The organism is Corynebacterium sp. ACRQP (assembly GCF_022345915.1).
Taxonomy (GTDB): Bacteria; Actinomycetota; Actinomycetes; order Mycobacteriales; family Mycobacteriaceae; genus Corynebacterium; species Corynebacterium lehmanniae.
In genome coordinates, this window is sequence record NZ_JAKRMZ010000024.1 from 1 (window position 1) to 44,319 (window position 44,319).

44 protein-coding genes and 1 pseudogene are annotated in these 44,319 nt (G+C 66.3%); 17 read left to right on the top strand and 28 right to left on the bottom strand.

The window, feature by feature from the left end; all coding sequences use genetic code 11:
* Positions 1 to 174: 174 nt before the first annotated feature.
* A complete protein-coding gene (locus MHY23_RS09610; protein WP_181889412.1) occupies positions 175 to 591 on the top strand; it encodes a hypothetical protein in 417 nt (138 codons plus the stop codon).
* A gap of 159 nt (positions 592 to 750) precedes the next feature.
* A complete protein-coding gene (locus MHY23_RS09615; RefSeq protein ID WP_239307358.1) occupies positions 751 to 1,185 on the top strand; it encodes a hypothetical protein in 435 nt (144 codons plus the stop codon).
* A 63-nt stretch (positions 1,186 to 1,248) separates the two neighbouring features.
* Here the strand turns inward: MHY23_RS09615 and gyrB are convergent, their stop codons facing one another.
* The 5 genes from gyrB to dnaA form a co-directional block, all read right to left on the bottom strand.
* Positions 1,249 to 3,348 (bottom strand): DNA topoisomerase (ATP-hydrolyzing) subunit B, encoded by a 2,100-nt coding sequence (gene gyrB, locus MHY23_RS09620; RefSeq protein WP_239307359.1) that lies wholly within the window; start codon positions 3,346 to 3,348, stop codon positions 1,249 to 1,251.
* 146 nt (positions 3,349 to 3,494) lie between these two features.
* Positions 3,495 to 4,091: a DciA family protein gene (locus MHY23_RS09625; RefSeq protein WP_239307360.1), complete on the bottom strand. Its 597-nt coding sequence runs from the start codon at positions 4,089 to 4,091 to the stop codon at positions 3,495 to 3,497.
* Complete coding sequence (gene recF / locus MHY23_RS09630) at positions 4,075 to 5,256, bottom strand: DNA replication/repair protein RecF (RefSeq protein WP_239307361.1); 1,182 nt, start codon at positions 5,254 to 5,256, stop codon at positions 4,075 to 4,077. The genes MHY23_RS09625 and recF overlap by 17 nt, the downstream gene beginning before the upstream one ends.
* A 3-nt stretch (positions 5,257 to 5,259) precedes the next feature.
* A complete protein-coding gene (gene dnaN, locus MHY23_RS09635) occupies positions 5,260 to 6,444 on the bottom strand; it encodes a DNA polymerase III subunit beta (protein WP_239307362.1) in 1,185 nt (394 codons plus the stop codon).
* Positions 6,445 to 7,056: 612 nt separating this feature from the next.
* Positions 7,057 to 8,619 (bottom strand): chromosomal replication initiator protein DnaA, encoded by a 1,563-nt coding sequence (gene dnaA, locus MHY23_RS09640; RefSeq protein WP_239307363.1) that lies wholly within the window; start codon positions 8,617 to 8,619, stop codon positions 7,057 to 7,059.
* A gap of 767 nt (positions 8,620 to 9,386) precedes the next feature.
* On the opposite strand from dnaA, the gene rpmH reads away from it, so the two are divergent.
* The 7 genes from rpmH to MHY23_RS09675 all read left to right on the top strand — a co-directional run bounded on the left by rpmH (position 9,387) and on the right by MHY23_RS09675 (position 13,851).
* Positions 9,387 to 9,524, top strand: coding sequence for a 50S ribosomal protein L34 (gene rpmH / locus MHY23_RS09645; RefSeq protein ID WP_034996682.1), 138 nt, complete (start codon positions 9,387 to 9,389; stop codon positions 9,522 to 9,524).
* Between the two features lie 13 nt (positions 9,525 to 9,537).
* Positions 9,538 to 9,894, top strand: coding sequence for a ribonuclease P protein component (gene rnpA, locus MHY23_RS09650; protein WP_239307364.1), 357 nt, complete (start codon positions 9,538 to 9,540; stop codon positions 9,892 to 9,894).
* Positions 9,894 to 10,181: a membrane protein insertion efficiency factor YidD gene (gene yidD / locus MHY23_RS09655; protein WP_239307365.1), complete on the top strand. Its 288-nt coding sequence runs from the start codon at positions 9,894 to 9,896 to the stop codon at positions 10,179 to 10,181. Before rnpA ends, yidD begins: the two co-directional genes overlap by 1 nt.
* 9 nt (positions 10,182 to 10,190) lie before the next feature.
* On the top strand, positions 10,191 to 11,156 hold the full coding sequence (yidC, locus tag MHY23_RS09660) for a membrane protein insertase YidC (RefSeq protein WP_239307366.1): 966 nt from the start codon (positions 10,191 to 10,193) through the stop codon (positions 11,154 to 11,156).
* An 82-nt stretch (positions 11,157 to 11,238) separates the two neighbouring features.
* Positions 11,239 to 11,871 (top strand): 16S rRNA (guanine(527)-N(7))-methyltransferase RsmG, encoded by a 633-nt coding sequence (rsmG, locus tag MHY23_RS09665; RefSeq protein WP_239307367.1) that lies wholly within the window; start codon positions 11,239 to 11,241, stop codon positions 11,869 to 11,871.
* The gene (locus MHY23_RS09670) at positions 11,872 to 12,807 is read left to right on the top strand and encodes a ParA family protein (protein WP_239307368.1); all 936 of its coding nucleotides are present in this window, start codon (positions 11,872 to 11,874) and stop codon (positions 12,805 to 12,807) included.
* Positions 12,808 to 12,810: 3 nt separating this feature from the next.
* Positions 12,811 to 13,851: a ParB/RepB/Spo0J family partition protein gene (locus tag MHY23_RS09675; protein ID WP_239307369.1), complete on the top strand. Its 1,041-nt coding sequence runs from the start codon at positions 12,811 to 12,813 to the stop codon at positions 13,849 to 13,851.
* Here MHY23_RS09675 and MHY23_RS09680 read toward each other — a convergent pair whose 3' ends face one another.
* From MHY23_RS09680 to MHY23_RS09710, 7 genes are all read right to left on the bottom strand, one after another.
* On the bottom strand, positions 13,852 to 15,030 hold the full coding sequence (locus tag MHY23_RS09680) for an N-acetylmuramoyl-L-alanine amidase (RefSeq protein WP_239307370.1): 1,179 nt from the start codon (positions 15,028 to 15,030) through the stop codon (positions 13,852 to 13,854).
* A gap of 43 nt (positions 15,031 to 15,073) precedes the next feature.
* Positions 15,074 to 15,397, bottom strand: a complete 324-nt coding sequence (trxA, locus tag MHY23_RS09685) for a thioredoxin (RefSeq protein ID WP_239307371.1) — start codon at positions 15,395 to 15,397, stop codon at positions 15,074 to 15,076.
* 9 nt (positions 15,398 to 15,406) lie between these two features.
* On the bottom strand, positions 15,407 to 16,408 hold the full coding sequence (trxB, locus tag MHY23_RS09690) for a thioredoxin-disulfide reductase (RefSeq protein ID WP_239307372.1): 1,002 nt from the start codon (positions 16,406 to 16,408) through the stop codon (positions 15,407 to 15,409).
* Between the two features lie 11 nt (positions 16,409 to 16,419).
* On the bottom strand, positions 16,420 to 16,983 hold the full coding sequence (locus MHY23_RS09695; RefSeq protein WP_181889395.1) for an RNA polymerase sigma factor: 564 nt from the start codon (positions 16,981 to 16,983) through the stop codon (positions 16,420 to 16,422).
* 71 nt (positions 16,984 to 17,054) lie between these two features.
* Positions 17,055 to 20,372 carry a murein biosynthesis integral membrane protein MurJ gene (gene murJ, locus MHY23_RS09700; protein WP_370645842.1) on the bottom strand — a complete coding sequence of 1,106 codons (3,318 nt, stop codon included), beginning with the start codon at positions 20,370 to 20,372 and terminating at the stop codon, positions 17,055 to 17,057.
* Positions 20,369 to 22,786 carry a DUF6049 family protein gene (locus MHY23_RS09705; protein ID WP_239307373.1) on the bottom strand — a complete coding sequence of 806 codons (2,418 nt, stop codon included), beginning with the start codon at positions 22,784 to 22,786 and terminating at the stop codon, positions 20,369 to 20,371. The genes murJ and MHY23_RS09705 overlap by 4 nt, the downstream gene beginning before the upstream one ends.
* Positions 22,783 to 23,514, bottom strand: coding sequence for an NUDIX hydrolase (locus MHY23_RS09710; protein WP_370645843.1), 732 nt, complete (start codon positions 23,512 to 23,514; stop codon positions 22,783 to 22,785). Before MHY23_RS09710 ends, MHY23_RS09705 begins: the two co-directional genes overlap by 4 nt.
* A gap of 132 nt (positions 23,515 to 23,646) precedes the next feature.
* On the opposite strand from MHY23_RS09710, the gene MHY23_RS09715 reads away from it, so the two are divergent.
* The 5 genes and pseudogenes from MHY23_RS09715 to MHY23_RS09735 all read left to right on the top strand — a co-directional run bounded on the left by MHY23_RS09715 (position 23,647) and on the right by MHY23_RS09735 (position 27,315).
* Positions 23,647 to 25,068 carry a CCA tRNA nucleotidyltransferase gene (locus tag MHY23_RS09715; RefSeq protein WP_370645845.1) on the top strand — a complete coding sequence of 474 codons (1,422 nt, stop codon included), beginning with the start codon at positions 23,647 to 23,649 and terminating at the stop codon, positions 25,066 to 25,068.
* The gene (locus MHY23_RS09720) at positions 25,061 to 25,663 is read left to right on the top strand and encodes a YqgE/AlgH family protein (RefSeq protein WP_239307375.1); all 603 of its coding nucleotides are present in this window, start codon (positions 25,061 to 25,063) and stop codon (positions 25,661 to 25,663) included. The genes MHY23_RS09715 and MHY23_RS09720 overlap by 8 nt, the downstream gene beginning before the upstream one ends.
* Before the next feature lie 29 nt (positions 25,664 to 25,692).
* Positions 25,693 to 26,374, top strand: a pseudogene (locus tag MHY23_RS09725) (AzlC family ABC transporter permease).
* A gap of 38 nt (positions 26,375 to 26,412) precedes the next feature.
* Entirely contained in the window at positions 26,413 to 26,721 is a 309-nt protein-coding gene (locus MHY23_RS09730; protein WP_239356564.1) for a branched-chain amino acid transporter permease, read from the top strand.
* A 135-nt stretch (positions 26,722 to 26,856) separates the two neighbouring features.
* Positions 26,857 to 27,315, top strand: a complete 459-nt coding sequence (locus MHY23_RS09735) for a hypothetical protein (protein WP_239307376.1) — start codon at positions 26,857 to 26,859, stop codon at positions 27,313 to 27,315.
* A gap of 6 nt (positions 27,316 to 27,321) precedes the next feature.
* On the opposite strand, the gene MHY23_RS09740 is transcribed toward MHY23_RS09735, so the two are convergent.
* The 12 genes from MHY23_RS09740 to MHY23_RS09795 form a co-directional block, all read right to left on the bottom strand.
* Entirely contained in the window at positions 27,322 to 28,581 is a 1,260-nt protein-coding gene (locus MHY23_RS09740; protein ID WP_239307377.1) for an HNH endonuclease signature motif containing protein, read from the bottom strand.
* A gap of 451 nt (positions 28,582 to 29,032) precedes the next feature.
* Positions 29,033 to 29,335: a hypothetical protein gene (locus tag MHY23_RS09745; protein ID WP_063937066.1), complete on the bottom strand. Its 303-nt coding sequence runs from the start codon at positions 29,333 to 29,335 to the stop codon at positions 29,033 to 29,035.
* Between the two features lie 9 nt (positions 29,336 to 29,344).
* Positions 29,345 to 30,286: a bile acid:sodium symporter family protein gene (locus tag MHY23_RS09750; RefSeq protein ID WP_239307378.1), complete on the bottom strand. Its 942-nt coding sequence runs from the start codon at positions 30,284 to 30,286 to the stop codon at positions 29,345 to 29,347.
* Positions 30,287 to 30,652, bottom strand: a complete 366-nt coding sequence (locus MHY23_RS09755) for a Rieske (2Fe-2S) protein (RefSeq protein ID WP_239307379.1) — start codon at positions 30,650 to 30,652, stop codon at positions 30,287 to 30,289.
* Positions 30,649 to 31,464, bottom strand: coding sequence for a tryptophan synthase subunit alpha (gene trpA / locus MHY23_RS09760; protein WP_239307380.1), 816 nt, complete (start codon positions 31,462 to 31,464; stop codon positions 30,649 to 30,651). Before trpA ends, MHY23_RS09755 begins: the two co-directional genes overlap by 4 nt.
* Positions 31,465 to 32,661, bottom strand: coding sequence for a tryptophan synthase subunit beta (gene trpB, locus MHY23_RS09765; RefSeq protein ID WP_239307381.1), 1,197 nt, complete (start codon positions 32,659 to 32,661; stop codon positions 31,465 to 31,467). It abuts the gene before it with no gap.
* Between the two features lie 11 nt (positions 32,662 to 32,672).
* Positions 32,673 to 34,103 carry a bifunctional indole-3-glycerol-phosphate synthase TrpC/phosphoribosylanthranilate isomerase TrpF gene (gene trpCF / locus MHY23_RS09770; RefSeq protein ID WP_370645844.1) on the bottom strand — a complete coding sequence of 477 codons (1,431 nt, stop codon included), beginning with the start codon at positions 34,101 to 34,103 and terminating at the stop codon, positions 32,673 to 32,675.
* Positions 34,027 to 35,046: an anthranilate phosphoribosyltransferase gene (gene trpD / locus MHY23_RS09775; RefSeq protein WP_239307383.1), complete on the bottom strand. Its 1,020-nt coding sequence runs from the start codon at positions 35,044 to 35,046 to the stop codon at positions 34,027 to 34,029. Before trpD ends, trpCF begins: the two co-directional genes overlap by 77 nt.
* Positions 35,039 to 35,650, bottom strand: coding sequence for a gamma-glutamyl-gamma-aminobutyrate hydrolase family protein (locus MHY23_RS09780; RefSeq protein ID WP_239307384.1), 612 nt, complete (start codon positions 35,648 to 35,650; stop codon positions 35,039 to 35,041). Before MHY23_RS09780 ends, trpD begins: the two co-directional genes overlap by 8 nt.
* Entirely contained in the window at positions 35,647 to 37,149 is a 1,503-nt protein-coding gene (locus tag MHY23_RS09785; RefSeq protein WP_239307385.1) for an anthranilate synthase component 1, read from the bottom strand. The genes MHY23_RS09780 and MHY23_RS09785 overlap by 4 nt, the downstream gene beginning before the upstream one ends.
* A gap of 186 nt (positions 37,150 to 37,335) precedes the next feature.
* The gene (locus tag MHY23_RS09790) at positions 37,336 to 37,545 is read right to left on the bottom strand and encodes a winged helix-turn-helix domain-containing protein (protein ID WP_239307386.1); all 210 of its coding nucleotides are present in this window, start codon (positions 37,543 to 37,545) and stop codon (positions 37,336 to 37,338) included.
* 6 nt (positions 37,546 to 37,551) lie between these two features.
* Entirely contained in the window at positions 37,552 to 38,001 is a 450-nt protein-coding gene (locus MHY23_RS09795; RefSeq protein WP_239307387.1) for an SdpI family protein, read from the bottom strand.
* An 87-nt stretch (positions 38,002 to 38,088) separates the two neighbouring features.
* Here MHY23_RS09795 and MHY23_RS09800 point away from each other — a divergent pair, with 87 nt between their 5' ends.
* Both MHY23_RS09800 and MHY23_RS09805 read left to right on the top strand, forming a co-directional pair.
* Complete coding sequence (locus tag MHY23_RS09800) at positions 38,089 to 39,318, top strand: dicarboxylate/amino acid:cation symporter (protein WP_239307388.1); 1,230 nt, start codon at positions 38,089 to 38,091, stop codon at positions 39,316 to 39,318.
* Positions 39,319 to 39,603: 285 nt separating this feature from the next.
* Complete coding sequence (locus MHY23_RS09805) at positions 39,604 to 40,311, top strand: hypothetical protein (RefSeq protein ID WP_239307389.1); 708 nt, start codon at positions 39,604 to 39,606, stop codon at positions 40,309 to 40,311.
* A gap of 63 nt (positions 40,312 to 40,374) precedes the next feature.
* On the opposite strand, the gene MHY23_RS09810 is transcribed toward MHY23_RS09805, so the two are convergent.
* From MHY23_RS09810 to MHY23_RS09825, 4 genes are all read right to left on the bottom strand, one after another.
* Positions 40,375 to 40,812 carry a hypothetical protein gene (locus MHY23_RS09810; RefSeq protein ID WP_239307390.1) on the bottom strand — a complete coding sequence of 146 codons (438 nt, stop codon included), beginning with the start codon at positions 40,810 to 40,812 and terminating at the stop codon, positions 40,375 to 40,377.
* A 172-nt stretch (positions 40,813 to 40,984) separates the two neighbouring features.
* Positions 40,985 to 41,401 carry a hypothetical protein gene (locus MHY23_RS09815; RefSeq protein ID WP_239307391.1) on the bottom strand — a complete coding sequence of 139 codons (417 nt, stop codon included), beginning with the start codon at positions 41,399 to 41,401 and terminating at the stop codon, positions 40,985 to 40,987.
* 144 nt (positions 41,402 to 41,545) lie between these two features.
* Positions 41,546 to 41,902, bottom strand: coding sequence for a hypothetical protein (locus MHY23_RS09820; protein ID WP_239307392.1), 357 nt, complete (start codon positions 41,900 to 41,902; stop codon positions 41,546 to 41,548).
* 156 nt (positions 41,903 to 42,058) lie between these two features.
* Entirely contained in the window at positions 42,059 to 42,508 is a 450-nt protein-coding gene (locus MHY23_RS09825; RefSeq protein ID WP_239307393.1) for a hypothetical protein, read from the bottom strand.
* Positions 42,509 to 42,612: 104 nt separating this feature from the next.
* Between MHY23_RS09825 and MHY23_RS09830 the strand changes: the two genes are divergently transcribed.
* Positions 42,613 to 44,052 carry a DUF5129 domain-containing protein gene (locus MHY23_RS09830; protein WP_239307394.1) on the top strand — a complete coding sequence of 480 codons (1,440 nt, stop codon included), beginning with the start codon at positions 42,613 to 42,615 and terminating at the stop codon, positions 44,050 to 44,052.
* Positions 44,053 to 44,319: the final 267 nt, after the last annotated feature.

Sequence of the window (44,319 nt, forward strand, 5' to 3'; positions counted from 1 at the left end):
CCCACAACCCCAGCGCCGGCCCCAGCCAACGAAGGCTCCAGCACCGGCGGCATCATCGCCATCGTGATTGGTGTGCTGGCCGCGATCGGCGGGCTGGCGTTCGCCGCCAAGCCGCAGCTGGAACAGATGGGACTCTGGCCCCGCTAGCCCACCCCACCGCCTAACATGTTCTCCATGAAGAAAACTGTCGCGGCGCTGGCGGCCGCCGCCCTGCTCGCCGCCCCCTCCCCTGCGTTTGCGCAGGACACCGCCATTTCGCAGCTGTCCTCGACGAGTTCGAAGGGTTCGTCCAAGCCGAACTACTACCCGGACTACGACAAGGACGTGACCGCGCCCGAGAAGCGCCCGCTGGAGGGGTCCTACACGGGTTCGGCGCCGATTTCGCTGGCGATCGCGCTGGCCGCGACGGCGGTGACTGTGCAGCTCATCGTGGATTTCGTGCCGCAGGCGCGCGAGGCGGTGGACAACCTGGCGGAGCAGTTTAATCTGACGCAGGTGCCGGGTTCGTCGGAAGGCAACCGCCTGATTCCTGCGAAGGAGATCACGGCGTTTGTGCAGTCCTACGCGGACCAGTACCTCCCCCAGCGTTAGCTCCGCCACATAGCCTGTGTTACGGTTGTGCCCGTTGTGGTTGCAGTGAACCCATGAGAGCCATGTGACTAATGTGGCAAGAGAGGTGCTGCGGTGGAAGAGCTGCAACCGAAAACGGCCGGTCCCGCACCGGCCGTTTTTCCCGTTAAACTGGCCGGCATGACTGATCTTTCCCAGCTGCTCGACGCAGCCAAGCGCCCCCAGGTCGTCCAGGAGATCACCTCCCTGGTCGACGACACCGTTGCCCGCCAGTCCGGCCTCACCGGCATGGCCCTGAAGTCCGCCGTCGCCGCGGGCAAGAAGGCCGACGCCGACGCAATTTCCAAGGGCGTGAACAAGTTCCTTCCGCAGATCGTGGACGAGCTGAACCCGCACTGGGCCGCCTACAAGGACAGCGGCGAGCAGGACTTCGGCCAGTTCTTGGCGGGCCGTGAGGATGACGTCGTCAAGGCGATGCTCGATGCTGGCGACAAGCAGGCGGATTCCATGCCCGGCGCCATCAAGAAGGTGTACTCCACGCTGCGCGGCAAGGCCGCCAAGATCGTGGGCCCGTCGTTGCCGCAGCTCGGCGAGATCGTGGAGCGTTTTGCTTAACGACGTCTAAAGTCGCCAACGCCCCAGCGAAACCATTCGCCGGGGCGTTGATTTTTTGGGCGCTTACACGTCCAGGAAGCGCACGTCCTTGGCCTTGCGGGTGATGAAGCTGCGGCGGGCCGCAACGTCGTCGCCCATGAGGATGGAGAACAGCTCGTCGGCGCGCTGGGCGTCCTCGATATCCACGCGGCGCAGAATGCGGGTCTCCGGGTCGAGCGTGGTCTCCCACAGCTCCTTGGCGTTCATCTCGCCGAGGCCCTTGTAGCGCTGGATGCCGTCGTCGGTGTTGATCTTGCGGCCGGCCTCCAGGCCCTCCGCCAGCAGCGCGTCGCGCTCGCGGTCGGAGAAGGCGTAGCCCGGCTCGCCCTTGCCCCATTTCAGCTTGTACAGCGGCGGGTTAGCCAGGTAGACGTGGCCGTTTTCCACCAGCTCCGGCATGAAGCGGAACAGCAGGGTCAAGAGCAGGGTGGCAATGTGCTGGCCGTCCACATCCGCATCGGCCATGAGCACGATCTTGTGGTAGCGCAGCTTGGCGATGTCGAACTCGTCGTTAATGCCCGTGCCCAGCGCGGTGATGATGGCCTGGACCTCGGCGTTCTTCAGCACGCGGTCCATGCGGGCCTTCTCCACGTTCAGGATCTTGCCGCGCAGCGGAAGGATCGCCTGGTGCATGGAGTCGCGGCCGCCCTTGGCGGAGCCGCCCGCAGAGTCGCCCTCCACGATGAACAGCTCGGATTTTGTCGGGTCCTTGGAACGGCAGTCCGCGAGCTTGCCGGGCAGGCCGCCCAGGTCGGTGGCGGACTTGCGGCGCACCAGGTCGCGGGCCTTGCGGGCCGCCTGGCGGGCCTGGGAGGAAGACACCGCCTTGTTCACGATCACCTTGGCCTCGGCCGGATTGGCGTCGAACCAGTCGGAGATGTTCTCGTTTACCGCGCGCTGGACAAAGCCCTTGACCTCGGTGTTGCCCAGCTTGGTCTTGGTCTGGCCCTCGAACTGCGGGTCGGCCACGCGCACGGAAACGACGGCAGCGAGGCCCTCGCGGCAGTCGTCGCCAGTAAGGTTGGGCTCCTTGTCCTTGAGCAGCTTGTGGTCGCGCGCGTAGCGGTTCATCAAGCTGGTCAGCGCGGCACGGAAGCCCTCCTCGTGGGTGCCGCCCTCGTGGGTGTTAATCGTGTTGGCGAAGGTGTGCACGGACTCCTTGAAGGAGCCGTTCCACTGCATCGCCACCTCGGCCTCCAGGCCGTCGCCCTTCTGGTCGAAGCCGATGATGGTCGGGTGGATGGCCGTCTTCGACTTGTTCAGGTGCTTGACGTAGTCGACCAGGCCGTCCGGGTAGTAGAAGGTGACCTTCTTCTCGCGCTTCTTCTTCACGTCCGGCGCGACTTCGTCGCCCGGCTCCACCGTGTCGCCGTCGCCGTCCTGGTCCACCTCGGACGCGTCGACGGTCTCGGTGGTGTCGTCGAACGAGTCGCCGTCGATAGCCGCTGCGGTGTCGCCCTCCTCAGCGATCGCCTCGAGCTCCAACTCCTCGTCCGTGACGCGCTGGTCCGTCAGCGTGATGGTCAGGCCCTTGTTCAGGAAGGCCATCTCCTGCAGGCGGCGCGAGATGGTGTCGTAGTTGAAATCGACGGTCTCGAAGATCTCCGCGTCCGGCCAGAACCGGATGGTGGTGCCGGTGCCGCGGGCGTTGCCGCCCTCTTCCAGCTTCTCCGGCACGGCCATCTCAAACTTCTGGTACCAGTGCTTGCCGTCGCGCTTGATGTCCGCCTCGACGCGGGTGGATAGCGCGTTGACCACGGAAATACCCACACCGTGCAGGCCGCCGGAGACCGCGTAGGACTCCGAGTCGAACTTGCCGCCGGCGTGCAGCTGGGTCATGACCACCTGCACCGTCGGGGCGCCGGACGGGTGCATCTCCACCGGGATGCCGCGGCCGTTGTCCACGACCTCGACGCCGCCGTCCTCCAGCAGGGTGACGTCGACGCGGTCGGCGTAGCCCGCCATCGCCTCATCGACCGAGTTGTCCACGACCTCCCACACCAGGTGGTGCAGGCCGCGCACACCGGTCGAGCCGATGTACATGCCCGGGCGCTTGCGCACCGCCTCGAGGCCTTCGAGGATGGTGATCGATGACGCGTCGTAATGGGGTTGCTGCTCTGCCACTTTCGGGAAGCTCCTCCATGCGTGAATGTGGGCCGAATGTGTAATTCAGGCCCGTTGAACCTGTCCCATATTACACGGTGAGGGGGCCATAACGGGGAGGTGTCCAACGCGCGAGAGGGCGTTTCACGCGCGTTTTTCGCCCACCCCTACCCGTACGTGTCTCGCGGGCCGCGGCCCTTCACGTGCAGGGGCCCGTAGCGCCAGCTCTTCGTCTTCGGCCCGTACACGTGCAGCTTGGTCACCACGTCCGGACCGACCTTCGCCGCAATCGCCGCGAGCACTTCGCGCTGCATGTACTTCATCTGCGTGGCCCAGGCGGTGGAGTCGCAGCTGACGTGCACTTCGCCGCCCTTGATCATCTCCACGCGCGTGTGCTGGCCGATCTTCTCGCCCACCAGCTCGGCCCAGTGCCCCATGACCCAGCCGTGCGCCATCTTCTCGGTCCAGTCGCGCTTGCGGATTTCAGTGCCCAGCAGGTTGGAAAAGGAGGAAACTCTGTAGCTGCGCGGCAATGCGCGCCCGTCCAGGCCCGTGGGGATGCCCCGCACATTTGCTTTACGACGATCCTCCGGCACGTCTAATCCCGGCACCGTGATGCCCGCCTTTGGTCCGTCGTGAAGCGATGGCTTATTGCGCCTGGGGATGGTGCTGGTGCCCTGGCGGGACAGGTCCGGCAGGGGGCGGCCGCGTTTGCGCGCGGTGGTGCGGACGGTGTCGAAGCTGCGCTTAATCAGATCGCTCAATGGCGCTCACCCCGTCCTGCATGGTCACGGCAAAGCGCGCGGCGACGGCGTCGTCGAGGTTGCCGGGCAGGTCGTCGCCCACCGCAGCGGTGACCAGGACCTGCTCCGCGTCGGCGGCGACATGCACGAGGCGCTCGCGGCGCTTGGCGTCGAGCTCGGCGAAGACGTCGTCGAGGATCAGCACCGGGTCGGTGCCGTCGCTGACCAAAAGCTGGTATTCGGCGAGGTGGAGCGACAGCGCGTAGGACCAGGTTTCGCCGTGGGAGGCGTAGCCCTTCGCGGGTTGGTCGCCGAGCTTGAGCGCCAGGTCGTCGCGGTGGGGGCCGACGAGGGTGGCGCCGCGGTCGATCTCGTCCTTGCGGCGACGTCCCAGCTCAGCGAGCATGGCGGCCTCGAACACCGCCGGGTCTCTTGTCGGCCCGCCGTTGAGCTCGGTGACCGCCCGGTCCAGCGTGGAGCTGTACTCCACCGACGCAGGGCGAGACTCAGGGGCGACGGACTGGTACGCCTCGGTGATGCGCTCGGCCAGCTCGTCGACGAGGCTGAGCCTTCCCGCCACCACCTGCGCGCCGAGCGCCGCGAGCTGGCCGTCCCAAACGTCCAGCGTGCTCAGCGCGCTGGCGCCGTCCTCGTCCTGGTAGCCGCGGCGCAACGCCATGTTCGAGCTCTTCAGCAGCGCGTTTCGCTGCCGTAGCACCTTCTCGTAATCCGCGCGGGCGCCGCCGAGGCGGGGTGTTCTGAGTGCCGCGAGGTCGTCCAGGAACTTCCGGCGCTCCGCCGGCTCGCCCGTGATCAGACGCAGATCCTCCGGCGAGAACATCACTACGCGCAGCACGCCCAGCAGCTCGCGGGCGGACTTGAGCCGGGTGCGGTTGATCTGGGCCTGGTTCGCGCCGTGCGCCTTGATCAGCAGGTGCGTGGTCAGCGCCCGGCCGTCGTTGACGGTGGTGGCGGACACGCGTGCGTTTTCGGCGCCGGCGTGGATCAGCGGAGCATCCGTCGATACGCGATGGCTCGACAGCTTCGACGAATAGTGGACCGCCTCCACGATGTTGGTTTTGCCGTGGCCGTTGCGGCCCGCGAAAACGGTCACGCCCGGCTCAAGCTTGAGATTCAGCTCGGGCCACGAGCGGAAATCACGCAGATCGAGCTCGCGGACGTGCATGGGCTAGCCCGGCAGGCGAACCGGCATGAGCAGGTAAGTGAAGTGCGTGTCCGGGGTCGGGAACGTGCCGTCCTCGCCGCGCTCCGGCAGCTCCTCCGGCTGCGGGATCATGATCGCCGGGCGGGAGGCCTCCGTGAAGCCGAACACGACGCGGTCGGTGCCGATGACCGACAGGCCGTCGCGAAGATAGCCCGCGTTGAACGCGATAAGCAGCTCGTCCACGCCCGTGAACGCGGCCTGCAGCGTCTCCTGGGCCGCGCCCGAATCCGCGCCGGAGGAGAACAGCGTCAGCTCGCCCTCCTTGAAGTGCATGCGCAGCTGCGCGTTGCGGTCCGCGACCAGGCTCACGCGGCGGATGGACTCCAAAAGCGGCGCGACCTCCACCGACGCGATCGCCGTGTGCGTCTTCGGCAGCAGCGGCGCGACGTTCGGGAAATCCGCATCCAGCATGCGGGTGGTGGTCTCGCGGTTGCCGGTGTGCAGGCCGAACAGGCCGTCGCCGCCGATGTTGTCGGCCGCGCCCGCGGCGAGCTCCACCGGGTCGTCGATGGACGTGTCCAGCGTGCGCGCGTTGTCCAGCAGCGTCTTCGCCGGGACGAGCAGGTCGGCCTTCACGTCCGGGCTGGTCGGATCCCAGGTCAGGTGGCGCTGCGCGAGGCGGAAGCGGTCCGTGGCGGTGAGGGTGACATTCTCGCCGTCGATCTCCACGTGGATGCCGGTGAGCATCGGCAGCGTGTCGTCGCGGCCGGCGGCGGAAGCCACCTGGGTCACCGCACCTGTGAGCGCCGCCGGGGAAATGCGGCCAGTGACCTCGGGCAGGTGCGGCAGCTGCGGGTAATCGTCCAGCGCGATCAGCGGCAGTTCGAAGCGGGAGGAACGCGCCTTCAGCGTCATCACCTTGGAGTCGGTGGAGACCTCGATGGCGTCGTTCGGCATGGTGCCCACGATGTCCGCGAGTAGCTTGCCGGCCACCGCGACGCGGCCCGGCTCGTTCACCTCGGCGCCGATGCGCACGCGGGTGGAGACCTCGTAGTCGAAGCCCGCGAACTCCAGGCCGTTGTCGTCGGCCGTAATCACAACCGCGCGCAGCACCGGCTGCGTCGACTTGGTGGGCAGGCTGCGCGCGACCCACGCCGCGGCGTCCGCGAGCTCATCCTTATGGACGCGAAACGACACATTGTTGTCCATGACAGCGCAGTCTCCTTAGGCATTCTTGGCATTTCGGGCAGAGCCAGATCGGACACCACTCTACATTTGTGATTCACCCGCGCGCACTCTGCCTATCGACGCATCACCTCCCGGATCGCCGCCGAGATTGCACACCCTCTCTTTCTCCAGATTGAATTACAAGAAGTAAAGAGGGGAACAACAGTAGGTGTTGGGGAAACTGTGGATCGGAGTGTTTTTGCGCCGGTCGCACGGCGTGTCGCGCGTGTGATTTGGGTTGTGGATAACTTGTGGATAAGTGCGTCGCCCTGTGGATAGATTTTCCGACCCTTTGAAATTACACAAACGGAACCGCGTTCTTCCACCAGTTATGCACACACTGTCCCCAGCTTTCGCATGTGTGACTCCGGTTACATTGTGACGCACTTGGCTAAACCACATCGCTGTAATTACACAGGTGTGGATAGGGCTGTGGAGAGTGGTACGGAAGTGGTTTATCGGTGCCCCTCACCAGGCAGCACAACGACAGACCCTGGGACCCAAAGCCTGGGAATGCGCGAAAATCGCACGATCCCAGGCTTTGGGTCCCAGGGTCTGTGGAAATGGGAGCGGGTCCGCCGCCTAAAGCACGAACTACCGCGTGCGGGTGCGGGCGCGGTTCTTGATCACCTGCGTGAGCTCCTGGATCTCGTCGTAGGTGCCGCGGTTTTCCGTCATCTCCTTGCGGATCTTGCGGTCCGCGTACATGACGGTGGTGTGGTCCTTGCCGCCGAACTCGTCGCCGATTTTGGGCAGGGACAGTTCGGTCAGTTCGCGGCAGAGGTACATGGCAATCTGGCGCGCGTGGGCGACCTGCCTGGTCTTTCCGGCGCCGACGAGCTGGTCCAGGGAGACCTGGAAGTACTCCGCGGCGGCGTCCTTGATGGCGTCGGCGGTGATGTTGACGTCGCCTTCGTCGGGAAGGATGTCGCGCAGTGCGACCTGGGCGACTTCCATGGTGATCGGCTCGTTGATCAGGGACGAGTAGGCCGACACGCGGATCAGCGCGCCCTCGAGCTCGCGGATGGAGGATTCGAACTGGGAGGCAATGAGCTCCAGCACGGAGTGGTCGACCTGGGTGCCGTCGGCTGCCGCCTTCTTCATCAGGATGGCGATGCGGGTTTCCAGGTCCGGCGGCTGCACGTCGGTGATCAGCCCGCCTTCGAAGCGCGTGCGCAGACGGTCTTCGAGCGTGGTCAGCTGCTTGGGTGGCCGGTCGGAAGACAGGATGATCTGCTTGTTTGCCTGGTGCAGGGCGTTGAAGGTGTGGAAGAATTCTTCCTGGGTGCCTTCTTTGCCTTCGAGGAATTGGATGTCGTCGACCATCAGGATGTCCAGGTTGCGGTAGCGCCGCTTGAACGATTCTTGGCGGTCGTCGCGCACGGAGTTGATGTAGTCGTTGGTGAATTCCTCGGAGGAGACGTATTTGATGCGCAGTCCCGGCTGCAGCACGCGCGCGTAGTTGCCGGCGGCGTGCAGGAGGTGGGTTTTGCCCAGGCCGGAGCCGCCCCAGATGAACAGGGGGTTGTAGGCCTTGGCGGGGTTTTCGGCGACGGCGACGGCGGCGCCGTTGGCGAAGCGGTTGGACGAGCCGATGACGAAGTTTTCAAAGGTGTACTTCGGGTTCAGGCTGGCTTCGCGGTCGGGGTCGTGCGCGGGTTTCTCGCGGGGGATGCGGCGGTCCACGGTGGGGTGCGCATTTGCTTCTCGACGACGCCCCGCCACCTGTGCAGCATGCATCTGCGCCAATTCGTCCAGGCCCATGGGGATCTGCTCCCCCGCCGCCGGCGCTTCAACGTGGGATTGGGTGGGCTGCCAGCTGGGTTCCGGCGTCGGCGCCGGCTGCTGAACAGGTTCGGGCTCCGGCTCCGGTTCAGGTGCGGCGACGGAGACGGCCAGGGCGTAGGGCTGGCCGGTGTGGGAGGACAACAGTGCCGTGATGTGGGGAGACAGGGACTCCTCAATGACATTTTTGGCGGCTTGGTGGGGTGCGGAGAGTAAGGCGTAGCCGTCGACAAGCACGACCGGCTTCATCAGTCTCAGGTATGCGCGCTGCTGGGGGGTCAGCGTGGGTACGGACGAGGTGGCCTGCTCCGAGAGGCGCAGCAGTTCGTCGACGACGCCGCGCCACAGGTCCTCGAGGTGTTGGTCCGCCAACGTCGTCTCCAGTCTGTTCCTGTCTACATTCGGTGTAATTCACCGGATTTCACTGTGCAATCCACAACTTCGCTCGCCCGCTCGGCGCGCTGCCACCTGCTGTTCCACAGTGTTATCCACAGGTGTGGATACTTTAGCAGCGAGGGTTGTCCACAAGGTCCGCGCGGCCTGTGGATAACTGAGTGTGAAGATTTGCACCGCCTTGACCTGCGCAGACAACACGTTTTGGGCGAAAGTCTCAACCGGTACTTCACAGTTATCCACAGCCCTGTGCATCCCCGGGCTGTGCGATTGTGGTGATTGCTTTATTGTTACCCGCTCCGACCTTGGGCTGTCGAAACTTCGCCAGGGCCGGTTTCTGTGGATAACTCGGCGCGTCGAACAGCTGTCCACATACTGTCAGCTCTCTCGCAGGGTGCGGGGAGGATTTCCCGCCCCACCTGCGAAAAAACACACCGTTGTAATTACGGGGGTACCCGATCGCCCCAGGAAAAAGTGTGCGTGTTGATTTGGCCGGGGCGCACAAATTCGCGTAGTCTTAACCCCGTCTTTACGTCGGTTGTACCGGCGTACATCTGAGAGCACCGCCCCCGCCGGGCACCGGGCCGCTTGACCAAGGCGAGCTGGCGAAGGCGCTGCACGCGAACTGCGCTCCAACTTCGGAGCCGAACCGCAATCTCAACGCAACGTTTCACATTTGGAACGGCCACTTCCCCGGGAGGCTTTGACGAGCCGTCGGCTGTTCATGACCGCACAAGGAGTCCACCGTGTCTAAGCGGACTTTCCAGCCGAACAACCGTCGTCGCGCACGCAAGCACGGCTTCCGTGCCCGCATGCAGACCCGCGCCGGCCGCGCCATCGTTTCCGCGCGCCGCAAGAAGGGCCGCGCAAAGCTGACGGCATAGTTTCAACCCGCGCGTGTTACCCCGCCCGCACAAACTTTCTTCCTCCGCAGACTTCAAAACTGCGATGAGGAAGGGTGTGCGCGCGGGGTCTCGCACGTTAATGGTGCATCTGCACCAGCGCAGCGAACCGGTTATCCAGGGCGGGCCGCGCTTCGGGCTGGTGGTGTCGAAGCAGGTGGGCAACGCCGTCACGCGCCACGCCGTGTCGCGGAAGTTGCGGCATGTGGTGGTGGAGCGGGAGCTCGTCGATAAGCTTGAGCGCTCCTTCGACGTGGTGATCCGCGCCTTGCCGCCCGCCGCAGCCGCAACGAGCGACGAGCTCGCGCGCGATTTGGAAAAGGCCCTGGACAAAGCGCAGAAGAAGCGCTAATGGCCTACTTCAACTTCGCCGGCGGCGAAATCCCCGCCGCGAAGGGGCCCGCGGCGAAACTGCTGGTGGGGCTGATTCGCGGTTACCAAAAGTACATCTCAGCCCTTAAGATGGGCGGGACGTGCCGTTTTATGCCAGTATGCAGTGCGTATGCGCTCGAGGCCGTGTCACGCCACGGAGCGGTGCGCGGCGGCGCAATGGCCGCGGCCAGGCTGTGCAAATGCGGGCCCTGGCACCCCGGCGGCTACGACCCAGTGCCGGGCAGCATTGAAATGAGTGAGGAGTAACACCGAAACGTGCTGAATTTCATCTATTGGCCGATTTCCTGGGTGCTGAGGTTCTGGCACGAGGTTCTCGGCTTTGTCATCCCCAAGGATTCGGGCATCTCCTGGATCTTGGCCATCGTCCTGCTCACCTGCACGGTGCGCCTGCTGCTGCTCAAGCCGATGGTTAACCAGATGCGCTCCACGCGCAAAATGCAGGAGATGCAGCCGCGGATGCAGGAAATCCGCGAGAAGTACAAGGGCGACCAGCAGAAGATCGCCGAAGAGACGCAGAAGCTTTACCGCGAAAACGGCACCAACCCGCTGTCGTCTTGCATCGTGCCGATCGTGCAGCTGCCCATCTTCATCGGCCTGTTGCACGTGCTGCGCTCCTTCAACCGCACCAGTGAGCTGGGTATGTCCGTGGAGGAGAACCGCTCCACCGCGAACTACGCCTTCCCGGCGGAAGACGTGCAGTCCTTCCTGGACGCGGACTTTTTCGGCGTGCCGCTGTCCGCATACATGTCCATGCCGCAGGAGGCCTTCGCGGCGTTCGGTAACGCGGATCTGACCCGCGCGCAGATCATCGCCGTGTGCCTGCCGCTGGTTCTGCTGTGTGCGGCGTTCACGCACCTCAACGCCCGCATCATGGTCAAGCGCCAGGAGGCCCGCAAGGCCGCCGGCAAGGGCCCGAAGCCGCAGGGAGAGATGGCCGAGATGATGCAGTCCCAGATGGGCCTGATGAACAAGATGATGATGTGGTTCTTCCCCGTCATGATTCTTGCCACCGGCGTGATCTGGCACATCGGCCTGCTGTTCTACATGCTCACCAACAACCTGTGGACGTTCTTCCAGACCATGTGGCTGAACAACAAGATGGACAAAGAAGAGGCCGCCGAGGAGGCGCGCAAGGTGGAGCTCAAGCGCACCACCGCCCCCGCCCCGGGCGCGCGCACCAAGGACCGCCGCACCAAGAAGCAGCGGAAGCAAGGTAAGTAGCTTTCTGCTTATCGACGAGCAAGTCCCGGCCCGTTTTCGGCCGGGACTTTTTCATGTCGGCGGGCCGACTACAGTGTTGTGCATGTCGGATACCTCCCCTGCAGCCGCAGCCCAAGTTTTCGGAGAACGCCTCGGATTGGCCGAGGCCTACCACCGCTCTTTGGCCACCACGGCCGCCGAGCGCGGCTTCATCGGGCCCAAAGAGGTGGACCGCCTGTGGGAGCGCCACATCCTCAACTGCGCCGTGATCGCGGAGGCGTTCGAGCCCGAGTTAAAGGTGGCGGACATCGGCTCCGGCGCGGGCCTTCCCGGCATCCCGCTGGCGATCGCGCGGCCGGACCTTTCCATCACGCTGATTGAGCCGCTGCTGAAGCGCTCCACCTACCTGGGCGAGGTCGTTTCCGAACTGGGCCTGGACAACGTGACCGTGGTGCGCGGGCGCGCCGAGGAGCAGCCCAAGGCAGAGTTCGACGCCGTCACCTCCCGCGCCGTCGCCCCGCTGGGTAAGCTCGCCGGGTGGTCCATTCCGCTGCTGCAGGGCGGCGGGCACATGATTGCGATGAAGGGCGAATCCGTGGCGGAGGAACTCGAGCGCGACGCCAAGGCCATTGCGAAGGCCGGTGGCGGCGACGCGGAGATCTTCACCGTGGGCGAGTCCGTGCTGGACCAGCCCACCACGTTGATCCGTATCCAGCGCAGAAAGAAGGGGGCGTAGATGGAAAACTACGACGAGACTCCTGTGATGGAGGCGGCGATGCGCGCGGCGCGGGTGACGTCGAGAAGCGAAACGCTCCCGAAGCCGGACCAGCCGCGCGTGATCACCGTGGCCAACCAGAAGGGCGGCGTGGGCAAGACCACCACCAGCGTGAACCTGGCGGCCGGGCTGAGCAAGCAGGGCCTGAAGGTGCTGGTGATCGATCTGGACCCGCAGGGCAACGCGTCGACCGCGCTGGGTGCGGAGCATACCTCCGGCACCACGTCGAGCTACGAGCTGCTCATCGGTGAGGCCGAGGCCTCCGACGCCGTGCAGCCGCACCCGGACAACCCGAACCTGTTCTGCATCCCCGCCACCATTGACCTGGCCGGCGCGGAGATCGAGCTGGTGTCCATGGTGCGGCGCGAGTACCGCCTGCACGACCAGATCCGCCGCGGCTTTTTGGACGAGCACGGTTTCGACTACGTGTTCATCGACTGCCCGCCGTCGCTCGGGCTTTTGACCATCAACGCGATGACCGCGGTGGACGAGGTGCTCATCCCCATCCAGTGCGAGTACTACGCGCTCGAGGGCGTGGGCCAGCTGCTGGGCAACATCGGCATGATCCGCGAGCACCTGAACAACAACCTGCATATCTCCGCGATCGTGCTGACCATGTACGACGCCCGCACCCGCCTCGCCGCCGACGTTGCCGACGAGGTGCGCGGCCAGTTCGGCCAAGTGGTGCTGAACAACGTGATCCCCCGCTCCGTGAAGGTCTCCGAGGCGCCCGGCTACGGCCAAACCGTCATCGACTACGACCCCGGATCCCGCGGCGCGCTGGCCTACTTCGACGCGGCGAAGGAGCTGGCCACCCGCGGCGACTACCAGCCGCACCCCACCACCGGCCCGATCGGCGTGAGCCCCGAGGTCTACAACCAGCTCGAGGAGGAGTAACCAATGGCAGAACGCAAGGGCGGCCTCGGCCGCGGACTGGCGGCGCTCATCCCGTCGGCGCCGTCGGACATCGACAAAAACGGCAAGACCCCGGGCATCGGCGGGGGCGCCTCCGACGTGATTTTTGGCAAGCAAGCACCCAAGCCTGACGACGCACCAAAGGGCGCCCCCAAGAAAGTCCAGGGTGCCCCGACAGTGTCCGCCAAGCGCGACAAGGTGATCCAGCCAGTGCCGGTGGGCGCGCGCTACCAGGAGATCCCGGTCGGCCAGATCATCCCCAACCCGAAGCAGCCGCGCCAGGTCTTCGACGAGGACGAGCTGGCCGAGCTGGTCCACTCCATCCGCGAGTTCGGCCTGCTGCAGCCCATCGTCGTGCGCGACACGCCCGAGGGCTTCGAGCTGATCATGGGCGAGCGCCGCTGGCGCGCCTCCTCGAAGGCCGGCCTGAAGCACATCCCGGCCATCGTGCGCGAGACCTCCGACGAGGACATGCTGCGCGACGCCCTTTTGGAGAACATCCACCGCGTGCAGCTCAACCCGCTTGAAGAGGCGGCCGCCTACCAGCAGCTCCTCGACGAGTTCGGCGTGACCCAGGAGCAGCTCGCCGACCGCCTGGGCCGCTCGCGTCCTGTGATCACCAACGCGATCCGCCTGCTCAACCTGCCCGTGGGCGTGCAGCGCCGCGTCGCCGCCGGCGTGCTTTCCGCAGGTCACGCCCGTGCGCTGTTGGGCATCAAGCTTGGCGACGGCACCGCCGACGCCCAAGCCCAACTCGCCGACCGCATCGTCGCCGAGGGCCTTTCCGTCCGCGCGACGGAAGAGGCCGTGTCCCTGATCAATTCAAACGGCAAGGTGCCGGACAAGCCGAAGCGCCAGCCCGCCCCGCAGCCGGAGTACCTCACCCGCGCCGCCGATTCGCTGGCGGACATCTGGGACACCAAGGTGTCGGTGACCATGGGCAAGCGCAAGGGCAAGATCGTGGTCGAATTCGGCGACAAGGACGACTTCGAGCGCATCATGGGGCTCATCCAGGGCACCGACTAGCTAGGCGTGCTTTTCCTCCCGCAGCAGCTCCTTGAAGGAGTATGTGCCGGTGGGCCGGTTGTCGTGGTCGAGCAGGTAGAGACGCTTCACCGCCACCACGACCGCTTCGGCGATGGCGTCGCGCTCGTTGGGGTCGGTGAGCACGGCTAGGTCCCCCGGGTTGGTCAGGTAGCCGGCCACCAGCTCCACCGACGGCATCCGGGTCATGCGCAGCATCTCCCAGGTGCGGGCGTGGTTGCGGCAGTTCTGCAGCTGGGTGCGGGCGGCGACCTCGCGCTGGATGTAGCCGGATAGCGTCTCCCCGGTCAGCGAGGAGCTGCCCTTCTCGGAGCCGAAGTAGAAGGTGGCCACGCCGTTGGCCTTCTCGTTCTGGTAGGAGTCCAGGCGCAGGGAAATGAGCAGGTCCGCCTTGAAGCCGTTGGCCAAGTCGGCGCGCTGCTTGTTGGAGGGGTTGTCGCCGCGGGGTCGCGACAGGATGGTTTCCATGCCGGCGGCGACCATGCGGCCCTCGATGCGCTGGGCCAAATCCCAGAGGATCTCCTCCTCCGTGATGGGGCCGTATGGGCCGTCGACGACCAGGCCGCGGTCGGCGCCGCCCAAGTCCGGGTCGATGACCACGCGCTTGCCGGTCAGGTTCGGGCCGGCCTGGCGCACGGTTTCGCGCTCGCGGATGGCCTGCGCGGATCCGCCGGTGATGCGCCGGCCCAGAAGCGACAGGGCGTGCAGGGTGTCGGGGCCGCACACGCCGTCGTCTTCCAGCCCGGAGTTGAGCTGGTAGTTCATCAGCGACTCGTAGGTGCGGGGCCCGAAACGCCCGTCCACCCGGTGCGGATAAAAGCCCAGCTCGTGGAGTTGGGACTGCAGCTGCCCGACGTCGTCGCCGACCATTTCCTGGCCGGGCTGGTAGCTCAGCACGCGCGCGCCGAGGGTGTAGGACGCCTCGCGCAGCTCGCGCAGCGTCGCCGAGTCGATGGTCCCGGTGGGCACGATGCCGCGGGATTGTTGGAAGGCTTTGACGGCTTCGCACAGGATGTCGTCGTAAAGCATCTCGCTCTCGGAGAAGCGCCGGGTGGAGTCGATGTCGCCCTCGTAGCCGTCTATCAGGCCCAGGCGGGCTAAGGACATCCGGACCTCGGCGACCCGTGTGCTGGAGTCGCCAACGCGCAAAATGTCTTGCATGCGGGCCTTTCTAGTTGGATGGACAGGGTCAGTCTACGCGCCGCTAGAGCTGCGCCTGAATCTTGGAAACGATCTCGGATTTCGGGCGCACGCCCACGAACTCGTCGACCTTCTTGCCGTCCTTGAACAGCATGACGGCGGGGATGGACATGACCTGGAACATGGCGCCGAGCGCGCGCTCGTTGTCCACGTTGACCTTGGCTACCTTGACTTGGCCGTCCATCTCCTGGGCGATCTCGTCGAGCAGCGGGGAGAGCTTGCGGCACGGCCCGCACCACTCCGCCCAGAAGTCCACGAGCACCGGGGTGTTCGCCTCGATGACCTCGTTTTTGAAGGTTGCTTGGGTCACATCAACTGGTGCGTTCATGCGGACAGTCTACAGCGCCGCCAGGTAGTGCTGTGCGTCCAGCGCGGCGCGGCAGCCAGCGCCGGCGGCGGTGATGGCCTGGCGGTAGGTTTTGTCCACCAGGTCCCCGCACGCGAACACGCCTTCAACGCTCGTGCTTGTCGACGGCTCCGCCACCTCAACGTAACCCCCATCGTCAACGGCGACCTGGCCGTCCAGGAACGCGGAGCGCGGGTCGTGGCCGATGGCGACGAACAGTGCGGTGGCGTCCAGCACGCTTTCCTCGCCGGTGACGGTGTTGCGGATATTCAGCCCGCCGACCTTGCCGTCCGCCTCCACCACGGAGTCCACCACGGTGTCGGTGAGGAACTCGATCTTGTCGTTTTCGCGGGCGCGCTCGAGCATGATCTTGGAGGCGCGGAAGTTCTCCGAGCGGTGGATCAGGGTGACCTTGGAGCCGAACTTGGTCAGGAAGGTGGCCTCCTCCATGGCGGAGTCGCCGCCGCCGACCACGGCGATGTGCTGGTCCTTGAAGAAGAAGCCGTCACAGGTGGCGCAGGTGGATACGCCGCGGCCGGTCAGCTCCTCCTCCCCCGGGATGCCCAGGTGGCGCGGGGCGGCGCCGGTGGCGAGGATGACGGCGCGGGCCTGGAAGACCTCGCCGTCCACCACGACCTTTTTGATGTCGCCGGAAAAGTCCACGGACTCCACCATCTCCTGGCGCAGGTCCGCGCCGAACTTTTCCGCCTGGGCGCGCATGTTGGCCATGAGGTCCGGGCCCATGATGCCGTCTTCGAAGCCGGGGAAGTTCTCCACCTCGGTGGTGTTCATTAGCTCGCCGCCGTACTCGTAGCCCTCGAACACGAGCGGCTTCAGCTCCGCGCGGGCGGCGTAGAGGGCGGCGGTGTAGCCGGAGGGGCCGGAGCCGACGATGATCAGGTCGTGCACCTCGTCGGTGCTGGTGGTAGCGGCTGCGGGCGCGGGTGCCGCATCGGTCTGCGGGGTGACAAAGTTGAAGCCGGGGGAAGTCATGGTTGCAGATCTTAGCGCGCCGGCGCCGCCTCCCCTATCGCCGCGGCGACGGCCTCGCGCGCCCGGTAGCGGCGCGACTTCACGGTGCCGGGTTGCACCCCGAGTTCGGCCGCGGCGTCGCCGACGCTCATGCCCGCGACGTCGATGAGCCACAGGGCCTTGCGCTGCGCCTGCGGCAGCACGGCCAGGGCCTGGCGCATGGCCATGGTGCGCTCCATGTTCTCCATGGGGTTGTAGGCGAGGTACTTATTCGCGTCGATGTCCACGTGGTCGTTGTCGTCCAGGCTGTACTGGGCGCCGGCGCGGCCGTCCTTGCGCTGGTGGTCTATCGCCGCGTTGATGGTCATGCGGTGCAGCCACGTGGACAGCTTCGCCTCCCCGCGGTAGGTGTGCAGGCTGCGCGCTGCCTTGAACAGGGCGTCCTGGACAATGTCCTGCGCGTCCTGCTCGTTGCGCGCGAAGTTGCGGGCGGCGAAGTACATGCGTTTGCGGTGCCGCCGCACGATGAGCGTGAAGGCTTGCCGGTCCCCTCCCAGGTAGTTCGCCACCAGCTGCCGGTCGTTGATGTAGTCCATGGTCCCCCCAAATCAGTTGCCCCCACTATGCCCCGGCCCTAGTCCCCCTGGCTAGGGCCGGGGTGCGCATTTCAGTGGACAACCACGCGACCCACCAGCGAGACGTTCTTCACATCCGTCTCGCCGTCCACCTTCAGCACCACGCGCAACAGCGGTTCGTTGGTTTCCACGTCGGCGCTGATCTGGCCGTTCCGCAGCTTGCCCTCCGCGATCACGGGCGGGTGCGCGGTCTCCTGCTCTGCCGGCACGCCGTAGAGGGTGTAGTTGGCGGAACCGGAGGCGTCGATAAGCACTTGCTCGAGCGTGAACGCGGAGCCGTCCTCGGGGGCGAACTGCATGGAGCTGTCGTCCAGGACCTCCATGTCGAGCGGGCCGATGACCACCGGCATGCGCGCGTCGCGCGTCGTGGTGGTCGGCGCGGCGGACGGGCGGTCCACCACGTCCTCGCCGGAGACGAAGTCCACCAGGTAGGTGGTCAGCACGCCCACCAGCACCGCCGCGATCACCGCGGCGAAGGTGAGCAGGCCAATCGTCGCCGGGCCCATGGTGCGTCCGCCGAAGCCGCCGCGCAGCTCGTCAGGGTCCTCCACGTGCTCGGCCACCGGCTCGACCGGCTCGTAGATCTCCACCACCGGGATCTCGTCCGTCGGCGCGTCCTCGTTGGGCACCGGCAGGTTCGCCGCCTCGTAGAGCGCGCGCTCGATGTCGCGGAAGGCGGCCTGGTCCACCGCGTCCGCGTCCACGAGCGCGCGGGTGCGGGCGGTGACGTCGTCCAGGTCGTCGGAGCTGACGTTGCTGGTCAGAAGCGTCAGCGCGGAGGCGAAGGACTCCGCGTCCGTGGCCGGGCTGGCGTCCGGAAGCACCACCGGGAACGCCAGGCGGACGTGCCCCTCGTGGTCGATGCGCAGCTGCTGGCGGTTGTCCAGGCCCAGCGGCACGTCCGCCTCGTGCGCCGCCGCCATCGCGCCGGCCAAAGGCGCCAGCGCGTTTGCCACGGCTTCGGTGTGCAGTGTCTGGCCGGATTCCGCCACGGCCTTGACCGAGGAGCCCTCCACCCAGTCCGCCACCACCAGGGCGCCGGAGCGGTAGGACAGGATCTCAATGTTCTCGGCCACCGCGGGCAGGTGCAGCTTGGCCATCTTGCGGGTGCGCCGCGCCACGCCGGCGGCCTTCAGCGCCGCCTCGCGCGGGGTGGCCGGGGCCATCGGGGCGGCGCCGGTGGTGTCCACGAACGTCAGCGCCACATCTCTGCCGGTGGCCACCTCGCGCGCCTGCCAGAAGCGCGCGCCGGTGGAGGCGCCGTGGTCGCGGATCAGGCGGAAGCGCCCGTCGGACACGCCCGCACCCGGCACCAGGCGCGGACCGCGGACCACACCGGCGGACATCGGCGGCGGCACCGGGGAGGCGTTGAAGGTGTCGGAGGCGAGGAACTGGTTGGACACGTCGCGCGGGTCCGCCTCGCCCACCTCGAGCGCGCGGTCCTCGTCCGGGCGGATGATGCGGCTCATGCCCGGGATGCGCTGCAGCGCGCGGCCCAGGTTCTGCACCTCGGGCAACTTGGAGCGCGACAGCACCAGGCCGGTGACCACCAAAAACAGCACGCCGAGCATGACGACCTCGATGAGGTTGCCCAGGCTGGGGGCGCCGATTAGGCGTCCGAGGGCCTCGGGCAGGTGCAGGCCGGCGACGTCGCGAAGCAGCCAGCGCACACCGAAGATCACCGCAACGCCGACAAGCGCCGCTGCCACCGCCCAGATGGAGGTGCGCAGCACGTCGCCGGCGCGCAGGGTGCCCAGCTTGCGGCGCAGAAGCAGCGCGCCGATGAGCGCGCCGGCGACGAAGCCGAAGCCGTTGGCCGCGCCGAGCAGCACCACCACGTGGCTGGGGTCTTGCGCGATGTACGGCGCGAGGCTGGACAGCAGGATCTTCGTGCCGGTGATGCCGGCGATGATGAACGTGGGCGTCCACGCTTCCTCGCGGGCGTAGAACACGCGCAGGTGCAGCATCACCAGCGCGTACGGAATCAGCGTGAACGAGGACGCGGAGATGGTTTGGCCGAGCAGGTGCGCCGCCTCGGGGCTGAACGAGCCGTAGGCGAACAGGGCGTGGGCGATGTCGGGGCCCAGCGCCGTCATGAAGATGATGATGGGGATCAGCGCGATGAATGTCAGCTTCGTGCCCATGGTCAGGTCCGCCACCACGGCTGCGTCGTCGCCGTCCGCGGCGTTGCGGGACATGCGCGGCATGATCGCGGTGAGCAGGGTGACGCCGATGATGCCGTACGGCATCTGCAGCAGCATCCAGTGCTGCTGGTAGATAAACTGCGCCGCCGCGTCCGCGTTGAACGCGATGCGGGAGGTAATGACGTAGCCGAACTGGCTGATCGCCACGTAGGTGATGATCGCCAGCGCCATGCCGCCGAACTGCTTCAGGCGCTCGTCGATGCCCCACAGCGGCCGCAGGTCAATGCCCAGCTTGCGCAGCGCGGGCAGCATGATCAGGCACTGCACCACCACACCAGCCGTGGTGCCAAGGCCCAGCAGCAGCACGTGCGGATTGCTTATCGACGTCGGCGCGGCCGGGTTCAGCTGCCCCGGCAGCGCCATATACGCCACGAGCACGGCGATGGAGACGATGTTGTTCGCCACCGGGGCCCAGGCGCCGGGCCGGAAGTGCTCCTTCGTGTTCAGGATGGCCATGAACAGGGAGAACATGCCGTAGAAAAAGATCTGCGGCAGCACCAAGAACGCGAACGAGGTGGTTTGGACGAGGTTGCCCTGCGAGTCCTCGTCCATCATCATCCTGGTCAACAGCGGCGCGGCCGCCACGGCGACGACCGTGACCACCGTCATCAGCGTCAGGGTGAGCGTGAACAGGCGGCGGATGAACGCCGCGCCGTTGTCGGCGTCTTCCTTCTCCGCGCGCACCAGCACCGGCACCACCAGGGCGGTGAGCACGGAGCCGAGCACGATCTCCGTGATCAGGTTGGGAAGGGTGTTGGCGGTGTTGAAGGACGCCGCCACAACCTCGCCGAGGGCCGCGCCGATGAGCACGGTGCGGATGAACCCGGTGATGCGCGAGATCAGGGTGGCCACGGCCATGGAGCCGGTGGCGCGCACGACCTTCTCCCCGCCCTCGGCGGGCTGCTCCTCCTCGGCTGCCTGGGGCTCGGCGACAGCGACCGCCGCCGTGCCCGCCGCGCCAGCCGCTACCGTGTCGGCGGTCTCCGGCGGCGCGATGGTCTCGCCCTTGGGGCTGGTGGTCAGCAGCGACTTATCCGGCGCGCCGTCCTCGAGCTCTTCGCGCGCCGGCTTGGTTTCGCGCGGTGCCGGCACCGGCGCTGGCGGCGCTGGGGCGACAATGCGCCGGCGCAGTCCCTGTTCCGTCACTTGGTTCTCCGATTCTTACGTTGTGTGGCTCGTTCCCGTTCGCGTCCGGAAGGCGGGCTGCCCCGCGCGCCGCGCACCGCGATCACCACCAGCATCGCGGCCAGCATCAGCGCCGCCACGGCGAGCCAGCGGCCCACCGTGAACCGGGTGGTGCGCACGGCGATGTCCACCGGCTGGGAGATCGGCTGCCCGTTTGTGCTGGCCAGGTACAGGTTCAGGTCGGTGCTGCGGGAGGTTTCGGGCAAATCCGCAGTCATCTGCACGGTGACCGACCCGCGAGCCGGGATGCGCAGCACGTCTGGCACGTGCAGGCGGGCGTCCGCTGGCCCGGAGAAGTTGATGGAGGTCTCCACCGGCAGCGGCAGCCCGTTGCGGGCCACGATGAGAAGCGGGCTGGAGTTTGAGGTGCGTGTGTAGACGTTGCCGGGCGGGATCAGGTCCACCGCCGAGCGAAGGTCGCCCAACGCGGCGCGCGAGGCGCCGAGGCGCTCGCTGGTGGCCTGGACCGCGTCGCTGTAGCGCGACATTGCACGGCGCTGGCCGATGGACAGCGCCTGCAGCAGGTCCCGGCGCAGCGGCAGGGTAAACCCGTAGCGCGTGAGCGCGATGCTGGAATCCGGCACCATCAGCCCGGTCAGGTCGTTGATGAACCCGGCCTGCTGCGTCACCTGCAGCACCTCCGCGTCGGTGAACGCGGTGGGGTCCGTGTGCTCCGCCGGCTCGCCCGCCGGCGCGGCATCCACCGGCGCGTCCAGGTAGGCACCGAACGCCATGGGGTGCGCGCCCGCGCCGGTGACCAGCTCCGCCACGGTGCCCAGCACGGCGGCGGCGGTGTCCGCGTCCCAGTTCGCCGGCGGGTTGACCAGGATCGGATCCGGGTGCTCCTCGGCATCCCCCGCCACCCAGGCGGACTGGGCGGCCAGGCGCACCGCGGCGGCGGCGTTGGTGTCGCGGGCGGCCTTGGAGTCCACGGCGTAGTTGTAGCGCAGGTTCTCCTCTGAAAAGCCGGTGGTTTCGGGGTCCACGCCGGTGGCGGCCAGCACGGTGGCCAGGGAGGACTGGTAGCCCACCGTCATCACGCCCGGCGCGATCCAGCCGGTGTCTCTGCCCGGGGCGGCGCTGAGCACGCGCACGGGCTGCTGCGGGGCGGGTGCGGCGGCCCCGGCGAGGTCCGCCATGTCGGCGCGCTCGAGGGCGCTTTCGGACCCGTCGTGCTCCTCCTGCACGCCTGCCGCCTCCGCGCGCTCCCATGCGGCCTGCATGCCTTCGTCCCTGACGGTGGAGCGCGAGTGGTCCGCCCAACCCAACGCGGGCGCGGTGCCGTCCTCGACGTAGCCCGTGCCGGTGACCACGGTGTTGAGCGTGCCGGCGGTGCCCAGCACGCGCTGCAGCACGAACGGCCCGCGCTCCACGGCCTCGCGCATGAGCCACTTATCGCCGGTGCGCGCCACGGCGTTCAGGTCCGCGTTCGCCCACGGCAGGGACACCACGCAGCCGGTGGCGGCGATGTGGCGCACCTTGTCCAGCCACACCTTCGCGTCGTCCGCGCCGGCGCCGGGTTCGCCGTCGGGGGCGACTTCACCTCCCCAGGAGTCGCGCAGGCGCTTCGGCTCTTCCACCACGGCGGGGCGTTCGTCGTCGACGGTGTAGCCGTGCTGCATGCGGTCCACGGTGTCTAGCAGCGCGGGGTCCAGCGCCACGCAGGTGGCGTAGCCGACCTCGGGTGTTTGCGCTGCCTCAATGTACTGGTCCACTAGCTGGCTCAGCCGCCCCTCGGGCGCGAGCTGGCCCGCCAGGGAGTCGTTCGCCAGCACCAGCGGCTGCGTCTCGGGCGCCTCGCCGGTTTCGCCGGGCAGGATGTCCACGTCGGCGGTCACCGGGTACAGCGCGGTCAGCTCCGCGGCCCGGATGTTGTCGCGCACGCCTCTGACACCCAGATGGAAGCGGTCGGTGTCGAGGGGGGCACCGGAGGCGTCGAGAAGCTGCAGCATGATGGGGTACGTGCCCACATCCGGCAGGTCGAGGCCCAAGTCCATCTCGATCTCCAGCGAGTCCCCGGGGGCCAATTGCCTATCGACGTCACGCGCGTCCCCCACCACCTGATACTCCTGCGGGCCAGCGATGGCGGCGTAGCGCTGCTCCATCACCGTGGCCACCGCAGAGGCGCGGCGCGGGACCACGCTCAAGCCCTCGAGCGTGTCGCCGGAGTGGTTGGTCACGCGAAGTTTCACGTGAAACGGGTCGTGCGCGGAAACGGAGCGCGGCGCCTCGACGACCTCGACGCTCGCCTGCTCGCCCTCGGACGGGCGCACGGTCAGGTTCGCCCACTGCTCCGTCACTTCCGGGTTGTCCGGCGCCAGCGGCACTGCGGGGGCGGCGAGCACGACGGCAGCCAGCGCGGCGTACCGGTTCATCGCGGAGTTGCCCTTCCGGCCTTCTTTTCCTTCCTGGCCAGATCCGGCATCCGGTCGTACGCGATGCGGGCGAGCTTGCGCTCATCGGCGTAGGCGAGGTGCTCCATCAGGTCGCTCATGGGCACCCACGCCACCTCGGTGACCTCCGGGTCCTCGTCGTTGAACACGCCGTCGACGTAGCGCAGCAGGTTGTGGTGCACCGTCTTGTGGATGCGTACCCCGTCGGAGACGAACCAGTAGTCGATCGTGCCCAGGGTGTCGAAGGCCTCGCCGGTGATCCCGGTTTCCTCCCACACCTCGCGCTCGGCGGTGACCCACTGGTGCTCGCCGTTTTCCACGTGGCCCTTCGGCATGGACCACAGCAGCCGCCCGCGGCGGTCCAGGCGCCCGATGAGCGCGACGTAGATGCGGCTCATGTCCACCTTGCCGTCCTTGCCCACGGCCTCGGCCATGCCGGAGACCACCAGGCCGCCGGCCGAGGTCTCGTCGCGCGTCTCTATCGACGAGTCGTGCTGCTGGTACTGCGACCTGCGGCGATTGTGCTGCTTGCGCCCGCCGCGGGAGTTTTTCCCGCGGCGGTTATTCCGCTTCCGCTTCGGCTTGTCTCCCTGCTGCTGTTGCTGCTCGGCGGGTTTGCCCCCGCGCCGGCGCCGCGGCCGGCGCTTACCGCCGCCGGAGCCCCCCTTGCCGCTGGTGGGCCCCGGAACCGGGCGCTGGTTGTCACTCATTCGTGTCATGCTATCGGTCTTTCGGCCGGTTGTGGTACTTCCCGCGCGGGGGTGGCGGGTATCGTGTCCCGGGTGACGCAGAAGCTCTTCGATATGCCAGACCCGACCGACCCGCTTGCCGCCCCCGCGCTGATGGCGAGGGCGCAGGATGTCGTCGCCAAGCATGCTGCTCTGCTTGAGCCCCTCGCGCAACTGTTTTCCGGCCGCGGCGAGACCTTATATATGGTCGGCGGCTCCGTGCGCGACGCGATGCTCGGCCGCGGGGTGCACGACCTCGACTTCACCACCTCCGCCCGGCCCGAGGTGATCCAGGAGATCCTGGACGAGTGGGGCGAGAAGGTGTGGGACACCGGCATCGAGTTCGGCACCGTCTCCGCCATCCGCCACGGCGAAACCGTGGAAATCACCACCTTCCGCTCCGACCTCTACGACGGCGTGACGCGCAACCCCGAGGTCACCTTCGGCGACACGCTCGAGGGCGACCTCGTGCGCCGCGACTTCGCCTGCAATGCAATGGCCATTGAGCTTTCGCTTAACGACGAGCTCCGCCTCTCCCCCACCTTCCACGACCCCGTCGACGGGTTGGGCGACCTTGTGGAGCAGGTCCTGGACACCCCGCAGGAACCCGAGGTGTCGTTTAGGGACGACCCGCTGCGCATGCTGCGCGCGGCCCGCTTCGTCTCCCAGCTGGGCTTTCGCGTGGCCGACCGGGTTTATGACGCGATGTGCGACATGGCGGGCGAGATCGGGCGGATTACCGCCGAGCGCGTACAGGCTGAGCTGGATAAACTCATGCTCGGCGCCCGTCCCTGGGAGGGCATCGACCTGCTGGTTTCCACCGGCGTGGCTTCGTATATTTTGCCCGAGATTCCCGCGCTGCAGCTGGAGACCGACGAGCACATGCAGCACAAGGACGTCTACCGCCACTCCCTGACCGTGCTGCGCCAGGCCACCGAACTGGAGGACGAGGGCCCGGACCTGAAGCTGCGCTGGGCGGCGCTGATGCACGACATCGGCAAACCCGCCACCCGCGCGCCCAAGGAAGGCGGCGGCGTGACCTTCCACCACCACGAGGTGGTCGGCGCGAAGATGACCCGCAAGCGCCTGAAGGCCCTGAAGTACCCGAAGCACGTCATTTCCGACGTGGGCCAGCTGGTGTTCCTGCACATGCGCTTCCACGGCTTCGGCGAGGGCCAGTGGACCGACTCCGCCGTCCGCCGCTACGTCACCGACGCCGGAGAACTGCTTCCCAAGCTGCACAAACTCGTCCGCGCCGATTCCACCACCCGCAACGCCAAGAAGGCCGCGCGCCTGCAGCGCACCTACGACCACCTGGAGGAGCGCATCGCGGACATCGCCGCCAAGGAGGACCTCGCGCGCGTGCGCCCGGACCTGGACGGCAACGAGATCATGCAGATCCTGGGGCTCGAACCCGGCCCGGAGGTGGGCAAAGCGTGGAAGCATCTCAAGGAGCTGCGCCTGGAGCGCGGCGAGCTGGACCACGACGAGGCCGTCGCCGAGCTGAAAGCCTGGTGGGAGAAGGAAAATGCCTGAGTATTTCTACGCAGACCGCCTGTTCAACGCACTGGAGCGGGTTGATCCGGAGCCGGGCATGCTGCTCGTTTCCGCGCCCGGCATGTTCTCGCCCGAGTTTGCCCGCACCGTGGTGCTCGTGCTTGAGCACGACACGGACCACACCCTCGGCGTGGTGCTAAACCGCCGCAGCGAGGTCGCCGTAGCCAACGTCATGCCCGGCTGGGAGGAGCTGGCCGCCAGGCCGCAGGCCGTGCACATCGGCGGGCCGGTCAGCCCCGAGTCCGCGGTGGGCCTGGGCGTGACCGCGGCCGGCGCGCCCGAGAACCCCTACCTCAACCGCCTGGCCAACCGCCTCGTGCTCGTGGACCTGAACGCCTCTCCCCTGGAGGTGAGCGAGCTTCTCGACGGCATCCGCATCTTCGCCGGCTACGCCGAGTGGGCGCCGGGGCAGCTCGACGACGAGATCCTTCGCGGCGACTGGTTTGTCACCCCCGCCCTGCCCAGCGACGTCGTCGCTCCCGCGGGTGCGGATCTTTGGGGTGACGTGATGCGTCGACAAGCAATGCCTTTGCCCCTGTTCGCCACCTTCCCAGCGAACCTCGAGGACAATTAGTGGCCGTTTCACGTGAAACATCGGCGGAGATTCGGCTGGGGCTTCGCGATACCTGGCTGGTCGCCCTTGGGTTGGTGCCGCTCGGGCTGGCGTTCGGCCTGCTGATGACCCAATCCGGCTTCGCGTGGTGGTGGACCCCGATCTTCTCCACCGTGATCTACGCCGGGTCCATGGAGTTTCTGGCCATCGACATGGTCCTCACCGGCGTCGGCCCCGTGACCAGCGCGATCACCGGTTTCATGGTGAACTTCCGCCACCTGTTTTACGGGCTGACGTACCCGCGCTCGGAGATCCGCCGGGGTGTGCCGTCGGCGTACGCCACCTACGCGCTCACCGACGAGGTCTACGCCATCACTTCCACCCTGCGCGAACGCCCCTCGGGCCCGCGTCTGCTCACTATCTCCGTCGTGTGCCAACTGGCGTGGGTGCTCTCCGGTATTGCCGGCGCACTTGCCGGGGCGGTGATCCCAGCCGGCGTGGAGGGCTTCGACTTCGCGCTGACCGCCCTGTTCGCCGTCCTGGCCTACGAGGCTTTCCAAGACCAGCCGCGACCTGTCCGCCCCGTTGATCGCAGGCACCCTGGCGCTGGTGGCGGCGTTGCTGCTGCCGGGCCAGGTGATCATCCTGGCGCTTCTGTCCTACTTCCTGGTGCTCGTCCTGCGCTTCTGGTTCCCGCGTGTGGACGACTCCCTTTCCTGGCGGCTGCCCTGACCGGCAACATCGGGCTTCCCGAAGGCGCGACCCCCACCATGGTCGCCGCCGTACTTATCCCCATCGGCATCGTCACCGTACTCCTGCGCGCCCTGCCGCTTTCCATGTTGCGCGTGCTCAAGGGTAGCCCGTTCATCGACTTCCTCGCCGTGCTCATGCCCGTCGGGGTGATGACCGTCCTGGTGGCCTACACCGTGATCGGCCACGCCCACTCCCCCGCCCACCTCGCCTCCGCGCTCATTGCGTTAGCCGCCACCTTGCTCCTGCACCGCTGGAAGCGTCGCGCGGACCTGTCCATCTTCGCTGGCACTGCCCTGTACATGGTGTTGGTCAACCTGGTGTTTTAGGGGCCAGACGGCGTAGGCGTGCGATTCATATCGTTTCATCTGTTAAAAGTCAGGTGACCTGCGGTGATGTGTGTTTTACTGACGCAGTCCGGTTTTCTGGCAATCACACTCATGCATCGACCAAGGAGATCCCCCATGAAGCGCATCACCGCCGCCGCTCTGGCCGCAACCACCGCCCTGTCCCTTGCTGCCGTGCCGGCAAAGGCAGTTGAGATTAACGGGAAGGAAACCGGTGGCTATGGCCATAAGTCTTCTTCGCAGGTGACCTTCCCTGAGATGGAAAACTACATGGATGCCGCCACCGCAGCTGAGCGGGACAAGAAGGGCGAAGGTCTCTCCGCCCCGTTCCTTGGTTCCGCCCAGAGCGGCATCTTCGAAACCGAAACTGGTGAGGAAGCCGCCAACCAGGGTGCCGTAATGAACTCTTCCTACCGGAACGACGCTAACCGCGGCTACAAGCTCGGCACCACCTACGACATCCTTGTCGGCTCCGGCATCGCCGCAGGCGTCTTGGCACTCGTTGGCGCCGCCGCTGCCGCAGCGGGCAAGATCCCGGGTGTCCCGGGTGTACCGGCCGTTGAGCAGTTCTTCTAAGCCTCGCTAGTCGCTGAAGGACCAGTTGCACTCCTCCATGGTTCGCCTGATGTCGTCGCGCCGCGGCAGGGAGTAGTTCGTGGACACGAAGCGCGTCCCGTCGCGGTAGACGAAGTGGATGTCTGAGTGTTCCTTCAGCGTCTGCAGATACCCCTCCGTAACCAGGGAGTGGCAGGCGGAGCACAGCGGCAGGAGGTTCTCCAGGTCGGTCAAGCCCCCGGTGGCCCAATCCTCGATGTGGTGGATCTCGATGAAGCGCGTGTGCGTGCACCCCGGTGCCGCGCACTGCCCACCCCACATCGCCAGTAGCGCGTTGACCTGACCGTTTGTGGCCAGGCGCTGTTTGCGTCCGGTGTTGATGACGAGGCCGTTGGAGTTGACCGTCGATAGGCGTATGTCCGCATTTGCCAGCAAGCTTGCAATGGCTTTCGACGGCGCGCCCACGTTGTTGGGCATATACCCGCGCCCGTCCGGTGTTGCCAGAATGTTCACGTGCGCACCCGGCGTGGTCAGCGTGTTGCGCGGCGTCGTGCGTGCCATGTGGACGATGCCCATGAGCGCCCGCAGCAGCATGCGCCCGATGGGCAGCCCGTAGCCGGAGACCGTCTTCCGCGCGGGTCGGTTTTCCTCCGCCTCTTCGGCGCGCTCGAGGGCAATGTTGATTTCCTCGTTGACCTCGGGGTCCAGATCTTCGAGCACCTCGTCGAGGTTGCAGTACGCGATTTCGCCGATCTTCAACGCTGCGACGAACGCGGCGCCGTCCGCTGCATTCATATTGCCGTGGAACGCGATGTCGCCGTTGTCGCGCTTGTGCAGGCTCAGGTAGTACTGCGGGCTATCCTCGCCCTCCCCGTCCTGCGGCTTCTTCCCCGCCAGCGCGCATTCGAGCTCGTGGAAGCCCATCCCGAGGGCGAGATCGACCAGCTCACGCTCGTTTTCCGGGGTCATGTACTTCAGCAGCAGCCGCACCACTGAGTAGCTCAGCGCACCCTCGGTGAAGTGTGTGTGCAGGTACTGAAAGGGCCGCAGGCGGTGCGCGACGCTGACGTACTCGTGGGCGGTTGAGGATGACACGCCCAGGCGGCGCATGAGGAAGTGCGCGGTGGTCGTTGAGCCACATTCGATAGCAAGTGCGAGTTCATCAAACGTTTGAATTGCGGACAACAACTCCGCTTTGGTCTGGGTCATTGCGCGGTGCGAGTCTTCGATTTGCTGGCTTAATGCGATGGCGATGGGGTTGGGTTTTGTGGCAACTGCGGCGGTCATTTCGGGCCCCCTTGAGGCGAATGCGAGTTCGATTGCAGACATTATAAAACTCGCCCCCGACATTTCTCTGACCTGCGGAAATGCGGTTTATAGCGATTGCTATAACTTGTCGGCAACTCCGCATTGCGGACAAGTGGGAACTCACCAACTATTGGCAATTGCTTATCGACGTCAGCTCCGCCCAAGTCCGCCCCTCAGGCCACTCCGCAACTCCGCATTGCGGACAACTCCGACACCACCAACTATTGGGGCCCACCAACGAAAAAAGGCCCGCGCCGCTGACAGATCGAGCTAGGGTGCGCGGGTGCGCCACGGTGCCCATGGGCTGGTTGGCTCGGACGTTGACGTGGAACTCCGCATTGCGGACAACCCCGGCTCCATCAATGATTGGGGTCCACCAACGAAAAAGGCCCGCGCCGGTGGCGGGGCGGGCCGGAGGTTCGTCGATAGGCTATTGCAACTTTGCTTGAGCCTCTGACCAGAGGCCCTCGAACTCCTCCTCGCTGAGGTGGGTGGCGGTGATGCCCTCCATGGAGTCGTAGGTGCGCGGGTGTGGGACGGTGCCCATGGGCTGGTTGGCCTGGCCGATGACGCGGCCGTCGACGTAGATGCCGGTGATGGTCTCGGCGGGGTCGAGTTCGATCATACGGACCATGGTGCACTCGTGGGCTGAGATCTCCTCGAGCTCGGCGATGTTGAGCAGCTCGCCGCCGAGTTCGGGGACGTTGTAGTGGATGCGGACGAAATGTTTCACGTGAAACTCCTAGGAAATTCGGGAGGCGTACGCGGAGCAGATGACCAGTTGGCACATGTGGTAGATCATCAGCGGGATGATCAGGACGCCGAGCGAGGCACCGCCGAAGATGACGGTGGCCATGGGCAGGCCGGTCGCGAGTGACTTCTGGGTGCCGCACATTTGGATGGCGACGCGGTCCTCGCGCGGGAAGCGTAGCGCCTCCGGGAGGATGCGGGTAAGCCACAGCATAGCGACGACCAACGCGCAGGAAAACACGGTGAGGAACACGATCTCCCACGCGGAGACGTTCGACCAGACGCCGGAGACGACGCCGCGGGAGAACGCGGAGTAGACCACCATCCAGATGGAGCCGCGGTCAACGATCTTGGTGGCCTTTGACTTGGCCAGCTCCCCCACCCGTGGGACGAAGTTGTGCGCGAGCTGGCCAAGGATGAACGGCAGTAACAGCTGCAGCGCGATGTCGCCGAACACGGAAGCGTCCACGGACACCCCGTCGCCGGCGCCCATTAGCCACATCACCAAAAGCGGCGTGGCCACCACGCCGATGAGCGAGGACACCGACGCCGCCACCACCGCGCCCGAGACGTTGCCCCGTGCCACGCCGGTGAGCGCCACCGAGGACTGCACGGTGGACGGCACCAGCGACATGAACAGCAGGCCCTGGTACAGGTCCTCGGACATGAACGCCACCGTCGGGCGGGCGAGGAGGCCGATGACCGGATAGATGACAAACGTGAACGCCAGGATCAGCGCGTGCAGGCGCCAGTTGGTCAGGCCTTTGAGCGCCTCCTGGGTGGACAGGCGCGCGCCGTAGAGGAAGAACAGCAGCGCGATGCCCAGCTTCACCGCTACGGCGAACCCGTCCGCGAACGCGCCCCGGGCGGGCAGGACGAACGCGAGCGCCGCCGCGAGAACGATGCCGATGAGAAGCGGGTCGAGCTTCTTCATCTACTCGGCAACCGAGACTTTGTCGCCGGCGTCGGTCACGGGTACTTCGCGCATGCCGGTGACGGCCGGGCCGGAGACGCGGGCGCCGTCGGCGATGCTGAACACCGAGCCGTGGGCGGTGCACTTGACGGTGTCGCCCTCAACCTTGGTGATCTTCTTCTGCTGGTGCGGGCACACGCTGGAGTACGCCACGTAGGTGCCGGCGGTGGGCTGGGCGATGATGAACTTGTCCAGGATCACCGCGGAGCCGATAGGCACGTCGGTCTTGGCTACTTCTTCGGGGGCCGCTTCTCCGCAGGCGGCGAGGAACGCACCGGCAAACGTGGTTGCGGTGCCGAGCAGGAACATGCGTCGTGAACAGGTCATGATGCGATCGTAGCGCCCTTCATGGCCGCGACGTACTCGGTCAGCTCGGTTGTCAGCGCGTCCATATCGGTCACGCGGTTGCCGTCGATGTACTTGTCGATGATGTTGGTGATCGCCGAGCCCGTGATTGCGCCCGCGGCCCCCGCGGCGATCGCGTCGCGCACATGCTCCGGCTTCGAGATGCCGAAGCCCAGCAGCACCGGGGCCCCGCCGAACTTGCGCACATTATCGACGACCTCGCGCAGGCCCTCCACCGTCGCCTCCTTGTCCGCGCCGGTCACCCCGTCGCGGGAGATGGCGTAGATGTAGCCGCGCGAGTTCGCGGCCACCGCCTCGAGCGTGGCTTCCGACGCCTTTGCCGGGGCGATGTAGATCGGGTCGATGCCGGCCGCGGTGGCGGCTGCGCTGAAGGGGGCGGACTCGCGCACGGGGACGTCGGGAAGCAAAACGCTGTCTGCACCCGCCTCCTTGAACTCGCGGTAGAAGCGTTCGAGGCCGCGCGCGTGCGCGACGTTGCCGTACACCAGCATGCCGATCGGCAGGTCCGGGTAGCGCTCGCGGATGGTGCGGATTTGCGCGAGCGCCTTATCGACGGTCGCTCCGCCCGCCAACGCCCTCACATGCGCACCTTGAATAGCCGGGCCGTCCGCGACCGGGTCGGAGAACGGCACGCCGAGCTCCACGGCGTCCGCGCCTGCGTCGACGACGGCGGAGACGATCTCCACCGCATCTTCCGGGGTCGGGTCCGAGAGCATGATGAAAGGCACGAACGCGCCCTCTCCCCTAGTGAAGAGTTTCTCGTAGCGGCTCATTTACTTTTCCTCTCTATCTGCAAGCGTTGCTCGCACGTGGGCGATGTCTTTGTCGCCGCGGCCGGATACGGTGACCAGGATGTGCAGCGGCTCCATGTCGGACGGGTGCTCGGCGGCGCGCTTCAGCGCGTACGCGAGAGCGTGGGAGGACTCGAGCGCGGGGATGATGCCCTCGTGGCGGGACAGGGCCTGGAAGGCGTCGAGGGCCTCGTCGTCAGTCACCGGCACGTAGGAAGCTCGGCCGGACTTGGCCAGGTGGGCGTGCTCCGGGCCGACGCCCGGGTAGTCCAGGCCGGCGGAGATGGAGTAGGACTCCTCCACCTGGCCGTCTTCGTCGCACATCAGGTACGAGTACGTGCCGTGGAGCAGACCGGTCGTGCCCTGGGCGATAGCCGCGCCGTGGGCGCCGAGGCCGAAGCCCTCTCCCCCGGGCTCGGCGCCTACGAGCTCGACACTGGTGTCGTCGATGAAGTCCGCGAAGGTGCCGATCGCGTTGGAGCCGCCGCCGACGCATGCGACCACCACGTCCGGCAGCCGTTCGGTGCGCTCGAGGATCTGGGCGCGGGCCTCGGTGGAGATCACGCGGTGGAACTCCTTGACGATCTTCGGGAACGGGTGCGGCCCGGCCGCGGTGCCGAGCAGGTAGTGGGACTCGTGGAAGGTGGCGGTCCAGTCGCGCAGCGCCTCGTTCACCGCGTCTTTCAGGGTGCCCGCGCCGGATTCCACGCCGACGACCTCCGCGCCCATCAGCCGCATGCGGTACACGTTCGGCGCCTGGCGCTCCATGTCGGTTTTGCCCATGTAGATCACGCAGTCCAGGCCGAGCAGCGCGCAGGCGAGCGCGGTGGCGGTGCCGTGCTGGCCGGCGCCGGTCTCCGCGATGATGCGGGTTTTGCCCATTTGCTTGGCAAGGAGCGCCTGGCCGATCACCTGGTTGGTCTTGTGCGCGCCGCCGTGGACGAGGTCCTCGCGTTTGAGGAAGATGCGCGCGTTGCCCTCGAGCGGCAGGTTGCGGCATTCGGTCAGCGGGGTGGGCCGGCCGAGGTAATCGCGGAGCAGGCTACGGTACTCGTCCATGAACGCGTCGTCGTTGAACGCGTCGACGAAGGCTTGTTCGAGCTGGTCGAGCGCCGGGATGAGCGATTCGGGGACGAACTGTCCGCCGAACTCGCCGTAGTAGGCAGGGAGCAGGGTCATTGTGTCAGTCCTTAATTGTGGAAGTCGCGGATGGTGGCGAAGCCTCGCTGCAAGGCGGCAGCGTCCTTGTGTCCGCGGGGGTCTTCGAAGCCGGAGTTGAGGTCGAGGCCGGTGCAGCCGGTGCGCAGCGCGTCGGCGAGGTTGGCGGGCGTCAGCCCACCGGCGAGCAGCGCATCGGTGGTGGGGATGCGGGACCAGTCGAACCGCTCCCCCGTCCCACCGGCGCCGGAATCGAGCACTAGCTTGTCGACGAGCTCCGCCACGCCCGCCGCATCATTGGGCCCGGTCATGTCGACAGCGCGCCACACTTGTACGTCGACCTCGCCGCGGACGCGCTCGATCAACGCTCGTTCCGCCTCGAGCGAGCCCTGGTACGGGGCGTGGACCTGCACGGCGGCGACGCCGGGCTGGACCAGTTCGCCGTAGCCGGAGGTGCGGCGCGACACCGCAACGTAGTCCAGGCCCGGCTCCGCGGCGATGATCTCCGCGGCCGTTTCACGTGAAACATTGCGCGGGGAAGCCTCCTCGAAAATCAGCCCGCCGTACACCGCGCCGGCCGCCTTCGCCGCCTGGGCCGCGGATGCCGAGCGCAGGCCGCAGACCTTGTTTGGGCCGTAGACCAGCTCGCGGCAGGCGCGGTCGATGTCCGGCTGGGAGGTCAGCTGCGAGCCGACGAGGAACCCGTCGGAGTGCCCGCCGAGTCGGCGGATGGTGGCGGCGTCGCGGATGCCGGACTCGGCAACCACCACCGCCCCGTCCGACGCGAGTGCGGCCAGGCGTGCGGAGCGGTCGAGGTCGATGGAAAGGTCGTGGAGGTTGCGGTGGTTCACGCCGAAGATCTTCGCGCCCAACCGGGTGGCCCGCGCCGCCTCGTCCTCGTCGATGACCTCGGTGAGCACGTCCATGCGCAAAGACTCCGCCACCGAGGCGAGGTGCGCGTACTCCTCGTCGGACAGCACCGACAGCATTAGCAGCACCGCGTCGGCGCCGAAGTAGCGGGCGGCGTAGATCTGCACCTCGTCGACGATGAAGTCCTTGCACAGTACCGGCAGGTGCGTGGTGGCTGCGACGGTGGCGAGGTGGTCGTAGTCCCCGCCGAAGTAGTCGGGCTCGCACAGCACGGAGATCGCGGAGGCGTAGCGCGAGTACACGCTCGCGATCTCCCCCGGCTTGTAGTCCTGGCGGATCGTGCCGAGTGAGGGCGAGGCGGACTTGCACTCCATGATGTAGGAGGCGCCGGGGGCGGCCAGAGCGTCGTAGAGTGACCGTTCGGAATACCGTAACGTGTCGAAACGAACGTGACTCACTCTGTCACGTATTCCGTCAATGTGACGTTTACGGTTCGCCACAATTTCGGTCAAAATCTTAGCCACTGTAGTCCGCCTCCTCGTGGGTGCGCAGCCACTGGGCGACGGAGCCGTCGGCAAGCAATTGCTTCGCATGCGCGGTGCCCTCGGCGAGCGAGTCCGCCATGCCGTAGAGGTAGACCATCGCGCCGGCGTTCACGGCAACGGCGTCGCGGTGCGCGGCCGGCCCCTCCCCCGCAAACGTCGCGCGCATGGCGGCGGCGTTCTCCTCGCCGTCGCCCCCGCGGAGGGCCTCGAGCGTATGCTTATCGACGCCAAGCTCCGCCGGCGCCACCGTATAGTGCGAGATCTCGCCGCCTTTGAGCTCCCAGACGAGGGTGTCGCCGTGGACGGCGATCTCGTCGGTGCCGGCGCCGTGGACCACAAGCGCGCGGGATCGCCCGAGGGTTTTCATGGTCTCCGCAATAGTTGGTCCCAACCCAGGATTTGCGATACCCATAATTTGGAATTCCGGTCGTGCGGGACTCAATAATGGGCCCATCGTGTTAAAAAGCGTGCTCACGCCGAGTTTCTTGCGCACTGGCTGCACGAAGGCGATAGCGGGATTGTACGCCGGGGCGAACAGGAAGGTGAAGTTCGAGGACTCGAACTGGCGCACCGCGCGGTCCGGGTCCAGATCCAGCGGGATGTTCAGCGCCTCCAGCACGTCGGCCGAGCCGGACTTGGAAGACACCGAGCGGTTGCCGCACTTGATCATCTTCACCCCGCCGGCCGCCGCGACGAGGGAGGCGGCGGTGGTGATGTTGATTGTGTTCGCGCCGTCGCCGCCGGTGCCCGCAGTGTCCATGATCCCCTTTCCCGTCACCGGGAAAGGGCGGCCCGCCGCGAGGAACGCCTTGGCCGCGCCCGCGATGTCGGCGAAGGTCTCGCCGCGGGTGCGGATGGTGGCAAGCAGCGCCGCGATGTGGACGTCGTCGTAGTCGCCGACGGTCAGCGGGGTGAACGCCTCAACCGCGTCCTCCAAGGTCGGGGCGGGGTTGTTGATGAAGCGGCGGAAGATCTCAACGTGGTCAGCCATTGTCGCGTCCTTTCTGCAGCAGGTGTTCCACGCAGCGCTCCAGAAGCTGGGGCCCTGCGGGGGTGAGGATGGATTCGGGGTGGAATTGGAAGCCGATGGAGTAGCCGTCGTCGGTCTCGGCGGCCATGATCACCTCGCCGATCTGGGTGTCCGTCCAGGCCAGCGGAGTGATCCCGTTGGGCGCTTCGGGCGCGCCTAGGGAGTGGTAGCGGGCAACCGGCACGTCCAGGCCGGGGTGGCCGGGGGCGCCGCCGACCGTGAGGCCGTCGAAAAGCGGGTGCGGTTGAGTCAGCCGCATGGGCACCGAGGTGCCGTGCTCGGGGCCGCACGGTCGCACGCGGCCGCCGAAGTGCTCGATGAGCGCCTGGTAACCCAGGCAAATGCCCAGGATGGGGATGTGGCCCTGCGCGCGCTCGATGACCTCCATCATGCAGCCGGCGGCCGCGGGGTAACCGGGGCCGGGCGAAAGCACGATGAGCTCCGGGTCCACGCCGAGCACCGTGTCGGCGGAAACCGCGTTGCGGTAGACCACGGTGTCGAAGCCAGCGAGCGCGTCGACGAGGTTGTAGACGAAAGAGTCCTGGTTATCCAGCAAAACGATCACTTGTGCACCTCCAGTTCGCGGCCCGCGGCGAGTGCCTGGAGCACCGCGTAGGCCTTGTGCAGGGTCTCGTCGGCCTCCGCCTGCGGGATGGAGTCGCGCACCACGCCCGCGCCGGCCTGCACCGTGGCCACACCGTTGGCCACGAACGCGGAGCGGATGACAATGCAGGTGTCGAAGTCGCCGCTGCCGTGCAGGTACCCAACCGCCCCGCCGTAGGAGCCGCGGCGCGTGCCCTCCACCCCGCGCAGCAGCTCGGTGGCGCGCAGCTTCGGGGCGCCGGTGAGCGTGCCCATGTTCATGCAGGCGCGGTACGCGTCCAGCGCGTCCAGGTCCGCAGCAAGCGTCGCGGTGACGCGGCTGACCAGGTGCATCACACGCGAGTAGCGGTCTACCTGCAACAGTTCGCGGACGCGACGGGTGCGCGGCTCGGCCACGCGGGCCATGTCGTTGCGGGCCAGGTCCACCAGCATGGTGTGCTCGGCCACCTCTTTGGCGTCGGTGCGCAGCTGCAGCTCCATGCGGGTGTCCAGCTCGTGGTTGACCGTCCCGTCCGGATTCAGCCCGCGCGGGCGCGTGCCGGCGATCGGGTACAGCTCCACCTGGCGGGTGGCGTGGTCGAACTTCAGGTTCGATTCCGGCGAGGCGCCGAACAGCTCGTAGCCGGGTCCGCGCAGGTAGAACATGTACGGCGAGGGGTTGGACTCGCGCAGCCTGCGGTACGCCCCGAACGCGTCCGAGCACTCCGCGGTGAACGCGCGGGCCGGCACCACCTGGTAGATGTCCCCGTCCGCGATGTGCTCTTTGAGCCCCTCCACGTGCCCGCGGAAGTCGGCGTCGGACACAGTCGCCTTGACGACGGCACGCTCCGCCGCCCCGGTGGAAGGCTGATAGGCGGGCACGGGGCCGTCGATAAGCGATGCGAGCGGCTCGAGGTCGATGCCTTCACCCGCGGCATCCACCCCCGCGAGGTACGCCGTGCCGTTCTCGTGGTTGACGCGCAGGAGCACCTCGGCGAGGACGAACTGGAAGTCCGGGTAGGTGTTCGGGCCTGCCTCCACGGCGGGCAGCTGCTCGAATGAGTCGAGGTAGTCGTAGGCGAAGCCGCCGGCGAGGAACGGGAAGTCCTCGTTGCCGTAGCCCGCGCGGGTGGTCAGGGCGCGCAGCACGTCGGCGGTGGACGGGGCGGTGAGGCGCTCGCGCTCGTCCGCGGCGTGGGAGGCGGGGAACTCGTAGGTTTGCTCCCCCACCCGGTAATCCTCCAGGCCCAGGTTCGCGGCGATGACCTCGCCGGATGGGGTGAGCGGCTGAACCTCAACGCGGCTACCGGTGCAGGTCACGCGCACCGAGGCGCGTAAGACCGCCACGGACTGCAGGCCGTTGCGGGTGGTGATGTCGGCGGACTCGAGTAGCACGGAATCGTCCGCGTCGAGTCCGCCGATGTGGGCGAAGAGGCTGGCCACGTCCTCGTGGTAGCGCACCTCGCGGTGGGTGTATTGCATCTGGTCCTCGGTTCTTTCGTATTCGTCGCACCGAGGGTGAAAAAAGGGCCCGCGGCGCTTGGGGTGCAAGCTGGCGGGCCGTGACTTCGTAGGTGGCGCGCCAGTTAGGCGAGCCACCACCAGTTCAAAGAAGTCGTGTACGTCACAAGGGACAACTATAGCGGAACCGAAATTCCGCAGGGATTTTTATTCAGGGAGTTGGTACCGTCCGCGCGGGGCGGCGGCGACGAGGCCGTCCACCTTCAGCCCGGTAATCGCGGCGTGGGTGGCAACCTCCGGGTTCGTGTGCGGGGCGTCCACCAGGGCGCGGCGGACGATCTCGGCGGCGATGTCTTTGTACGCCATCGGCTCCCCCGCCTCGCGCAACACATCCAGGATCGCTTCTTGCCAAGTCATGGGCACCTACTTCTGGTCGTCGGCGTGGCCGGCGGCTCGTCGTAAAGCATCAATGTTCACCGCGGGCTTGGGCTCCTCCGCCTGCTGCTCCCGCGCCTGCTCCACGGCCGCGGCCGCACGCGCGCCGAAGTTGCCGCCGAGCGACGCCGCGACGACGGCCGCCACCAGCGCCACCGCCGGCAGCAGCCACATCCAGCCGGACGCGATGAAGGAAAACGCGGCGCCGAACGCCAGCGCCACGCCCGCCAGCACCCAAAACGGGCCAGCGACCTTGTGCGCCTGGTCCCAGATCGCGCGGTCTTTGCGCACCGCCGGGACGTGGAGGCCGAACCACTTGTTGCCCGGCAGCTTGCCTCCGGCGGCGAGCGCGCCGGGGATGAGCAGAAGCAGGGTCAGCAGGATGAAGATGATGCCGACAACGACGTTGAGAGTGCTCATATTTTCAAACGGGCTCATGGCTTCCAAGCATACGGCGTGGGCAGACACGAAGGAAAAGGGCAACAAAATGCAGTGTGCTGTATAATTACCGGCTACTCTGGACACATGAAAAGTAAGCTCTTAGGGTCGCTACTCTTCTGGGTAGTTGTCGCCATCTTTCTCGGGTTCCTGTGCAGCCTGTTCTTCCCGGACTGGCTTGCTCGTGTCTTTATCACCTTCAACGGCCTGTTCTCCAACTTCCTCGGCTTCTTCGTGCCGGTGCTGATCTTCTCGCTTATCGCGCCCGCCATCGCGGGTCTGGGCCGCGGCGCCGGCAAGTGGCTGGGCATCACCGCGGGCGTGGCGTTCGGTTCCACCGTCATCTCCGGCCTGATCGCCTGGGGCACCGGTAGCGCGCTGTACCCGAAGCTGTTGTCGGGCAAGGACCTGATCACCAACGTGGCTGACCCCGACGAGGGCGGCCTGACCCCCTACTTCACCGTGGAGATGCCGCCGCCGCTGGCGATTATGTCCTCGCTGCTGCTCGCGTTCGTGGTGGGCCTGGCCATGACCGCGGTGAAGTCCGACAACCTCTACAACGTGCTGGAGGAGCTCAACGACGTCGTGCTCAAGGTCGTGGTCACCTTCGTGATCCCGCTGCTTCCGCTGTACATCTTCGGCACCTTCCTGGGCCTGGGCATGAACGAGAACTTCGGCGACACCATGGCCGCCATGGGTGTGGTGCTGCTGCTGTCCGTGGTCATGACTTTGGTCGTCGTTCTGTTGCAGTACCTCGTGGCCGGCGCGGTCGCGGGCGTGAACCCGTTCAAGGCGCTGAAGAACATGCTGCCGGCGTACTTCACCGCGCTGGGCACCTCGTCGTCCGCGGCGACCATCCCGGTCACCTACGAGTCCACGCTGAAGAACAACGTTGACGAGGACGTCGCCGGCTTCGTGGTCCCGCTGTGCGCGACGATCCAGCTGTCCGGCTCGATGATGAAGATCATGCTCTACGCCCTGTCCATCGTCTACATGGCCAGCCTGGACATCTCGGGCGGTCAGATCTTCGGCTTCATCCTCCTGCTGGGCATCATGATGATCGCGGCCCCGGGTGTGCCGGGCGGCGCCATCATGGCGGCCGCGGGCCTGCTGCAGTCCAACCTCGGCTTCGACGAGTCGATGCTCTCGCTCATGATCGCGTCCTACATCGTCGTCGATTCCTTCGGCACCGCCGCCAACGTCACGGGCGACGGCGCGGTCGCGCTGATCGTGAACAAGTTCGCGTCGGGCAAGCTGCACAAGCAGTCGCCTATCGACGAGCCTTCGGTCGCCGCCACCGGCTCCACCGCCGTGTAGCAGTCCCCTGCTGCCGCGCTGAACCGCCCTCCGGGGCGGTTTTCTTCTGCCCGTGTTTCACGTGAAACTATGGGCTGTCACTGTATTGGGAGGGTCCTCACTGTAAAAAGAGACGGCGTCACTGTAAAAACAGAGGGCGTCACTGTAAAAAGAGAGGGAAAAATGGGTTCTCACTGTAAAAAGAGACGGCGTCACTGTAGAAAGTGAGGCCCAATAGGTTTCACGTGAAACATCGCCGGCTCCCGGACCACCCCGCGCCCAGCGCAATCGACTACCCTCTTGCGCATGCCCTTCGAGATCGTCACCACCCACTTCGTGGCCCACGAGAGCGACCTCGAGGAGGCGTACGAGCTCTACCGGGAGCGCATCGAAACGAGTGGTGCTGTCATCTCGGCGGTCTCCCCTCGCCCGCACCCCATCGAGGACGAATTCACACTCTGGGACCTGCGCTGCCAGGCGGCCTACGATAACCTGCCCGCCCCGGAGCAGATGCAGCTGTACGAGCTCAACGCGCTCGTGGACTTCGCCACCACCAACCGCGATAACGCCATCGAAAAGTTCTTCTTCGAGGACCACGACGCGCCGACACACCTCCCCGCCAGCCTCGGCGGCCTGACCGACCTCACACTCCGCGACGAGCCGCACGGCACCCTGTCGCTCACCACCATCGTCTACCTCGGCTCACCCGAGCACATGCTGCTTGCGCAGAAGCTTTTCGACGACACCGTGGCCGACCTCAATGCCGTCGCCTACCAGCCATACGTGGCCCCGCTCGAGGGCACGGAGCACGCGGGGCTGGTCGGTCCCCTGTGGCTTCGCGATGCCACGCTGAACATCATCGGCAAGGGCGACGGGTACTTCTCCCCCGGCAAGGAGGCGTGGGCGGGGTGGTTGTTGACGTCGGATGGGCCGGAGGACGTCGATAGGCAATTGCGCGAGCGCATCGACGCCGACGCCGTGGTGATCACCCGCGCGGTGCAGGAGCCGTTCTAGATACGAAAAAGCACCGGCGCGGAGGAAGGGATACTCCGTGCCGGTGCCTTTCTCGTGGTGCGCTTACGGCGTCATCTGCGGGCTCAGCGGATCAACCTGCTCCGGAGCCTCTGCCCCGCCCAACGGGGAGTCGGAGACCTCGGCGCCGCCGAGCGGCGAATCGGTCATCTCGGCGCCGCCTAGGCCGGTGTCGCCGGAGCCGCCAACGGACGAACCGCCGGACATGGAGCCACCGGCGGAGGAGCCACCGGCGGAGGAGCCGCCTGCCGAGGAGCCGCCGGACATGGAGCCGCCCGCGGAACCGTCAGACACCGAGCCACCCGCGGAGGAGCCGCCCGCGGAGGAAGAGCCGCCGGACACCGGGTCCTCGGAGGACACGGCACCGGACGGGTTCACGCCGGTGGTGTCCGTGTCACCGTCGCTGTCGTTGCAGGCGGTGAGGCCGGCGGCAGCCAGCACGAGTGCGGTAGCCGATGCGGCAATACGAGTGTTTGCAGACATAATTCTCCTTCTCGTGTCGGATTCATCCCGGGGTGTCTCGCCCGGATCACAAACTTTCTACGGAGCCTGTCTGCGAAACGCTTGTGAGCGGAGGGGGAACTGACGTACTGCTTCGTAGCAGAACAATAACCCGGTCCCTGCGCTGCAGGAACCGGGTTATTGGGTGATTGAGTTACATCGGCAGGCCCGGGATCGCCGGGAGGGAAACGCCTGGGATAGAGCCGGAGAACGCCGCTGCCGCACCGAGCAGAGCAACGAGGGCGAGCGGCACGCCGATCAGGACGCCCAGGGCGGAGGAGCGGTACTTGCTGTCCTCGTGGGTCAGGCTCTTGATGCAGACGCCGGAATCGGTGGAGCTGCCGACTCCAAGCTCCTCGTAGGTTTTGTCGACCGCTTTCCGGCGCAGCTCCTTTTCCTTTTCGGTCGGAGCGTTGTCGATATCCTTCTGGATCTTCTTCTGAGCTTCAATGCATTCCTGGTACGCCTTGGAAGATCCACCGTCAGAGTCGCCTTCAGCGGCGAATGCCGGTGCAGCGAGGACGGACACGGACATGGTTGCTGCGAGGGCAGCGGAAGTGATGCGCTTCATAGTGTTCTCCTTGTGTAGGTTTGGTTACCTGTCAAAGAGTTAACACGTGTCTAAAAGACGCTTTCAACCGATTCAGCGAATCGTTTTCAAAATGAGACAAAATGTGGCACCACCCCAGCAGGGACGGGACAGACACAAGAGCTCCTATACCGGCAGCTTTGGCATATTCGGGAGGGAAACGCCCGGGACCATGCCTGAAGCCGCGGCTGCTGCGCCAAGTAGCGCCACAAGGGCGAGCGGGACACCGACCAAGACAGCGATGACACCGCCGCGGTAGTTCGGGCTGTTGAGCATGCTCTTGATGCACACGGCGTCCGGATTGGAGGAGCCGCCGTTCTGTCGCAGTTCTTCCTTCTCCTTCTCATTCGCGGAGCCCACCAGACCACGGCAGTGCTGGTAGACCTCAGACGACGTCTTCTCGTCCTCCGCCGCATGTGCCGGCGAGGCCAGGACAGACAGGGACAGGGTTGCTGCGAGAGCAGCGGTGGTGACGCGCTTCATAGTGTCCTCCTTGTGTTGGTTGGGTTACCTCCTGCAAGGAGAACACGTGACTACAAACTGTCGCAGCGCAACTCAGCAAAACGTGTCCAAACCGAGATATGACAAACGGCCCGCCCCACGATGGGAACGGGCCGGCGAAAGCTCAGGCGAGCCGAATTACATCGGCAGGCCCGGCAGGGACGGGAGGGAGAAGCCCGGGATAGCGCCGGAGAACGCCGCTGCCGCACCGAGCAGAGCGACGAGGGCAACCGGAACGCCGATCAGCAGGCCCAGGATGCCGGGCTTGGTGTCCGGGTTGTCGATGAGCTGCTGGATGCACTCACCGGTGGCGTTGGTGGAGCCTTTCTCCTTGCCCGGCTCAGCCTTGTCGCCGTCCTTGCCGGTGGCCGCCTTGCCCTTCTCGGACTCGGCCTTCTTCTCCTCCTTGCACTTCTGGTACACCTCGGAGGAGCCGACCTTCTCACCAGCCTGGTCGCCTTCAGCCTGGGCGGAGCTGCCCTGGTTCTCCTTGGCCGGGGTGGTGTCGGCGTCGGCTGCGAAGGCCGGAGCGGACAGTGCGGACAGGGACAGGGTTGCTGCGACGGCAGCGGTGGCGATGCGCTTCATGGCAATCTCCTTAAGTAAATCGGGTACCTGCCAGTGGTTCTGACACGTGTAGATAAGACATCGTCAACCCGCCACATCGCGTTACACGGGGTTACCCTGAACACATGGGAATGATGAAAGAGATTGCCGCTATCTTCGGCGTTGCCGCACTTGTGGGCCTTGGTGGTGCGGGTGCCGTCTACAACGCCATCGACGCCCCGGAGCGCGATCAGTACACCGTCCAGGCTGCGGGGGCGCCGAGCGCGACTATCGACGACCCACAGGACGTCCTCACCCCCGAAGACGAGCAGCGCCTCCAGCGCGACACCGCCAACATCAACGCGGCCGACGTGGTCACGGATTTCCACTACATGGTGTTCAAAACCAACCACGAGAACATCCTTGACGACGTTGAGGAGCTGCTGCGCTCGCAGTACCCCGAGCTGATCGACCAGTCCAAGGGCGAAAACGGCCGCCCCGCCGACGGCGTGCTCATCGTGGGCGTCGGACTAGATCCGCGCCAGGCGTTCATCTACGGCGGCGACGATGTCACGCACGAGCTGATGCTTGACGACGACTCGTATCGCGAATCCCTGCTGGATGCCATGAAACCCGGCGTGGAGGAAGGCAACATTCCCTCCGGCCTGTTCCGCACGGCGAACTTGGCCATGGACGCGGACGGGCTTTCGGACCGGAAGTTCAACGACGCGAAAAATGACCGAGGCGGAGCGATCGTCGGCGCCGGCATGGGCGGGTTCGGCGCTGCCACCGCGGTTGGTGCGGGTGTGGTGACGGTGCGGAGCAATCGTCGTAAGGCAATTGCGAAAGCCCGCGAGGACTACGAGCTTGTCACCCACGAGTACACCCGCCTCGCGGGCCGCCTGGACGAGGTGGACGTGCGGGCGAACTCGCTGTCCTCGGCGTTCGCGGACGAGACGCTGCGCCGCCAGTGGGCTGAAGTGCGCGACCGCTTCCTGGGCATGAACGAGCTGGTGCACGGCGCGCAGGGGCTGAGCTCGATCAACATGGACGACGACAAGGACGTGTACAAGCACCGCAAGCAGCTTGCGGACGCCGCCGAGTCCGTGGACCACGTCTCCAACGCCGAGGACAACATCGACCGCCTATTCGGTGTCGAGCACGGCGATCCGGCCACGCGCCGGGCGGACCTGAGCACAATCCGCGAGGACGTGCTTCGCGCCCGCAGCGAGGTGAAAGATAGCGGGCTGCGCCAGGAGCTGGACCTGCTCATGCAGCGCATCGAGGCGCTGGACGCCAACCCCTCCTCCCCCACCTACGTGGACGACTTCGTGCGCGTGCTCGGCGATTACCGCGTGATCCTGGACCAGGTGAGGAAGAAGCAGTTCAGCGACGTCAAGGAGCGCGAGAAGCTCACCGCGCCGGCGGTCTACGAATCCGGGTTCTGGTACGGCGGGTACGTCCCGTACGTGCACATGCAAGCCTGGCACGAGTCCAACGTGAAGGCGGATCAGGCGGCATCCTCGAGCAGCAGCTCCGTGTCTTCCTCGGGATTCAGCGCCGGGGGTGGCAGCTCCAGCTTCTAAAGGTGTGATTTAACACACTTTTTGAATTTAAACTTTCCTTTAATCAATCCGTGTTTATACTTAGACACGGAGAAATTCGAAGCGCGGCCCGCCACCTAAGAACACGAGGTGGCGGGCCACTCCTTTGTGCGGGTGTCCGCTTAAAAAGGGTTAAACGACAAAAAGTGTGTCTGGCTCGGCGTGTCGTGGGGGTTAGATTTGGCCTTTTTGGATGCCGATTGAGTGGGTGTAGTCGGTGTCGATAGCGTTGTCGTAGAGGGCTGGTCG

Excerpts from the sequence above, each read along its gene's own strand:
- MHY23_RS09715 (WP_370645845.1), top strand. The coding sequence starts at position 23,647 with ATGGCGAGGGCGCAGGATGTCGTCGCCAAGCATGCTGCTCTGCTTGAG.
- MHY23_RS09610 (WP_181889412.1), top strand. The coding sequence starts at position 175 with ATGAAGAAAACTGTCGCGGCGCTGGCGGCCGCCGCCCTGCTCGCCGCC.
- trxB (WP_239307372.1), bottom strand. The coding sequence starts at position 16,408 with ATGACTTCCCCCGGCTTCAACTTTGTCACCCCGCAGACCGATGCGGCA.
- MHY23_RS09680 (WP_239307370.1), bottom strand. The coding sequence starts at position 15,030 with ATGCAAGACATTTTGCGCGTTGGCGACTCCAGCACACGGGTCGCCGAG.
- MHY23_RS09795 (WP_239307387.1), bottom strand. The coding sequence starts at position 38,001 with ATGAGCCCGTTTGAAAATATGAGCACTCTCAACGTCGTTGTCGGCATC.
- MHY23_RS09830 (WP_239307394.1), top strand. The coding sequence starts at position 42,613 with ATGGGAATGATGAAAGAGATTGCCGCTATCTTCGGCGTTGCCGCACTT.
- MHY23_RS09735 (WP_239307376.1), top strand. The coding sequence starts at position 26,857 with ATGAAGCGCATCACCGCCGCCGCTCTGGCCGCAACCACCGCCCTGTCC.
- MHY23_RS09615 (WP_239307358.1), top strand. The coding sequence starts at position 751 with ATGACTGATCTTTCCCAGCTGCTCGACGCAGCCAAGCGCCCCCAGGTC.
- rsmG (WP_239307367.1), top strand. The coding sequence starts at position 11,239 with ATGTCGGATACCTCCCCTGCAGCCGCAGCCCAAGTTTTCGGAGAACGC.
- MHY23_RS09710 (WP_370645843.1), bottom strand. The coding sequence starts at position 23,514 with ATGAGTGACAACCAGCGCCCGGTTCCGGGGCCCACCAGCGGCAAGGGG.
- MHY23_RS09825 (WP_239307393.1), bottom strand. The coding sequence starts at position 42,508 with ATGAAGCGCATCGCCACCGCTGCCGTCGCAGCAACCCTGTCCCTGTCC.
- recF (WP_239307361.1), bottom strand. The coding sequence starts at position 5,256 with ATGCACGTCCGCGAGCTCGATCTGCGTGATTTCCGCTCGTGGCCCGAG.
- MHY23_RS09740 (WP_239307377.1), bottom strand. The coding sequence starts at position 28,581 with ATGACCGCCGCAGTTGCCACAAAACCCAACCCCATCGCCATCGCATTA.
- MHY23_RS09705 (WP_239307373.1), bottom strand. The coding sequence starts at position 22,786 with ATGAACCGGTACGCCGCGCTGGCTGCCGTCGTGCTCGCCGCCCCCGCA.
- trpCF (WP_370645844.1), bottom strand. The coding sequence starts at position 34,103 with ATGCGAAGCAATTGCTTGCCGACGGCTCCGTCGCCCAGTGGCTGCGCA.
- MHY23_RS09730 (WP_239356564.1), top strand. The coding sequence starts at position 26,413 with ATGGTCGCCGCCGTACTTATCCCCATCGGCATCGTCACCGTACTCCTG.
- MHY23_RS09820 (WP_239307392.1), bottom strand. The coding sequence starts at position 41,902 with ATGAAGCGCGTCACCACCGCTGCTCTCGCAGCAACCCTGTCCCTGTCT.
- MHY23_RS09800 (WP_239307388.1), top strand. The coding sequence starts at position 38,089 with ATGAAAAGTAAGCTCTTAGGGTCGCTACTCTTCTGGGTAGTTGTCGCC.
- trpB (WP_239307381.1), bottom strand. The coding sequence starts at position 32,661 with ATGACCCTGCTCCCTGCCTACTACGGCGAGTTCGGCGGACAGTTCGTC.
- MHY23_RS09815 (WP_239307391.1), bottom strand. The coding sequence starts at position 41,401 with ATGAAGCGCATCACTTCCGCTGCCCTCGCAGCAACCATGTCCGTGTCC.
- yidD (WP_239307365.1), top strand. The coding sequence starts at position 9,894 with ATGGCCTACTTCAACTTCGCCGGCGGCGAAATCCCCGCCGCGAAGGGG.
- MHY23_RS09755 (WP_239307379.1), bottom strand. The coding sequence starts at position 30,652 with ATGACCTGTTCACGACGCATGTTCCTGCTCGGCACCGCAACCACGTTT.
- MHY23_RS09785 (WP_239307385.1), bottom strand. The coding sequence starts at position 37,149 with ATGCAATACACCCACCGCGAGGTGCGCTACCACGAGGACGTGGCCAGC.
- trxA (WP_239307371.1), bottom strand. The coding sequence starts at position 15,397 with ATGAACGCACCAGTTGATGTGACCCAAGCAACCTTCAAAAACGAGGTC.
- dnaN (WP_239307362.1), bottom strand. The coding sequence starts at position 6,444 with ATGGACAACAATGTGTCGTTTCGCGTCCATAAGGATGAGCTCGCGGAC.
- MHY23_RS09695 (WP_181889395.1), bottom strand. The coding sequence starts at position 16,983 with ATGGACTACATCAACGACCGGCAGCTGGTGGCGAACTACCTGGGAGGG.
- MHY23_RS09670 (WP_239307368.1), top strand. The coding sequence starts at position 11,872 with ATGGAAAACTACGACGAGACTCCTGTGATGGAGGCGGCGATGCGCGCG.
- MHY23_RS09790 (WP_239307386.1), bottom strand. The coding sequence starts at position 37,545 with ATGACTTGGCAAGAAGCGATCCTGGATGTGTTGCGCGAGGCGGGGGAG.
- trpA (WP_239307380.1), bottom strand. The coding sequence starts at position 31,464 with ATGAGCCGCTACGAGAAACTCTTCACTAGGGGAGAGGGCGCGTTCGTG.
- MHY23_RS09810 (WP_239307390.1), bottom strand. The coding sequence starts at position 40,812 with ATGTCTGCAAACACTCGTATTGCCGCATCGGCTACCGCACTCGTGCTG.
- MHY23_RS09805 (WP_239307389.1), top strand. The coding sequence starts at position 39,604 with ATGCCCTTCGAGATCGTCACCACCCACTTCGTGGCCCACGAGAGCGAC.
- trpD (WP_239307383.1), bottom strand. The coding sequence starts at position 35,046 with ATGGCTGACCACGTTGAGATCTTCCGCCGCTTCATCAACAACCCCGCC.
- MHY23_RS09720 (WP_239307375.1), top strand. The coding sequence starts at position 25,061 with ATGCCTGAGTATTTCTACGCAGACCGCCTGTTCAACGCACTGGAGCGG.
- MHY23_RS09750 (WP_239307378.1), bottom strand. The coding sequence starts at position 30,286 with ATGAAGAAGCTCGACCCGCTTCTCATCGGCATCGTTCTCGCGGCGGCG.
- MHY23_RS09675 (WP_239307369.1), top strand. The coding sequence starts at position 12,811 with ATGGCAGAACGCAAGGGCGGCCTCGGCCGCGGACTGGCGGCGCTCATC.